Here is a 55720-nt window from a genome sequence, read left to right as displayed (position 1 = left end):
GCGGGTCGCGTTGCCCGGACGCTTGGCATCGATCAGCGCGACCTTAAGGTTTTTGCGTTTGGACAATTGATAGGCGCAGGACGCCCCGATTACGCCGCCACCCGCAATGACCACGTCATAGAACTTACTCATGGGAAGCGGCCTCCGTGCCGATATTCTGAAACGCGGAAAAAGGGATCGGATCAATCGGGAAGCGCGGGCGCAGCCAACCGACGTCCTTGCGCCCGGTGGCCTGGCGCAGTCTGTCACTGCAATAGCCGACGCACATGCGCCCCTGGCAATCGCCCATGCTTACGCGGGTACGCATTTTCAGGCTGGCGATGTCTTGAACACCCTGCTCCAGCGCACGATCAATGTCGGCACGGGTGGCGTGCTCGCAACGGCAGATCACCGTGTCTGGAGCCGGTAGCGCGGTCTGGCCGACGCCTCGTTCGGTATAACGATCCACCGCCGCACGGAAACGCACGATGGCTTTGAGTTTGCCCAGATAACGATCACGGCGAACGCGGGCCAGTTCCTCGTCGAGAACACCGCGTTGCAGCAGGATCGACGTCGCGGCGATCTTGCCGGCGAGCATTGCCGCTTCACCACCGCGAATGCCGCCCATGTCGCCGGCCAGATGCACATGAGGTTCGTTGCTTTGCTGCCAGATGTTCGCGTTGGCGCGCAGGTAACCGTCGTCGCTAAAGCCGTGATCCAGGCCCATTTGCTGGCTGAGTTGGGTGCGAGGAATGAATCCGTAGCCGACCGCCAGGGTCTTGGCTTCAAAGCGCTCGACGCGGGACATGTCCGGTTCCCAAGTGGCCGAGTACGGGGCGACGCTGACGCTTTTCAGTTCGCCCTCGCCGTGGGCTTCGACCACGCCCCAACCGTAATTCATCGCGATGCCGTGCAGTTTCAGGTAAGCGAGCATGCTCAAGCCGTCGAGGAACAGTTGCGGCTTGTTCAGCAGCGCCAGGCTCTCGCGGGCGATCTTGCCGAATGCACAGGCCTCATACACCCCCGCGACCTTCACGCCAGAAGCGTGCAACTGAGTCGCCACCAGCGGCAGCAACGGCCCGGTGCCGGCGATTACCACCGGCCCCTGCGGCTTGACCACGCCACTCTTGATTTGCAGTTGCAGACCGCCAAGCATGATCACCCCCGGCAGCGTCCAACCGGGAAACGGCACGCTGCGTTCATGGCAACCCGCAGCGAGCAGCAATTGCGGGTAGTGGATCTCGTGCAGTTGCTCGTCGCCATCCAGCACTACCAGTGCACGGGTGCCCTCGGCGCCGACCACACGATGGTTAAGGCGCACGTCGATCAGGCCGGCTTGCTCCTGGAAGTCGCCGTGCAGTTTGCCCAACGCTTCAGCGTAACGCGGCCCCAGATAATCCAGTTGCACGCCATCACGCAGCGGGCCGCGATAGACCACACCGCCCAGGCGCGAAGCTTCTTCGAGCAACGTGCAGCGCACCCCGTGGCGCGCCAGTTCGATGGCCGCTGCCATTCCCGCCGGCCCACCGCCGACGATGACCGGTTGCAGGCTCATACGACCTCCTGCCCGGCGATGCGGTTGACCTGGGTTTCGATCTGCATACCGTCACGCACGACGGTCTGGCAGGCGCGGCGTTTGTGCCGGCCATTGATTTTCACCAGGCAGCACTGGCACACGCCCATGCCGCAGTAGGCGCCGGTGATCTGGTCATGATCGTTGCGTGCGATCTGGCGCACACCGAGGGATTGAATAACGCTGAGGACGGTTTCGCCGATGGCGGCGGAGATCGGTTGGCCGTTGATGTGGACGGTCATATCCGCCTGGGCCAAGGGCTGGATATCAAAGGTTCGTTCTAGGCAGTGCATTGCGGTGTTCATCCGTGAAGGTTCGGTTGAGGTTGTGTCAGCTCCTTGCTGCACTACACCTTGTCGACGCATTTTTTGCTGTGATTAGGGCGTCGACGCGGATACTTCGTCAGCACAGCGAGGTGCGCGACAAGCAATGTAGTTCATTCCTCAGCAAAGGCCTGGATCATTTAAGTTAGGCGAAGTCGCCAGGAAAAACATTGATCCAGGCCAGTGAAAGCAGTCGGATTGTTCAACGATCAGTTGGAGAAGACGAACTGCCCTTTGATCTTTTTCGCGCCGATGAACCCCAGGTCCGGAAACAGCAGAGTTTTCAGCCAGGCCGCGTAGCCCACTATCGCCAGGGTGATGCCAACGCCGATCAGGGTAGACACCGGGTCTTCATCGAAGCCTTTGAACATGCGCGACAACTGGCTGATCGTCAGGATCACGTAGACGGTGTAAACCGCAGCAATGTTCTTGTAGAAGCCCCAGGCGAACAACAAGGGAATGCCGCCCGCCAACAGCATGACTATCAGGGCCATGCCCGCACTGACTTCATAAAACAGGAAGAACCCGGCAAAGGCGCCGATCAATGCCTGAATGCAGGTAAGCACCACCAGAATCGTGACCTTGAGTGAATGACGCTCTCTGAGAGCGGGGTCAGGCCGGCCGCCAATCCATGCAGCCAACACCCGATCCTTGACCTTCCCACCCGAGAGCGCCTTGAAGATTTCGGTTTTGGAGCGGCCAGCGTCGAGCATCTCGACCAGTTGCCGCTTGATTTCCTTCTTGTCCAACGTGCTCATCCTTAACTAACAGTGAAAGCGGCCAATCCACCTCCGCCGGCGATTCTCGCCGTTGGCCGTCCAGAAAGCAAAAAGCCGCTTCCACCCGAAGGTGGAAGCGGCCGAGGCATAAGCCTCAATAAAGCAATCAGTGCACGAACAGCGCGATCAGGATGATGATCGGGATCGGTACACCGAGGAAAAACAGCAGAAGTGAGCGCATGGTGATTCTCCCTTTTTAACGGACTGGAGGCAGTGTGGTGGTGGCGTAGGTATCGATTTCGACGTACTCGACCGCATCCCGGCGGCGACCGCCGAACGTGGCCGCGAGGCTGGCGAAGAAGGCACCGGCCAGCAGCGCGATGAACATCCACAGCGACGTCCAGGCAGCGACTTTGGCGGCGGTGTCGGCAGCTTGCTGGGCTTTGAGCTTGGCGTCGGCGATGGCTTTCTGGGTTCGAGCGTAGACCTCATCGACACGACGCTCAGCATCGGCCTGAGTCAGGTTGGTCCGTTGTGCGACCAGTTGGGCAAGGTAGGTACGGTCTTCGGCGCTGAGCTGACCATTGGCCAGGCTTTGCGCGAAGATCCGCGCCACCGCACCATGAGCGGCGTCATCGCTGACGGAGGCTGGGCGATCATCACGGAACAGGCTGTCAATGAAGTAGCCATATTGATTGCTGTTGGTGTTCGCCGCCGCAGTACCGGCCGCTTGGGTCATGGCGCTGGCGGCGCCACTGGCCACACTGGCACCGGCCTGCACGCCGCCACTGATGACGCTGCTGACCGAACCGACCACGAGGATCGCCGTCACCAGCGTTGCCACACACCAGGCGAGGAAACCATGGGCGGTGTCACGAAAGTAAACCTCGTCACCGTGCATGTTTGCCCACTTCACCCGCAGACGACCGGCAATATAACCGCCCATGCCGGAAGCGATGATTTGCGTCACCGCCAACCAGATAATGGTCGAAATGCCCAAGCCCTTGGCGCTGACGCCCTCCCCGGCCCACGGTGAAACGGCAGAGAAGCCCAAACCAAAGCCCAGCAGCACCAGAATCATCGACAGTGCCGCGGCTGCCGCGGCACCTGCGAAAATGGCGCCCCAGGACACACCTGAAACGCTGCTGGACTGTTCGTAGGCAGGATAAAGCCCATCAGAGGATCTATTCATTGTTGTTCTGCTCCAGGCATGAAAAATGGTGTTACAACTGGTCACAACGGGAATTGCAGTGACCGTGCCATTCACCAACAACAAATAAATTCTTTATTTTCAATTACTTATAAAAGATGAACTTCTCAGGACATTGCAATTTGCAAAGTAAGGGATTTTTGTACGGGTTTTATGCATTGGCACTGGCCGCCACAACGCGCCGATCTGTGCGTTTGTGACAGCCCCTACATGAAAGTTAATTTAAAGCGTGACGGAAATTTCTTGGCAAAATGCTGCCATTCCGTTTGAACCGATCAAGGCCTGCCCTATGACGCGAATTTTGACCATCGAAGACGACGCCGTGACCGCCCGGGAAATCGTCGCCGAACTCAGCAGCCACGGCCTGGATGTGGATTGGGTCGACAATGGCCGCGAAGGCCTCGCACGCGCCGCCAGTGGTCACTATGACTTGATCACCCTCGACCGCATGCTGCCCGAGCTTGATGGCCTGGCCATCGTCACCACGCTGCGCACCATGGGCGTGGCCACGCCGATACTGATGATCAGCGCCCTGTCCGATGTCGATGAGCGCGTGCGCGGCTTGCGCGCCGGTGGCGATGACTACCTGACCAAACCGTTCGCCACCGACGAGATGGCGGCACGGGTTGAAGTGTTGCTGCGTCGCCAGCACAGCGGCGCCACCCAGGCAACGACGTTGCAGGTCGCGGACCTTGAGCTGGACCTGATCAGCCACGAAGCACGGCGCGCCGAGCAAGTGCTGACGCTACTGCCGACCGAATACAAACTGCTGGAATTCCTAATGCGCAACAGCGGGCAGATCCTCTCGCGAATGATGATTTTCGAAGAGGTCTGGGGCTATCACTTCGACCCCGGCACCAACCTGATCGACGTGCACATCGGCCGGTTGCGCAAGAAGATCGACGCTGCGGGCAACGTTCCGCTGATCCGCACGGTACGGGGCTCCGGTTATGTCATTGCCGAACCCGTCTGACGGCTGGCGTTCCTCCAGCAGCCGCTTGCTGGCGCTATACAGTTCGCTGTTCGTGGCGTGGAGCGCGATCCTCATGGGGGTCATGTATTACGAGGTTTCCGGCTACCTCGACAACCTTGCCAAGCATTCGCTGATGCAACGTCAGCATCTGTTTTCGCACTTTCTCGGCGAACAACTCGAAGAAGCGCTCGCCGCGAGCATGACCTTCGATATTCGCGGTATCGACGCCTACGGGCTGTTCGACACGCACGGCAGGTACCTCGGCGGTGCCTTGCAGCAAATTCCTGAAGGCCTGCCACTGGACGGCAAAATCCACATGTTGGCCAACTGCGCCGATTCCGATGATCCGACCCTGCCGGCCGACAGCTGCGACGCCGTCGCGACGCAAACCCGCGACGGACGCTGGCTGGTCCTGCTGCGTGACAACGGCTCGCTGTTCGCGGTAACGCGGATCATCCTGCACGCGCTGTTCTGGGGCGTGTCACTGACGATTTTGCCGGGGATTGCCGGTTGGCACTTGCTGCGGCGCCGGCCATTGCGGCGCATTCGTGCGATTCAGGACAGCGCGCAAGCCATTGTCGCCGGTGACCTGACCCACCGATTGCCGCTGTCCAATCGCCGTGATGAGCTGGACATGCTCGCCGCCATCGTCAACGCCATGCTTGAGCGCATCGAACGGCTGATGAATGAAGTCAAAGGCGTGTGCGACAACATTGCCCATGATCTGCGCACGCCATTGACCCGACTGCGGGCGCAGTTGTATCGCATCCAGCAGCAGGCCGGTGAAGGCTCGCCAGAAGCGGCGCAACTGGACCTGGTGCTGGCCGAGGCGGATACGCTGATGGCGCGGTTTCGCGGGTTGTTGCGGATTTCCGAATTGGAGGATCGCCAGCGTCGCTCAGGGTTTGTCGAGCTTGACCCGGTCTTGCTGCTGGAAGAACTGCACGCGTTTTACCTGCCGCTGGCAGAAGAAGGCGAGCTGCGTTTCGTGCTGAACATGCCGCAGACCCTGCCCCCGCTCAATGGCGACCGAGCGTTGTTGTTCGAAGCTTTGGCGAATCTGCTGAGCAACTCGATCAAGTTCACGCCGGCCGGCGGCACGGTGATGTTGCGTGGCGTGAATGATGCCGGGCACACGCGCATCGAAGTACACGACTCAGGACCGGGAATCCCAGAGGCCGAGCGTGAGGCGGTGTTCCAGCGTTTCTACCGCGCCGAGGGTGGGCAACCGCAGAGTGGCTTTGGCCTTGGGCTGTCGATCGTCGCGGCGATTGTCAGCTTGCATGGCTTCCATCTCGAGGTGGGCAGCAGTGATTTGGGTGGGGCAAAACTGGTGCTCGATTGCCGGCAGCGTTTGATCACTAATGCCTGAGCCCCCCCTGCGGGAGCGGGCTTGCTCGCGAAGGCGCCGTATCAGTCAATCCCTCCGGCGACTGACACTCTGCTTTCGCGAGCAAGCCCGCTCCCACGGTTTTTTGTAAATGATCATTAAACCGGGTAATTGGCCCGCAGGGCCTCAAGGCCACCCTGATAGATACCGTTGAACAGTGCCACCACTTCCTCATCGCTCACGCCTTTAGCGGTGAAGCGCCCCGACCACGTCACTCGTGCGCCCTGCCCTTGGGCTTGGACTTTGATGGTCGCCAGGTAATCGGTGGCTGGAAACGGTGCCTGTTCGATCGAGTAGCTGTAGGTCTTCTCGGCGTTATCGAACGTTTGCAAACGCTCGATCACCACCGCGCCATCAGCGGTCTTGAGGGTACGTACACGACCGCCTTCACTCAATTCACTGCTGGGAATGAACGGCAGCCAGTCCGGCAGCGTGTTGAAACCGCCGATCAATTGCCAGACCTGATCGGCCGAGGCCGGGATGTCGATTGTTGCGGATGCAGTTGCCATGGATAAACGTCTCTCTTGGGGAATTCGGTTGTCAGATGGTCAGGCTGTCGACCACACCACCGTCGACCCGCAGAGCGGCACCGGTGGTGGCCGAGGACAGCGGTGAAGCGATGTAGGTCACCAGATGCGCGACTTCTTCGACATCGGCCACACGCTGGATGATCGAGGTCGGACGCGCCTTGCGCACAAAGACGTCAGCCTCCTCGCGCAGATTGCGGCCGGATTCGGCGGCGGCATCCTTGAGCATCTCTTCCAGGCCATCTGTAAACGTCGGCCCCGGCAGGATCGCATTGACCGTCACGCCAGTGCCAGCCAGGCGTTTGGCCAGGCCGTGGGACACCGCGAGGTTGGCGCTTTTAGTCACGCCATAATTGATCATGTCGGCCGGCGTCGCCACCCCGGACTCCGAGGACAGGAAAATCACCCGGCCCCAGCCCTGCTCGACCATCGCCGGCACATAATGCCGCGACAGACGCACACCGGAAATAACGTTGACCTCATAGAAACGCGTCCACTCACTGTCCGGCGCGTCGAAGAAGTCGACGTTATTAAAGATGCCGAGGTTATTCACCAGAATGTCGGCGCGCGGTTCGGCGGCGAAGAGTTTTTCCGCGCCTTCAGCGGTGCCCAGATCCGCCACCAAACCGCGCAACTGAGCACCCGGCACCTTCTGCCGAATGCTCGCCAGCGCCTGTTCGACCTTGGCCGTGTCGCGGCCGATCACCACCACCGTGGCGCCGGATTCGGCCAGCGACTGGCTGATGCCCAGACCGATGCCTGCGGTGCTGCCGCTGACAATGGCCAGTTTCCCACTCAGATCAATCTTCATGCTTTCACCTCATCGATTGGCAATATCGCGCTGTACAACTTCAGTTCCGCCGAGCCATTGGAAGGCCTGAGACAGCGTAGTCTCGATATTGCATGGGTGAGTGAGCCGCCGACCGGGGTAATGCTGCGCGAAATGCCGTGGCTGCTTTACTTAAAAGATACCGCCACCCAATGAGCCCTCCGGCATCAACCGATGCCGACATCAGCCTGTTGGTGATTTTCGAAACATCAGCGCCCTTAATGAGGTGACCATGAAAATGTCTGCGCAAATGACCTTGGTGGCCGTGCTCGCAACCCTCGCCTATCTAGGCCTGGCGGTGTGGGGGATCGGCGGCATAGCCGTGTTTTTCTCCCATGGATCGCTGGTGTTGATCGCGCTCGCAACCGTGGCCATGGTCGTAGCGTCGCTGTTTACCGACGTGAACATGAGTGCCGGCGAGCGTGAGGATCGGGCCAATCGCTGGGTATTGTCGGCGGTGCGTTGCGCTTGTGGCCGGTATTTGTGTTGGGCCGGCGCTTCAGTGGGTTGGTGGCCATTCAGCCGGGGCATCGTTTGGTCACCGATGGCATCTACCAACATCTGCGCAACCCGAGTTATCTGGGCCTGGTGATCAATGCCATGGGCTGGGCGCTGGCATTTCGTTCGGTCATCGGATTGTTGCTGGCGGCGCTGACACTGATCCCGCTGATCGCCCGTATCCATTCGGAAGAAGCGTTGCTGCGCGGTCAGTTCGGCGCCGAGTACGACGCCTACTGCGCTCGGAGCTGGCGCCTGTTGCCCGGCGTCTACTGAGCCCGAAATTACCCAGCGCCCACAGGGATTGCGGGGTATCAGTTTTTTCGCAGGCGCAGTTGACCATCGCTGTCGACTTTGACGCTGATCGCCTCGTAACTGGCCAATGTCGCATGCGCGGTTTCGAGCGGATGCTGGTGCGTCGTGGTAATGATCATCAGCGGCGCGCCGGCGGCTTTAGCCGCCTGGATACCAACAGCGGCGTCTTCGAAGATCAGACAGTGGCGCGGCTCAACTCCCAGACGCTTGGCGGCCAAGAGATAACCGGCGGGATCGGGCTTGCCGGACTTCACATCTTCGGCCGTAATCATCATCGCAGGCTCGGGAATGCCCGCTGCCGCCATCCGGCGCAAGGCCAGATCCCGCGGCGCCGAGGTGACCATGGCCCAGCGCTCGGCAGGCAGGCTGTTGAGGAACGCCGCTGCGCCGGGAATCTCGACAATGCCTTCAACGTCGCCGATTTCCGCCTCGGTGATGAACGCCGCTTGTTCTTCGGCATTCACCCCCGGCAGGTTCAAACGATGGATGGTGTCGATGGCTCGCGCGCCATGAATGGTCGGCAAGAACGTTTCAACGTCCACTCCATGGCGCACAGCCCAGGCTGACCAGATCCGCTCGGCGGTGGCGATGGAGTTGAGGACGGTGCCGTCCATGTCGAACAGGAAGGCGCCGAACGCGCGGTCGAATACACAATCGTGAGCAGACAAAGGGTCGCATCCTCTGGCAAGGGCGGGCAGGTTGGCCGGGCAATGTAGCACTTGCCCGGCCGATCCACCCAGCGCGTCAGTGCAGGCGCGCAGCCTTGGATTTGAACGCGCTGTCCACACAGTCGAGCAACTGACCGATGGCCCAGGGTTTTTTGATGAACGCCACCGGGTGCTTGACCCCGGAAGTCTCAGGCGTTTCATAACCGGACATCACCATCACCGGTTTTTCCGGCCAGCGATCGCCGACCAGATTCGCCAAGTCGGCGCCATTAAGGGTGCCGGGCATGGTGATGTCGGTGAGCAACAGCGCCACGTCTGGCGCGTGCTCCTCCAGATATTGCGAGGCGGCATCAGCGCTCGTCTGTGGCTCGACCTTGAAACCTTCCTCCTGAAGAATTTCGCAAAGAAACTCCAGAATCAACGGATCATCTTCAACGACCAGAATCAACCCGCCAGGAAGGTGCGCGTCCGCCGTGGGTGTTGGGCACATGAAACTGCACTCCCTGAATTGCATTAACGATTTAGCGGCTTTAATCCGCTGCTTATCTGGTATGAGCGGCGGGTTCTGTAGAAATTCATTTTTGATACAGGCCTTTTCAAAAACGTCGTATTTACCTACCCGCGACAAGCGTTCGCAATGGCGTAATTGTGGTTAAAATGCCGGCCCTTTTGCTTGCCGACCGTGACCGATGAACCCTCAAGCCCTCGCCACCCTCCACGCCCATTTGCTGCCTGCACTGGCGGCGGCACCCAGCGAGACCCGTCGCCTGTTTCATGGACGCGGGCGTTGCTGGCCGGGGCTGGAACAGCTGACCGTGGACTGGCTGCAAGGCGTGGTGCTGGTGTCACTGTTCAAGGAGCCGGAGCCTGAACAACTGGAAAACCTCAGGGGTTTGCTGCTGGACATCAGCGGTTCGAGCGAGTGGCAGCAATGCGGCGCGCACACGTTGCTGATCCAGCATCGCTACTTGCCACAAAGCACCGCCGAATGGCTGCTGGGCGATGAGCTCGACGAAATGACCATCGTCGAGGGCGGCTTGCAGTACCGCGTCGACCTAGGGCGCAAGCAAAACGCCGGGCTGTTTCTCGACATGCGTTACGGGCGTGACTGGGTACGCGACCAAGCGGCGGGCAAGCGGGTGCTGAATCTGTTCGCCTACACCTGCGGTTTCTCCGTGGCGGCCATCGAGGGTGGCGCCAGCCATGTGGTCAACCTCGACATGTCCCGCGCAGCGCTGAGCCGCGGCCGCGACAATCATCGGCTCAATGGCCATGACGTGAGCAACGTCACTTTTCTTGGCCACGACCTGTTCAAGTCCTGGGGCAAAGTGATCAACAGCGGCCCGTACGATCTGGTGATCATCGATCCGCCGTCATTCCAGAAAGGCAGTTTCTTGCTGACCAAGGATTACCAGCGCGTGCTGCGACGCTTGCCGGAACTGCTGAGCGCGCAAGGCTCGGTGCTGGCGTGCATGAACGATCCGTCGTTGGGTTCGGACTTTTTGATTGACGGGGTTACGCAGCAAGCGCCGAGTTTGCGCTTTGAAAAACGTCTGGAGAATCCGCCGGAGTTCCCGGATGTCGACCCTGAAAGCGGCCTGAAGGCCTTGGTCTTCCAGCGCATCGATTGACACCACCCAAATCCTCCTGAGGGAGCAAAGACGTCGAGTCGCCGCGATCAGTGCACGGTCAGCCGCTGACGAACAAATTCCTCGGTATGACGGGTGGTTTGATCCAGATGCCGATCGCGCTGTTTCTCGGCGTCGAGCATGGCGCGCTTGCCGTTTTTCTGTAGCAGGTAGGTGTGGATCTGCTGCACCTCCAGCGAATGGTAGATTGGCATGGTGTCGATGAACCCATGCAAGCCGTTGCTGCGGTAATGCCGCGTACTCATCAGCACTTGCGTCTCGCGCTGACCGATCACCTCAAAGCCCAGCGCTTCGAAATACGGGACCTTGCCGATGCTGCAAGCCAGTTCGGCGTGAGGATAACGCCCGACCATTTCACCGATCATGGCCCGCGCCACGCCCTGACGCCGACGCCCTTCGCGCACGGCCATGTAGGCGACGCTGCATGCTTCCCAGTCGCCCTGCACCGGCAGGTACAAGAGGAAACCGATCACCTGCTCCGGGTCGTGCTCATCGGTGGCAACCAGCAGTTCCACCTCGGTGCCCTTCTCGCCATTCAACGCTTCCAGATACAGATGCACCTCATAACCGACCGCATACTGATAGACGTTGTACAGCAGGTTGCTCGGGCCGAGGCCCACGGCGCTGATGTCGGTCAGGTAGTCGACAACCATTTGCAGAATCTGGCTGTTGATGCCCTCAGGGCATGGGGTTTTGTAGTGGGTGATGCGTGGCATGGCGGGTGAACTCCGGCGGAAAACCGCGACATCATACCTTGCGCGTCCGCTCAGCCTGTATCTGTGCTGACTGAACCGGCGCTTTCGCGAGCAAGCCCGCTCCCACAGGAGAGATGCGTTCGAGTGTGTGCGAGCTTGCTCGCGAAAAGGCAAACGTGTTCAACGCTCATCCAACAGGCCCCCAGCAAAGCCTTCCTGACAAAAATTTCATCTAGCCCAAACGGGATTTTTTGCCGTTTCAGCGTCCAACCCTTCAACTGCGCTCACTCCCTGCGCAGGCCTTGAGGCGTTGTCATGAGCGTTTTGCGTTCCCTGTCCAAATGGCGGCTGTGGCCAATGGCACTGGCAGGCACAAGGGCCGAACGGGTTCTGGGTTGAAGGGCATTGGGTGCGTTGATTGTCCACGCGCCTCTATCGATCACTTTGCGGGAACACCACCATGTCGAAAACAATTAAATCCCTACTCGCTGTCACGCTGGTGGCCATCACCCTATCAGGCTGTGTCGTCGCGCCGGCCCGACCGCATCGGCCACCGCCGCTGGTAGAGGTGGTGCCGGTCATGCCGGCGCCGGGTTATCACTGGGTCGCCGGTCACTACCGCTGGGGCGGTCATCAATGGCGCTGGGTACCAGGTCACTGGCGGGCCTATTGATCGTTGAGGGGCGGCGTCAGTCACCGGGATGACGCCGCCCCACTCACTTGATCCGGTAATGAAAGGTATTGCGTACCGCCGGCACCGACACGGCGACGCCGTCAGTGATCCGTGGCTGATAGCGGAAGGTTTGCGACAGATCGAGCCATTGGGCTTTGCCGAAAGCTTCACTGATTGCCTGTATCGCCACTTGCAAGATCACGTCCGTCAGCCACCAAGCCTGGAACAAGCCGCACAGGCTTTCGCCATAAGCCCGGCCACCCTCAAGCGCAAGCTGCGAAAACATAACACCGGGTTTCAGCAACAAGTGGATCTGGCGCGCAAACACGTCGCGCTGTACCTGTATCAGGTCAAAGGCATGAGTAACGAGGAAGTGGCCGAGTACCTGAGTTTCAGCGATGCGGCAAACTTTCGCCGCTCATTCAAGCGCTGGACCGGCAGCACACCCAACCTGATCCGCCAGTTGTTTGGCAGCCATTGAAAAGGCATGCACCTCACCGCTGTGGTGCCACGATCTTGAACTTGATAGCAATGTCCTTGGACACAAAGGTGTCCGCCCACTCTCCGGTGCCGAGGCCGAACTCATCGCGTTTGAGCAGCAATTCGCCGTTGAAAATGCCGATGTTGCTGCCTGATTTCAATTGCACCGGCACCTGCACGTCGCGGGTGATGCCCTTGAGGGTGAGTTTGCCGTCGATCAGGTAGTGATTGTCGGAAACCTGGCTGAAACGGCCGGATTCGAACACCGCCACGGGGAATTTCCCGGTGTCGAACCATGCCGACTTGACCAGTTCGGTATTGGCATCTTCACTGCCGGCATCAATGCTCTTCAGGTAGATGCGCAAGAAGGTCTGGGCGCCAGCGAGGTTGTCGGTATCGAAGTCCAGCGTCGCGTCGAACTTGCCGAAGGTCCCGTACATCGGCGAGCCCATCTGGCTATAGGTGAAGCTGATCTGACTGGCATGCGTGTTGACCCGGGTGTACTCGACAGCGTGCACTGCGGGTACAGCGCACAGAGACAATGCAGTGGCCAGCAGCAATCGGATCGACATGAGATTCTCCGGGCAGCGCTCGCCGTCGAGGGACTCGGTTGACTTAAGCAAACAACGGGCGGTTACGCCACCTCGCCATTCCCCCGCGAAAGCACCACGCCGTACCTGACACCTGCTCGCAGCCTGTGACGAAGCGCCAGTACGGGGCGCTCGACGTAGTAATAGGAAACGCTGCTGAACAGCAATGACAGCACCAACACCGTAATAACCCTTTGAGCGTCGTAATCCGCCGGCCAGAGCGCGTGCAGGGCGTAAATCACCACAAAGTGATTGAGAAACACGCCGTAGCTGATGTTGCCGAGAAATTCGTCTATCCAGTGAGACTTGATTCTGCTCAAGAGATAAACGGCTGGGACGCCCAGCGCTATGCCCAGTGTGACCTCGGCGTTGTAAGGCCGGCGTTCGATCACTCCAGCCATGATTGCCGCGAACATCAGGGTAGCTACGCCAGCGGTGGTCGCAGCGATGACCACTCCCTTGGCTCGCGCCCCGTATAAATAGCTACCGCAAAGAAACATGAACAGCGCGCCCGGCAACAGTCGGTAGCCGTAGATATCCGTGTTGATATAGCCGAAGCACGCCACCAGAAAAACGCTGATAGACAAGGCAAAACCAACGCCTCGCAGCCTGAACATGAGCAGAAAAGGAATCAGCAGGTAGAAACACATCTCCAGCCCCAATGACCACGCTGGGGGCAGAATCCATGTGCTGGCCACCCCGAACATGTAGAAGCCCAGCGGCACGATGGCAAGGCTGCTGGCGATGCGCGAGAACGTGAGTTCAGCCGCCTGACCGGTTCCGGGCAAGAGCCAATAAATGACCGCGCAGGACATGCCGAAGTACAACAGGAACTGGGGATACAGCCTGAGGGCTCTATCCAGATAAAACAGGCTGATTTTGTCTGGCGTGCTGTAGTTGCGCTCTATAAGCGACGTCATCACAAAACCGCTGATGATCAAAAAAGAAATGACAGCGACCACACCAGGATTGAGCCCCGCAATAGTCTGGCCCATATGAGATACAGCGACCAGAACGGCCAACAGCAGTCGAAAAAAACCCACTTACACCCTCGAACGTTCTTATTATTTATGCCGCGTAAGCTACGACGCTTCGCCTCAGGAAAACAAATTTTTCTGCTTGCTCAACGGCAGGAACTGCCAAGGGCTGCACAAGCGCCTGTATAGATCAAACCAATCGTTCAATCTTCTGATGCCGCCAGACCAGTTTGTAATACACCGTCTGCAACACCAGCATGCCCAGATACGCCACCGGAAACGCCATCCACACACCCTGCAAGCCAAAGTGCCCGTCCAGCCAATACGCCGCCGGTAATTGCACTCCCACGACACAGATAATCGCAATGACCACCGGCACCAACACCGTGCCACTGGCGCGCATGATCCCGCCGATGATTGCCTGGAAACCGAACACCAACAGGCTCCACAACATGATGTGCAACAAATGCTCAGCCATTGCTCGGGTCGAGTCGTCGGTGAGGAATAATCCGAGTAACCAGTGCGACAGCACATAGCCCAGCACAATCAGGCCACCGGTCAGACACACATTGATCAACAGCCCGGTGCGCAGGATCGGCCCCATCCGCTCCAGTCGCCCTGCCCCGATGGCCTGTGCGCCCAGGATCGAAGCAGTGATCGCAATCGACAACGCCGGAAACTGCACATAGTTGACGATCTGCGTCACCGCGCCATACGCCGCCGTCGCTTGCGAGCCGTGCTGGTTGACCAGTGCCAGAATCACCAGTTCCGACAGCGACAGCACGATCATCTGCACGCCGGTCGGCAGGCCGATGCGCAGGACCTTGCCAAGAATCACCCCGTCCAGGCGCAGCGCTTTAAAGAACTCGCGATCGGGCGCCAATGGATGGCCCTTGCGGATCAGTCGCCATGCAAGCCACGCCATCGCCGACAGGTTGCCGGCGAGCCCCGCAAACGCTGCACTCTGGATGCCCAGTTGCGGCAAGCCGAACCAGCCACGAATCAACGCCGGTGTCAGCGCAAGCCCCACACAGGTAGACACCATCAGTGCCAGCAGTGGCGAAACCGTGTCACTCACCCCGCGCAACAACTGCGTGAACAGCACAAAGGCCAGCAGCGACGGCAAAATCCACATCATCACATGGGCATACGCCACCGCATCGTCCAGCACGTCGGCGGGCGTGCCCAACCCCGTCAACGCCTGCCGCGCAAACACACTGCCCAATACCGCCGCCACCAAACCAATCAACACCCCAAGCAACAGCGTCGCCCCGGCAATCGCTTTGACCAAGTGCGATTCGCGCGCCCCCCACGCCTGACCGATCAACACCCCCGCGCCCGCACCCAGGCCAATCACCAGGGCGATAAAAAAGAACACCACGGGAAACATGCCCGACACCGCCGCCAGCGCCTGGGTGCCCAGCATCTGGCCGATGTAGATGCTATTGATCGTGCCCGACATCGATTGCAGGAAGTTGGACAGCACCATCGGCGCAAGGAACAGCAAGTAGGTTTGCCAGAGGGGTTTGGTGACGCTGGGGGTTTGCATTGAAAGAGGTCCATCTCGACGGCGGGAAGGCTGATTGAGGATAGCTTCGGTGAGTTGGGTGCAGGGTGCAATTAACATTTCAGTCAGTGTTAATTCTTGCGCACCTCGTCTGTGTAACGGGCATGGGTCTGTTATGTGTCGGTTCGCAGTTGTGGTAAACAACAGCCCGTTAATGTCATCCATTGAGGTTCTGTTCATGCCCCCCTTTCGAAAGCTGCTGATCAGCACTGGCCTAGCCTTACTCGCTGGCACTTCTCTCGCTGCTACATCGACTCCAGCACCTGAGTCCTTGCAACCGTTGCTGCTGACACTAAACGAACGCCTGAATATCGGCGATCTCGTCGCTTTGACCAAGTGGGACAGCGGCAAACCGATTCAGGACAGCCCACGGGAAGCGCAGGTCATCACCAATGCCCGCACGCTGGCCGCCGAGCGCAAGCTCGATCCGGAAGAGGTAGCACAGTTGATTGCCGCGCAGATGGAGGCCAACAAACTGGTGCAGTACGGTTTGCTGGCCCAATGGCAAGCGGCCGGTGCCGCGCCGGACACGCTGCGCCCGGATCTGGGCAAACAGATTCGCCCGCGCCTGGATGAACTGCAAACCCGCCTGCTGCAGCAATATGCCGACTTTGCGCCTTATCGCCATGATCCGAGCTGCCCGGTCTGGCTCGCCAAGGCGCGCAGCGCTCTGACCCATGACGCGTTGCATGAACTGGCGTTGACCCGCGCAACCGGGGAGTTGTGCATTCGGGCAACGGCCCCGTAGGACGTGGCTCGGGCAGACATCGCTGGCATCGATAGTCACCATCACGTCAATGAAGTTCTCATAAAAAATCCGCGGCGTAAGATCGGCTCCATACCAACCAACAACACCCCGGAGCACACGATCATGAAACGCCAAATCCTTCTCAGCATCGCTTTCTCGGTTTTCGCAGTTAACGCTTTTGCCGCTACTCCCGCTCACACCCTGGTCGCTGAAGGCGGCTCGGATCGGTTGATTGAAAGTCGTGTTGCTGAAGGGGGTTCGGATCGTCTGATCGAACGCCGCGTTGCTGAAGGTGGCTCTGATCGTCTGATCGAGCGCCGTGTTGCCGAAGGTGGTTCTGATCGTCTGATCGAACGCCGTGTTGCTGAAGGTGGCGCTGATCGTCTGATCGAGCGCCGCGTTGCCGAAGGTGGTTCTGATCGTCTGATCGAACGCCGTGTTGCCGAAGGTGGCTCGGATCGTCTGATCGAACGCCGTGTTGCTGAAGGTGGCTCGGATCGTCTGATCGAACGCCGTGTTGCCGAAGGTGGTTCTGATCGTCTGATCGAACGCCGCGTTGCCGAAGGTGGTTCTGATCGTCTGATCGAACGCCGCGTTGCCGAAGGTGGCTCGGATCGTCTGATCGAACGCCGCGTTGCATGAATCAATAGCTCCACGCAGTCCCATTAAAGAGCCCGGCCTGATCAGCCGGGCTTTTTTGCGTCCACAGTTTCGGTACGTTTCATGAACCACTTCGCTGGCAGCCCATCAACGATGTCGCATACCATGGCGCCACTCAAATAAAGACAGACACCGCTCATGCTCAAAGCCAGTCTGCGTAGCCACCTCACCCTTTGGTTTGCCGGTTTGTCCCTGCTGACGTTGTTGAGTGTGGGCTTTTATGTCGGGCACATCGCCACCGAACAGATGAAACAGGCCAGCGGTAATGCGCTGTTGAATACTGCGCGGTCGGCAGCCACGTCGCTCGGCGAGCAATTGCGCGAGCGCCAGCTTGAGGTTTATATGCTCAGCCGCGCGCCTCATCTGGAGCGTGGCAATCTGGACAACCCGGCGATTCTGAAGTCGATGCAGTTGCGCACTCAGGCGCGTACCGAGTACGCGTGGATGGGTGTAACCGACGCCGAGGGTCGCGTTCATCAAGCCGTGAATGGGTTGCTGGTCGGTCAATCGGTGCAGCAACGACCGTGGTTTCAGGCCGGGTTACGTGGCCAATACACCGGTGATCCGCATGAAGCCGTGCTGCTGGCCAAGTTACTGCCGGGTCTGCCAAACGGAGAACCGCTGCGTTTTATCGATTTTGCCGCACCGATCCGAAATGCCGAAGGCCAAGTGATTGGCGTGCTCGGCGCCCACGCTCACTGGAGTTGGGTCACGCGTATCGTCGAATCGGCGGCGTTTTCGCACAAGAACGCTTCGCCGGACATCGAGGCGTTGATTATCGATTACGACGGGAAGGTCTTGTATCCCGAAGCCCTGATGGGCCAGCAACTGGCAACGAACGATTCGAAGTCAAGCGGATGGTCCGTCGGTAACGGTTACCTGACCAGCATGGTTACCGTGCCTACGCCCCCCAGTACAGCGCTGTCGTGGTCGATTGCCTTACGTCAGCCACTGGAGACCGCACTGCAACCGGCACGCCTGCTGCTCTATAAGCTGTTGATTCTTGGGGTTTTCGCGGCCGTGATATTTGGTGTTGTGGCGTATTACCTGGCGCTGTATCTGAGCCGTCCAATCGAGCAACTCGCTCGCTCGGCCAAACAGGTACAGGACAACCAGCGCGGCGCGCACTTCCCTCTTCAACATCCGGTTCGGGAAATTGCCCAGCTCGGCCAGTCAATCGAGGCGATGACGCAATCGCTGCTCGGCAAAGAGCGCGAACTGCAGGAAGCCAACGCCACGCTCGAAGCCACCGTGGCACAACGCACCGCCGACCTCATGCAGGCCAACGCCGAGTTGCTGAATCTCGCGACTCACGACGCCCTGACCGGGGTCTTCAACCGTCGCCGTTTCGACGAAAAACTCACCGAATACAGCCTGCTGTCACGGCGCACGGGGCGGCCGTTCGCGTTATTGCTGATCGACGCCGACCACTTCAAACGCGTCAATGACACCCACGGTCATGCCGTCGGCGACGAAGTGCTGCAACAATTGGCGCAATTGATTCAGACCAGCCTGCGCACCACCGACTTCGTGGCACGTTACGGCGGTGAGGAGTTCGCCGTGCTGCTGCCGGAAATCAGCATGCCCGACACACCTGAGAGGGTCGCCGAGAAGATTCGCGCGGCGGTGGCCGAGGCTGATTTCGCAACCGCCGGGCAGGTGACGGTCAGCGTCGGTGTAGGGTTGGCAGACCCAGCGGACAACAGCCCCGGGAATCTGATCAAACGTGCGGACCAACAGCTGTATCAGGCGAAAGCGGCGGGTCGTAATCAAGTGGCCAGCCACGGTTACAGTGCAACGCCGACACAACCGTAGGCGTTGCTTGGTTTCACTCGGCAGCGCCTACTGGGGAAAACATCTGCAGATACGCCAGCAGATTTTCGAGTTTCTCCTCATCACTCAGCCCCCAGAAAATCATCCGCGTGCCCGGCACCACGCCTTTTGGATCTTTCAGGTAAGCCTTCAGTGTTTCGTGATCCCAGGTCACCCCTGAGTTCTTCATTGCTTCGGAATACACGTAATTCGCCGACGTCCCGGCCGGTCGACCGATGATGCCGTTGAGCTGCGGGCCAAATCCCGGGCGGGCGGATTCGCCGACCTGATGGCAGCCGCCGCACAGGCGCGGAAAGATTTTTGCGCCGGCCTCGGGGTCGCCTGCGGCGTGGGCAGTGGTGCTGAGCAGGCCAGCAGTGAGGATCAGAACTGAAGACAGTGACGCGGGGTTTTTCATTTAGGCTTCCGGGTCGGCATAAAAAACGGGCGGCGCAAGGGTAGCACTTTGGTTTTCACAGGTAAGCGCCAACGACCGTTCTGACAGTGATCAAGGCCTGGCGCAACACCGCCATGTCCACCGAGCCCAATGCCAGTCGAATCGCATGTGGCGCATGGGGCGACACGGAAAACGGCTCGGCGGTGGTGACCGAAATCTGTTCGTGCATCAATTCCACGACCATCTGATCGGCGCGCACATCTTCCGGCAGCGGTAGCCACAGGAAGTACGAGGACGGATGGCCGATGCAGGTCAGCCCTTTCAGCCACTCGGCGGCCAATGCTTGGCGCGCCTTGGCGTCTTGGCGTTTTTGTTCTTCAAGCAGTGTGACGGTGCCGTCGTCGAGCCAGCCGCAGGCCAACGCCGTCATCACGCCCGGCGTGTTCCAAGTGGTAGCGCGAATGATGCGCTCCAGTGCCGGCACCTTGGGCGCAGGCGCCGCGATAAAACCGACGCGCAGGCCCGTGGCAATATTCTTGGAAAGTCCCGACACGTACACCGTGCGCTCAGGCGCCAGGTCGACCAACGCACGCGGTGGGTTTTCCACCAGAAACGCGTAGGCCGCGTCTTCAATGATGGTCAGATCATGCCGCCGGGCAATCGCGACCAGTTGCTCGCGCTGTTCAAGGGGCGTCACCCACCCCAACGGATTGTGCAGGGTCGGCATGCTATAGACGGCGCGCACCGAACGGCTGTGACAGAGCTTTTCCAGCGCCTGAAGATCCGGCCCCTGATTGCCGAGCGGGATCGCCACCACTTCCAGATGCAGGGCCTCGGCCAACACTTTGAACCCGGAATAGGTCAGCGCATCCGCCGCGATCACATCGCCCGGTTTGAGCAGCGCCATCAATGTCACCGCCAGTCCTTGCTGTGCACCGTTAACGATCAGCACTTGCTCGGTATCGACCTGTACGCCACGGGTTTGCAAGTGTCGAGCGACAGAGGCGCGTTCGTGTTGACGACCCGCGTGGGGTTGGTAGCGCAGCAGCGCTTCGAGATCACCGGACAATGCCAATTGCCGCAGCGCAGTGCGCAACAGGTCAGCCTGACCGGGCAGCGACGGGTAATTGAAATTGAGGTCGATCATGCCGACCGCTACGTCCTTCTGATCAATGCCCAGCCCCGCCGATAACGACGTTTCACGCACAAACGTCCCTCGTCCGGTCTCGCCGCTGACCAGGCCCATCGCCTCCAGTTCGGCGTACACCCGCGAGGCCGTGACCAACGCCAACCCCTCTTTGGTGGCCAGTTCTCGATGAGTGGGCAATCGCGTACCGGGCGCCAGACGTCCCGCGCGAATATCGGCGGCGTAGAGGTCAACGAGGGTCTTGTAGCGGGAGCGCGGCATGCCGGGATGTATCCATGACAATTTTTTGATTGTGCTGATTTTCAGCCACAGCATGGCGGCAATGCAACCCCACCTTTGAGCATGCCTTCGTATGGAACGGACTTCGAACCTGCCTCACCCGGCCGCGGAAAAAACCAGCGGCTGGATCAACGGTTTTATCGGCGTGGTGATCTTCAGTGGATCGCTGCCGGCCACCCGGGTGGCCGTGCTGGAGTTCGATCCGGTGTTTCTCACCGTGGTGCGCGCCGCCATCGCCGGGGTATTGGCGGTGGCATTACTGTGGTTATTTCGAGCGCGGCGACCGGCACGAATTCAGTGGCGGTCGTTGCTGATTGTGGCCATGGGTGTGGTGCTCGGGTTTCCACTGTTGACCGCACTCGCGCTGCAACACGTCACGTCGGCGCATTCGATTGTTTTTGTGGGATTACTGCCACTGTCTACAGCGATTTTCGCCGTGCTGCGCGGCGGTGAGCGGCCTCGACCGGTGTTCTGGGGCTTCTCGATTCTTGGCAGTGCCCTGGTGGTGGGCTTCGCGCTGTCCCAAGGTATCAGCGCCTCGCCCACCGGTGACTTGCTGATGCTCGCGGCGATTCTGGCGTGCGGCCTCGGTTATGCCGAAGGCGCAAAACTGTCGCGAACCCTCGGCGGCTGGCAGGTGATCTGCTGGGCATTGGTGCTGTCGTTACCCGTGATGGCGCTGTTGAGTCTGTGGCTGGCGCCCGTCTCGTTCCGTCACATCAGCCTGTCGGCGTGGCTGTGCCTGGCCTATGTGTCGCTGTTCAGCATGTTGATCGGGTTTGTGTTCTGGTATCGCGCACTGGCGCAGGGCGGGATCGCGGCAGTGGGGCAATTGCAGTTGCTGCAACCGTTTTTCGGTTTGGCGCTGGCCGCGACGTTGCTGCATGAACAGGTTAGCGTCGGCATGCTCGCGGTGACGCTGGGCGTGATTGTGTGTGTGGCCGGGGCGAAGAAATTCGCCCAGTAATGCTCAGGTTGCGGCTTTCCACTCCCGAGGGCTTAATCCGGTCTTGCGTCGAAACGCCCGGGCCAGCGCCGAAGGACTTTCGTAACCGACCTCTTCAGCGATCAGTGCAATCGGTTTGCCCTCGCGCAGGCGTTTCTGCGCGAGGCTGACCCGCCAACTCAGCAGATAATCGGCCGGAGTCTGCCCGACGACGCGGTGAAACTGCTCGGCAAAACCTGCGCGGGACAGATTGGCAGCAGTCGCCAGGTCGGCCACGCTCCATGGTTTTGCCGGTTGTTCGTGTATCAGGTTCAAGGCGCGAGACAAACGCGGATCGGCCAGCCCGGCCATCATTCCCGGTTGTTGGTCACGATTGCTGATGAGGTGGCGCAACAGCAGAATCACCAGCAATTCGAACAGCCGATCCATCACGGCGACGCGCCCGCAATGCCCTTCGAAAGCTTCCTTGAACAGCCACTCCAGGGTGTTGCCCAGTTCGGGGATCTCGGTGAGTTTGAGCACCAGATAATCCGGCAGTGCGGCCGCCAGAGCATTTCCGGAGCCACCGTCAAAGGTCAGTGTCGCGCAGACCACTCTTGTGTCCATGGACTCGTCAGCAAACATTCGGTGGGAAAAGGGTCTGGGAAAGAAAATCAGCGACGGCTCATCGAGTCGTATCTCGCGCTCACTGCCCGGCTTGAGCAACAACTCCCCCGCCTGCAACAGATGCACATGCCCGTTTGGCTCGCCGTCATGAACGCTGACGCCGCAAAAGTTGCCGCTGTGAAACGTGCCGGCATGGACAGCGAAATGGCTGAGTAATGTGGAAAGGCGATCCATGGGCGACTCCTCAAGGGCATATCTGGACGATCTGTCGCATATCCTCGACGATTTGCACCCAATGCGCCAGCCGCCCTCATTAACATCCTCTCCATCGCCGGCGCACTTCGCACCGGACTTTCGGAGAATCACCATGAGCCGTATCCATGCTATCAGCCTCGACACCGCCACCGACGCCACCCGCCCAGTACTGGAAGGCGTGAAGAAAAAAATCGGCTTCCTGCCCAACGTGTTCACCACACTGGCCAAGGCCCCGGTGGCGCTTGAGACCTACCTGCAAGCCTCCGCGATACTCGGTAAAACCTCGCTGAGCGCGAAGGAGAAAGAAGCGGTTTACCTCGCCACTTCGCAAGTCAACGGTTGCGATTATTGCCTGGCGGCGCACACCCTGTTTGCCAGCAAGGCCGGCTTATCGGCGCAGGACATCGTCGCAGCGCGTCAGGGCGAACTCAACGCCTACGCCGCCCTCGCCCATCAACTCACCGAAAGCCGGGGTCAGTTGAGCGACGAGCAGATTGCCGCCGCGCGCGCTGCCGGGATCGATGACACGAAAATAATTGAGGTGATTGCGCTGGTGGCGGTACAGACACTGACCAACTACCTGAACAATGCGGCGTTGACCGATATCGATTTCCCGGCGATCGACTGAACCTCGCGGGGGCAAAAACCACTGTGGGAGCGAACTTACTCGCGAAAGTGCCGGATCAATCAACATTATCGTTGAATGACACCCCACCTTCGCGAGCAAGTTCGCTCCCACAGCCGATCAGCAGCGCAGTGCTCAGTCGTGAGCAACGCCCGCACGTTTGAGCAGTTTCTTGCAGCGTTCCGACAGATGAAATACCTGCAAATGCTTGCCGGCCTTTTCGTAACGCTCACGCAGGGTTTTCAGCGCGGCAATCGCCGAGTAATCGACAAAGCTCAAATGCCGGCAATCCAGCGTCACTTTTTGCGGATCTTTGGCCGGGTCGAACTGGTTGAGGAACGGCGTCGCCGAGGCGAAGAACAGCGTGCCGTGCAAGCGATAGAGCTTGCTGCCATCGGCTTCCATATGTTCATCGGCGTACAACTCACGGGCCTGCTGCCAAGCAAAATTCAACGCGGCGATGATGATCCCGCACAGCACCGCCGTGGCCAGATCGGTGAACACGGTGATGATGGTCACGGCGATGATCACCAGCACATCGTTGAGCGGCACTTTGTTCGCCACCCGCAACGAAGCCCATGCGAACGTCTGCTGCGACACCACGAACATCACGCCGACCAGCGCCGCCAGCGGAATACGCTCGATCAGCGGCGACAGAAACAGAATGAACAACAGGATCAGCACGCCCGCCACCACGCCGGACAAACGCCCGCGCCCGCCAGAGCTCAAGTTGATCACGGTCTGGCCGATCATCGCGCAACCGCCCATCCCGCCAAATGCACCGGAGACCATGTTCGCCGCACCCAACGCCACACATTCGCGATCCGGGTAGCCACGGGTTTCGGTGATTTCGTCAGTGAGGTTGAGGGTCAGCAGGGTTTCCAGCAGGCCGACCAGCGCCATCAGGATCGCGTATGGGGCGATGATGCGCAGGGTTTCAAAGTTCCACGGGATGTCCGGCAACGCGAAGGTCGGCAGGCCACCAGCGATATGCGCCATGTCACCGAGGGTGCGGGTCGGCAGGCCGAACAGATACACCAGCAGGCCAACACCGAGGATCGCCACCAGTGCCGGCGGCACCGCTCGGGTCAGGCGCGGCAAGATGTAGACGATGGCCATGGTCAACAACACGAGCCCGGTCATCAGGTACAGCGGCGTGCCGCTGAGCCAGTCTTCACCGCTCTTGAAATGCTCCAGTTGCGCCAGCGCAATGATGATCGCCAGGCCATTGACGAAGCCGAGCATCACCGGGTGCGGCACCATGCGCACCAGTTTACCCAGGCGCAACAGCCCGAACGCCATCATGATCAAACCGCCCAGCAACACCGTTGCCAGCAGATATTGCACGCCTTGCTGCACCACCAGCGCGACGATCACCACCGCCATCGAACCTGCCGCACCGGAGACCATCCCCGGCCTACCACCGAACAACGCGGTCAGCGTACAAATGATGAAGGCGCCGTACAGGCCCATCAGCGGATTGAGGTGGGCCACCAGCGCAAATGCAATGCATTCGGGCAACAGGGCAAACGAGGTAGTGAGTCCGGCCAGGACATCGGCGCGCAGACGTATCGGTTTCATGGCTTACCTGATTGAGCGGCCGCCAAGCACGGCCGCTTTTATTGGGTGAAAAGAGTGTTGCGCAAAAGAGGGTTGCGAATGTTACGGAATTGTCCGCGATGGAGCCAGTGATCGCTGACACTTGTGGACCCGCGCTTTATGCTGGCGCTCTTGTGCACTGATCGAGTTCGAACATGGCTGTATTTCTGACCGCCCGCGAGGTTTGCCAACGATTGCGTGAGGCTGCGCTGGGCGTGCTTGCGCTCAAGGTGTGCGAAACACCCAACGAATCCGGACGGGTAGTGATCGACATCGAAGGCTGGCACCTGCTGCTGGATTTTGCAGGAGAACAGTTGCATCACTGTGAATACGCCCGCGACCCCGATGGCCAGGAAGGCACGCTTGAGACGTGGCAGCGCTATGGCACTGATCCGGTGAGTTTGCTCAGTACCTGGGAATTGGCGCGGGTTGAAGCCTTGCTGATGGGGCCGGCGAACGCGGCGGTTCAGTTATAGCACCGCGCCAACAATTCGCCTTCCCTACAGACGTTCACGCCAACCGTGGCAGTTGCCTGCGATCAGCCACGCTCAGCTCATTGCCCAATCCTGGGATGGCCGGCACCAAGGGAGCAGCAGCTTCTTGGGTTTCATCACGATCCGGAACGCGATTAACGCTTGCAACCCCCTCTCATCGGTGCCTATGCCAGTTTTACTGATTAAGTCCGCACTTTGTTGTCAGGACTGATCTTGAACCAGATGGAATACATCGCTGGCAGGAACACGAGTGTCATGGCGGTTCCGACGAGGGTGCCTCCTATAAGGGTGTAGGCCAGAGTGCCCCAGAACACAGAATGCGTCAGGGGAATGAATGCCAGGATGGCGGCGAGTGCCGTTAGCAGTACCGGCCGAGCACGTTGCACCGTGGCTTCGACCACCGCGTGAAACGGCTCCAGCCCTTCTTGCGCGTTGTGATGGATTTGCCCAATCAGAATCAGCGTATTGCGCATCAGGATGCCCGACAGGGCGATTAAACCGACCAGTGCATTGATACCAAATGGCTGCTGGAAGATAAGCAGTGTCGGTACTACACCAATCAATCCTAACGGCGATGTGAGGAACACCATGATCATCGCCGAGATCGAACGAACCTGCACAATGATGATGAGCAAGGTCATGGCTATCATGATTGGCAGCAACGGCAGGATCGCCTTGCCAGCCTTGCCAGACTCCTCGATGGCACCCGCCTGCTCAATCCGATACCCGTCTGGCAGTTTCTCAATGATCGGTTGCAACGCCTTCATGATCACACTTGAAACATCCGGCGGCTGCAAGTCTTCGGCAATGTCGCCACGTACGGTGATGGTCGGAGTACGATCACGACGCCGAAGGATCGGATCCTCCATGCGTACATCGACCTCCCCTACCTGGGACAACGGGATGCGCTGTCCCGATGCACCGACTAACGTGAAGCCTTTGATTTGCGCCGGGTCGAGCCGGATATTGCCCGCAGCACGACCGACGACCTGCACTGAACGGATATCCTCACGAACCGCTGTGATGGGAACGCCGGTCAGCAGGAACTGCAGTTGTTGTGCAACCGCGTTTGAAGTCAGCCCCACCGCCTGCAAGCGGTCCTGATTCAAGGTGAAATGCAGTGTCGGCGTCAGCGGGCCCCAGTCGGTATTCACCGTTCTCATCATAGGGCTATCCTGCATCACGCCCCGGACCTGCTCCGCAATGTCGCGCAATTTGGCAGGATCGGGTCCCATCACCCGGTAGGCCACCGGAAATGGCGAATAAGGACCAAAGACAATTTGAGCCGCCCTGACACGGGCTTCGGGGGCAAGCCCGGCAGTAACCGCTTCGCGAAAACGGTTTTTTAGGGTTTCACGTGCCTCCTGACTGTCCGTCAGCACTACAATCTTGGCGAACGATGGATCGGGCAGTTCTGGCGCCATCGCGAGGAAAAAGCGTGGCGCACCTTGCCCAATATAAGCAGTGACGATTTTTGCCTCCTTCTGCTTTCGCAGCCAGGCCTCAACCTTGGCGGCAGCGATACTGGTCTGCTCGATGGAGGTTCCGTAGGGCATTTGCACCTCGACCATGACCTCGGGACGGTCCGAGGTGGGGAAGAACTGCTTCTTGACGAGCCCCATGCCTGCAACGGCCACGAAAAACAACGTGATAACCGTGCCGGCCACCAGCCATTTACGGGCGATAACGCGTGTCAGGACCTGACGAAAGCGGTTGTAGTGGGGCGTGTTGTAGATAGCCGCATGTCCACCCTCCACGGTCTTGATGTCTGGCAACAACTTCACCCCCAGATAAGGGGTGAAAGCCACCGCGACGACCCAGGAGGCAATCAGAGCAATGCCCACAATCCAGAACATGTTGCTGGTGTACTCACCGGCCGTTGACTGCGCGAAGCCATTCGGCAAAAAACCGATAGCCGTCACCAAGGTACCGGACAGCATCGGTGCCGCCGTGTGACTCCAGGCATACGCGGAGGCTTTGATGCGATCGTAACCCTCCTCCATTTTCACAACCATCATTTCGATGGCAATGATGGCGTCATCTACCAGTAACCCCAGCGCCAGGATCAGTGACCCAAGCGTTATACGGTCAAAGTTCTTTCCGGTGGCCGCCATCACTACAAACACTATCGCCAGTGTCAACGGTACGGCCGCGGCGACAACCACGCCTACTCGCCAGCCCATGCTGAGAAAGCACACAAGCATTACCACCAGCAGCGCGACAAAAAATTTGACCATGAACTCGCCAACGGCCGAGTCAATGTTTACGGCTTGATCGGTCACCTTGGTCAGCGTCATGCCCAGCGGCATACTCTCATTGATTTTAGTCGTCTCGGCGTCCAGTGCCTTGCCAAGATCCAGACCGTTCCAGCCCTCTCGCATCACTATGCCCAGCAATAGGGCATCTTCGCCGTTATTGCGCACAATAAAGGTGGCGGGATCTTCATAACCGCGCTCGACTGTCGCTACGTCAGAAAGCTTGAGTGTCCGTCCCTGCAAGGCAACAGGTGTGTCACGAATGCTCTGCAACTTATCGAAGGCACCATCGAGACGCAGAAAAACCTGTGGCCCGCTGGTTTCTATTGATCCGGCGGGGGTCAGCACATTCTGACCGTTCAGCGCGGCGAAGATGTCCTGAGGCGATACGCCAAGTGTGGCTAACCGATCATGGGAGAACGAAACAAATATCCGTTCGGCTTGCTCACCGATGATGTTGACCTTCTTCACACCTGACACATGCAACAGGCGCTGTCGCAGAGACTCCGCATCACGCACCAGCAAGCGCTGCGGCTCGCCTTTGGCTTTCAGAGCGAAGAGCGCAAATGTCACGTCGGAATACTCGTCATTGATCATGGGCCCGATGACACCCGCCGGCAGCCTGATGGCTTCATCGTCCATTTTTTTTCGCGCCTGATAGAACTCTTCCTGCACTTGCGAGGGTGGCGTGCTGTCGAGCAGCGACACCATCGTGAAAGCGAGGCCCGGACGCGTATAGGTTTCAGAGCGGTCATACCACTTGAGTTCTTGCAGACGCTTCTCAAGTGGCTCGGCCACTTGGTCCTGCATCTCCTGTGCTGTAGCCCCCGGCCACGCCGTGATGATTGTCAACTGTTTGACCGTAAATGGCGGATCCTCAGCACGCCCCAATTTGAAGAACGCCAGGACACCTGCAACGGCAATCAGAAAAATCAGAAACACGGTGACAGATCGCTCGCGAACCGCGATCGCGGAAATATTGAATCGCCCCTCGTTCATGGACGACTCCCGGCAACATTGGCGTGATCCTGCTGAGGCACTCTCACCGCCTCCCCATCGCGCAGCAGATGTGCGCCTAGCGCGACAATCTGCTCGCCGACGTTGAGGTTACCGGTGACTCGCGCCGAGTCGTCGCTCAAACCCAGGACTTGCACCGGTCGCCAGGTCACTTTTGCGGGTGAGCCGCTAATGACCCATACGCCTGGACCTTTACCTGGGTCAAAAACAGCAGCGATGGGCACTTGCAACGTCGGCTCTGGTGTTGAGCCTTCTTCAATTGCGAGGGTAACAGTCGAACCTATCGGTGCATTGGCCAGCGTCCCCGCGAGGACATACCGCGCCTCAAAGGTGCGTGTCACACGGTCAGCCGAGTCCGAAAGCAGTCTGAGTTTCGCGGTAACGGTTCCCGAGTTGTCCCCATAGAGCTTCGCCTGCGCGGTTGATCCGGCAGCCGGACGCAATGTTTCGGGCAAATACACAATGGCCTCGCGCTGACCGGCTCGAGCCAGTCGAACCACGGTTTGTCCCGGGGTGACGACCTGCCCTGGCTCGGCGAGTGTTTCCACCACAACACCGTCGGCATCTGCAACCAGTACCGCATAACCAGAAGCATTACGCGCAACGTCAGCCTGCGCCTCAGCGGCGTTGAGTTGCGCCTTTGCGGTATCTGCGGCGGCCTTGATCAGGTCGTAGGCCGATGCAGAGATGGCGCCTGCAGCGACCAGGTCGCGATATCGAGCCTCGTCATCGGCTGTCTGCCTGGCTCGGGCCCGGGCGGCTACCACCGACTCCCGCTGTGCTCGCGCCTCTAGCATCAGGTCAACGGGATCGAGGCGCATAAGCGGCTGCCCACGCTTGACTTTCTGACCGGTATCTACCAGCCGCTCAAGCACCTTGCCCGATACGCGAAATCCCAAGTCGCCCTGGACGCGAGCAGCCACCACCCCCGTGAAAGAACGAGAGATGTCGGACGACGCCTGAACAGCAATGGGCCTTACCAAAGGGGCCTGCGTGCGCGGATCCTCAACGGTGGATGAGTCACCGCACGCCGTCAGGACGAGAGGCAACAAGCATGCGGCAATGGGGAAAGGTCGGAGCCGGCGCATAGATTCCCTTACTTAAAATAGGACGAATGTCATATTCTCAGCCTAGTGACCAATATCGTCAACAGTCACGAACTATCAAATAACCCGCGTGACGACCAATAACTAGGAAACCTCATAAAATCGAGCCAATTCTGAAACAACACAAATCAAGTCAATTGACAGCATGTGACCATTACGTAATATGGTCACAAACACGCCGCCAAGGAATCTCAATGCCTCCCCTCCGTCCTTTTGCTCTTTTGGTTAGCGCCGGCTTAATGGCAGGCTGCACGGTTGGCCCGGACTACCATCGTCCAGACGCTCCGCTTTCGGATCATTACATGGGTCAGCCTTCTGCCGAGCTGCGGCCTGAAGCGACGCCGAGCAACCTAGTCTCCTGGTGGGAAAACTTTAATGATCCTTTGCTGACCGCCTTCATCTCCCAGGCACTGGAGCAGAATCTGGACCTGGCACAAGCGTCGGCACGAGTCACACAGACACGGGCCGGATTAGGGGCGGCCACTGCGGCACTTCTGCCCTCTGCAAACATCAACGGACAGGCCGCGCGCTCTTATCAGTCAGTCGAGACGCCACTGGGCCAGGTGTTGAATTCAACACCTGGCTATGACCGATACGGAAGTTCCTACGAGGCCAACCTTGAGGCGCGCTGGGAGGTCGATGTATTGGGTGGGCTGCGCCGAGGGCGCGAGGCTGCACTGGCTGAGTACCAGGCGTCCAAAGCAGGTTTAACTGCTACACGACTCGTGATCGCCGCGCAGGCTGCCGACATCTACATCACCCTTCGCGGATTACAGACACGACTGGATATTGCCAACAAACAAGTCAAAACACAGCGCGAGTTGCTGGAGAAGATCCAATTGCTCTACAGCAAGGGTTTGGCCGCCACCTATCAGGTTCGTCAGACTGAGGGCGAACTGTCGCGGATCCAGGCAACAGTTCCCGCATTGCAAACCGGTCTGGATGCGGCCATGAATGCAATGGATGTAATGCTCGGAACGCCTCCAGGGACTCACCGGACCCAACTGGCGAGAGAGGGAAGCATTCCTGCTGCGCCGCCGCTAAAAGCGCTGGGAACACCGGCCGACCTGCTACGACGCAGGCCGGATCTGATCGTGGCCGAGCGCCGACTTGCGGCCTCCAACGCACGCATTGGAGAAGCCATTGCCGAGTACTATCCAAAATTCTCCCTCAGCGCACTGCTCGGTAGCGCTACTGCGGTATCCAGCGGCAATCTTTTTTCCAGCGGCGCCAGTCAGTCGGCAGGTGTTTTGGGCCTACGCTGGAGACTCTTCGATTTTGGACGTATCAACGCCCAAATCAATCAAGCCAAAGGCCAGGAAGCTGAAGCGTTGGCCGCCTACCGCCAGTCAGTGCTACGCGCAACAGAAGATGTAGAGAACGCGCTCTCCTCACTGGTCAATCGGGAAACCCAGGCAAATACCCTTACCAGAGGGGAGACAGCTCTGACTCAGGCTCGCGAATCGTCATTCACCGCCTATGAAAAGGGCACGGCCAGCTTGATCGATGTCCTGCGTGCCGACGAGACACTGCTGCAGACCTCCGATGCCAGGGCGCAAGCGCGAACGGAGTCCGCACGTGCCGCGGTGGCTGTATTCAAGTCTCTCGGTGGCGGCTGGCAGCCCGTTGAATCTCAGCCTGTAGCGGCGCGATGAGCAACAACCCCAGATAGTTTTTTTCAAACTCCAGCAGGTGTTTACAACATGACAGAAAGAGAAAATTCCTGGGTGCTTATTACTGGCGCCTCAAGCGGATTCGGCAAAGAATTTGCCAGACAGTACGCCGCCAAAGGAAGATCGCTGATTCTGGTGGCGCGCAGACTCAACGAACTTGAAGCACTCGCGGATGAATTGCGCAGCCACTTCGCCATTGAGGTGATCGTAAAACAAGCAGACCTTTCATCCATTAATGTGATTATTGATCTGCATCGGTATCTGCATGATCGCAATATTGTTGTCGACGTACTGATAAACAACGCGGGCTATGGCTTGCAGGGTGCATTCCTGGACGAACCACTGGAAAGCTCCTTGGCCATGATCGACCTGGATGTCGCCAGCCTGACCGCGATGACGCGTCTGTTTGCAGAAGACATGCGAGCCAGGCGTAAAGGCCATATCCTGATGGTTGCCAGCCTGCTGTCCTACCAGGGTGTTAAACATTTTGCCGTTTACTCAGCCGCCAAAGCTTACGTCCTCAGGTTCTCTGATGCCCTGCATCGTGAACTCAAACGCGACGGCGTGGTGGTAACGGCTCTTTGCCCAGGAATGTCAGATACTGGATTTGCAGAAAGCGCCAGACAGAAAATCACGCCGATATTAAAAAGAGTAATGATGCAGCCCGAACCTGTCGTACAGGCAGGAATCCGGGCGCTGCAAGCCGGACGCATGAGCGTGGTACCCGGCTTTGGCAACAAGGCTATCTCTGTCTTGACGTGGGCCACGCCACGTCGCTTTCATCAGAGCCTCATGGCGCAAGTCATGGGTGTTTGAAGGCCCCAAAAAAAACTTTGGCTGGGAGAGTAAAGGCCGAAAACATGTACTTGAGAGTCGGGAGACAACACATGCTCCCGCCCCTGATACCTGTGGCGCCGCCAGCGCTCAGCTAGAAACGGTAACTAATCGAAGTACCGAGCCCACTGGCACTGTTCTTGTATTTGGCACTGTATGAACCTCTGGTTGCCGAGGCCTCGCTGATCTGTACGCTCTCCTCCCAAAGATAGGAATAAGCAACATCGACCGTGACATTTTCCGCTGGAGTCCAGCCAGCACCGAAGCTGATGACCTTTCGGTCGCCGGTAGGAATGCGGGGACCCCGATTGGTATTGTTGGTGGGGGACTGATCCACCGAAAACCCTGCACGGAGTACCCATTGGTTATTCAACTGATACGCCGCACCGATCGCGTGAGCCCACGTATCATGCCAGTTCTGCTCTTCGGAAATAGTACCCAACTGGCCGCTCAGTAATGGCGGCAAGCCGCTGTTCTCAATCGTCAGATCTTTAAATCGGCTCCAGCGCGTCCAGGTACTTCCAACATAGAGCGTCCAGTCGTTATTGAACTGATGGGTCACCGAAAAATCCACCGACTCCGGGGTGTCCACGTCCATTGATGCGTCATAGCTACGACCGCTGACGCCAAGCAAGCTGAAGATGCCATCGCTGACTTTGGTTTTGGCATCCAGGTGGTAACTGACCTTGGAATGGTAGGTCAGCCCCAAGCGGGTTTGATCTGTCGCCTGTACCAAAATACCCGCATTGAAACCTAGCGCAGTATCGTCGCCCGCACTTTTTAGTTTTCCGTCATTGCGGCCAGGGCTTAGCGGATTAGGAACCATGCCCGATATCTCACCGCTGATACGATTGATGGTCGGACCGAATCCGATCGAAACTCTGTCGTTGAAGGCATAACTGACTGTGGGCTGAAAAGTCAGTGTCGTAACTTCGCTCTTGTTCGCGTAATAGCGTCCGGCAAAACCACTGCCGTAATCGGTGATCAGGCCAAAAGGCACGTAAAACCCGACACCGAACGCCCAATGATCATCGATAGGCTTGACGTAATATCCCATCGGTACCGTGGTTGTCGGCACCATGTCGCCGTCTTCCTTCCCCCCAAACGTACTACGAGTCTGTTTAATGTCGGACTTCGCGAACAGCGTTGCCGCACCCACGCTGACCTGTTCAGTTTTCAGTCGCGACATCCCCGCTGGATTGCCGAAAACGGTGCTGGCATCTTCCGCAGAGGAGGAGCGACCAGCAAAACCGGACCCCATGCCACTAACGCTTTGCTCATTGAGCGCAAAGCCACCGGCAGATACATCAGCGCAAGCCAAAGCGACAGCAAGGCCAAGGGGGATCTTGAGCATTATTTTTTTCATTGTTTGGACTCTATGGGTATCACTGAAATAGAACGTTGAGCACTACAGAAACCCATACTATCCAAGTGACCATTTCAGTCAATAGTCACAAACAATGAAAATCACATGCTTCTCCTGACGCAGGGGGGTCGAAAAACAGAAATCGATGAGCAATAGACCGTCTTGATTCCAATGCCTAAACATCTGGATCAAGGCATGGTCAAGGCATGAGGCTACGCAAGATGAGGTTAGAAGTCAGCGTAGGCGCCACTTCAATAAAATCCAGATTGTGCTGCAGTAACAATGGATTGACGAAGGGCCGTAGCGCGAGATGGATCGCTTCGACGGTCTCGTCCAGCGGGGTCTTGCGCTCGAACTCCCCGGCCTCCCGACCTTCACGCACAATGTCAAAGATAAAGCGCTTGATATGTGCATCATAAACTTGCGAACTGGGCCAGCGCTCCGATGCGGCAAATGCCGCGATGTCATAGAGTTTTCGATCGTTGAAAAACAGGTTCACACCCGTAGCAATCACGGTTTTTACCAGCCTGCGCAAACGTTCAGTCGGAGAAATGTCCTCTGCGTTAACAGCCTGTTCGACTGCTGCAACGATTTGCCCCAGACAATTGGAGCAAATGGCTTCACCGATCGCCTGCTTGGAATCAAAAAACTTATAGATGTAGGCTTTGGAAAAACCTATCGCCTTCGCCAGGTCGGAAACCGTGGTTTTACCGTAACCATACTGGCTAAAATGCTCGTTGGCCGCCTCGACAATCTGGTCTCGAATGTCGTGATCGGCTGGGCCGCGAGTGCTCGGCGAGGATGAAGATCTTGATGGTTGATTCATGAGAGAAGCTTACTCACCCTGCCGAGGACTGACAACTTGTGACTTTTTAAATATTTGGTCACAACCACCCTTGTCTCAGGTTTTATCAGACTGATTGCAGCGCCGCTGCACAAAAGCGGAACGCGTTCAACTCAGGACTGGCTTGGTCAATGTAGCTAGAAACAGACTTCGGTCGCAGGTTTGACGTCGACCCGCGCCACGGAACCGGTCAGGTGCGCGAGGTCTTTGTTGTGTTCGGCAATGATGTCTTCAGCCTTCATGTTGCCGTTATCAAGGGTGGAATGAGCGTCAGAGGCCAGCACCACGTCGTAGCCCAACTGATGGGCCTGGCGCACGGTGGCATTGACGCAGTAGTCGGTCTGCAGGCCGCAGATCACCAGGCTTTCAAAGTCTTCGATCGGCAGCAGCTTGCTCAGATCGGTCTGATAGAAAGAGTCCGGTGTGGTTTTGCGTACTCGCAGATCGTTCGCTGAGGTCTCAAGTCCTTCGGCGAGTTGCCAGCCTTCGGCGCCATGGGCCAGGGGGCTGTCGTTTTCCTCATGCTGAATGAACACCACCGGAACCCCTGACTGACGCGCGCGGGCGCTGAGGTCGTTGATGGTGTCGATCACGCGGAGGATGTCGTAGCACTGGTATTGGCCCGAGCACAGGGCACGCTGGACGTCGATGATCAGTAATGCGGTTGTCATGATGAGCCTTCCTTGATCAATCCTTGAGGCGGGGACGGACGTGAGCCCGCCCCCTTTTTTACGCCTTTCAGTAACCCAGCGACAACCCGGTATTGCGACGTGGGTCGTTGGCGCCATAGAAACGGTTTTTCCCTACTGGCTTGCCACCCAGCGATGGCGCACCCACCAGAATCGCGGCAATGTGGTTGGCATCCTGCGGCCCGGCAAACTTGTGGCCCCAGCTCTCGAGGATTTTCTTCGTGTCCGGGCTGGCGGCGAAGTCTTCGAGGTTGGTTTCTTCCGGCATCCACTGTTGATGGAAACGCGGCGCATCAACCGCTTCCTGCAAGCCCATGCCGTAGTCGATGACGTTGAGCATGGTCAGCAAGGTGGCCGTGATGATGCGGCTGCCACCCGGCGTGCCGACCACCATGACCACTTTGCCGTCCTTGGTGACGATGGTCGGGCTCATCGACGACAGCGGTGCCTTGCCCGGCGCAATGGAATTGGCTTCGCCCTGCACCAGACCGTACATATTCGGCACGCCGACCTTGGAAGTGAAATCGTCCATTTCGTCATTGAGGATCACCCCGGTCTTGCTCGCCATCACGCCCGCGCCAAACCAGTCATTGAGGGTGTAAGTGACCGACACCGCATTGCCCCACTTGTCGACGATCGAATAGTGCGTGGTGTTGCTACCTTCATGGGGCGCGACGCCGGGTTTCAACTCAGCCGATACGCCCGCCTTCTGCGGCTGGATCGCACTGCGCAGTTGGGTCGCATAGTTTTTGTCCAATAGGTGCTCGATCGGATTTTTGACGAAATCCGGATCACCGAGGTAACTGTTGCGATCCACGTAAGCGTGGCGCATCGCTTCGATCTGGTAGTGCATGCCCTGGGCCGAATGGAAGCCCAGTTCCTTCATCGGATAGCCCTCGAGAATGTTCATGATCTCGCAGATCACCACACCGCCGGAGCTCGGTGGTGGCGCCGAAACCACGTGATAGCCACGGTAGTCGCACTCAATGGGCGCCAGCTCGCGAGTCGTGTATTTATCGAGGTCGGCTTGGGTGATGATGCCTTTGTTGGCCTGACTGGACGTGACGATGGCGTCGGCTACCCAGCCTTTATAGAAACCCTCGGCGCCTTTTTCGGAAATGGTGCGCAGGGTTTTGCCGAGGTCTTTCTGCACCAGTTTTTGCCCGACCTGCATCGGCTCGCCGTTGCTGAGGAAAATCGAGCCGGAATCACGCATGTCCTTTTTGAACACGTCGGTGGCGTATTCGAGCAGCTCGACGTCACCCTGCTCCAGTTCGAATCCGTCCTCGGCCAATTTAATCGCCGGGGCGATCATCTCCGTGCGTGGTTTTGTCCCGTACTTGCTCAGCGCCAATTCCATACCGGACACAGTGCCGGGCACGCCGACCGCCAGGTGCCCACGGGTACTCAGGTCGGGGATGACGTTACCTTCCTTGTCGAGGTACATGTTGGCGGTCGCGGCCAGTGGGGCTTTTTCGCGGAAGTCGAGAAAGGTCTTGCGCCCGTCCGCCAGTTGAATGGTCATGAAGCCGCCACCACCAAGATTGCCCGCAGCGGGATAAACCACCGCCAGCGCATAACCCACCGCCACCGCCGCATCCACCGCGTTACCGCCACTTTTCAATACATCGACGCCCACATGAGTGGCCAGGTGTTGCGCGGTCACCACCATGCCGTTTTCGGCGGCAACCGGCGCCACCGACGCGGCGTGAGCCATCAGGCAACTGAGTGCCAGTGAGGTCGCAATCAGCGATTTGGTCAAAGGTTCGTACTTCATGAGTCGATCTCTTTTTTGTTTTAGGGGCTGTGCAAAACAGAGGGGAACGCTTCAAACGCAACAAGCAGTATGGCCGGGTTTGCGCATTGCGCCTGCCCGTTCAAACGGTAGGCTGGGCGCTGTTGATACCCGCACTAGGGCGCAGCGCTGGCGAAAAACTCGGAGCCGCTTCGCAGCCCAGCGGAGCAAGTTCCCTCGCCTCTATGGGTTTGCTCCGATGCTACAGCCGGTTCGCTCTGGATTCAGGCAGCGAACAGGTTTTTCATCGCCGCATACTGCAACAGCATGATGGTCTTGGCATCGCAGATCTCGCCGCGATAAAACGCTGCCAGCGCATCATCAAAAGACCACTCCAGCACGTCCAGTTCTTCAGTCTCTTCTTCCAGGCCCCCACCTTCGCTGACCTTCGATGCCGCATCATATTCGGCAATAAAGAAGTGCAGTTTCTCTGTCACAGAGCCAGGGCTCATGTACGCCTCGAAGACCTTCTTCACTTCACTGACGCGATAGCCGGTTTCTTCTTCAGCCTCGGCACGAATCCGTTGTTCAGGGGCCTCACCTTCAAGTAACCCCGCCGCCACTTCGATCAGCAAACCGTCATGGCCGTTGACAAACACCGGCAAGCGGAACTGACGGGTCAATACCACCGAACGCTTCTCTCGATTGAACAGCAGAATCGCTGCGCCATTACCCCGGTCATAGACCTCGCGAGTCTGGCGCTGCCACTCCCCGTTATTTCGGTGATAGTCGAAGGTGATTTTCTTCAATAGATACCAGTCGTGGGACAACACCTGAGTGTCGATGATATTGACCCGCTCGGCTGTGGTAGACATGGCGCCTGATCCCTTTTTCATCGGTAAGCAGCCATGGTCGAACAATCTCTGCAACAAAAAAAGCCCGGCAGCGCTACCGGGCTCACTCAGTTGCAACTAACTCGCGAGGGTACCGTGAATCAGCGGCCCATAACGCCGGCTGAACTCCCAGTTGTAAGGCACGCGGTCCTTGCTCACACCGTTGTCCCAGTTAACCGACCAAGTCATCAGGCCCTTGATCGGATGCCCCTTGATGGCCAGCCGTTTGAGCACATTGCCCACCACGGTTTTGTCGATCACATAACCGGTGGCCGCCGCATCGACGTTGGCCGGCAGACCGATGACGAATTTGTCCGCCGCGATCTTCGTGAATCCCCGAGTCCCCGTCACCAGACTTTCGGTCAGGTAATAAAGGAAGTCCTCTTTGAGCGCGTCGTTGTTCTGCGCGATCCACGCACCGGCGCCGTTGTTGGCCTCAGGCACCCAGACCCCGTCGCCACCCTGGTTGTAGAACTGCGGGGCGATGAAGTCGTAGTAGCCTTCCAGCGCTTGCAGGTAGCCGACGTATTTGCCGGTGCTGGTGAGATACGGGAACTCCGGGGCCATGCTGATGATGAAGTGCTTGCCTTGGCCGGCGTAGTGATCCTTGACCAGTTTCAGCGCAGCCGGCAGAACCGTCTTGTTGGCAGCGAAATCAATCGCGCTCTGTTCAAGATCGATGTCCAGCCCATCAAAACCGTAGGTTTCCACCAGACGGATGATTTCATTGGCAAGCGGTTGCTCCTGACCGCTGCGCAACTCGATGTGCGCATCGGCGCCACCCAGGGAAATCAGGACGGCCCGCCCCTGACTGTTGAGCACGCCAACCTGACGGCGGAACTCGGCATCGGAAACGTTGAATGGCTTGAAGGTCGGGATACCGTTGCCTCTCATGAAGGCCACTGCGACCACGTTGTATTCCTTGGGTACATCCTCCAGCGTGATGCTGGCGAATCGGCCCTGACGATAACCGTCGCTCGGCCCCGCCGGCCAGTTGTGCCAGAAGCCCATGAGGATCTTTTTACCGGCAATGCTCGGCATCAGCGCAGCAGCATCGCTCGCCGCGTTTTGCACCAGAGAAAAATCAATTTTTGACATGTTCTAATCCTTCAGAACGTGTGGGTTTGGCGACGTTGCGCCGTTATTTGAAGTCGACGTCGAAGGCCTGATAGAAAGCGTTGCCGGTGTTGGCGACGATCCACATCAGTACGATGACGTGATGCCCCTTCTTGTTCGTCGGAAGCTTTACCTCGTGGTTAACCTTGGCCTTCATATCGGCCGAATGGCTGTAATACGGCACCTGAGTGTAGAAGTCTTCGAAGAACGGTTGTGCTTCCAGTTGTGCCCGGGTGATGCGTTGTTTCGAGTCCCAGCCATCCTTGGTGATCAGCCAGCGATAACCACGCGTGGTGTGCGGCGCGGTGTATGTCCAATTGACTTCCAGGGTCTGACCCGGCGTGACATTGAGCAGTGGCCAAGCGAACGGACGACCGAGCTTTTTGCTCATTTCGTCGTTGGTGAAGTTCACGCAGTCGCGGGGATCGGTCTTGCCGCCACTGAGAATGTAGCCGTCAGCGGGTGGCGCGACACTGTCAGAGTCGGTTTCGTAGGGCGCCGGAAACGGCCCGGCAGCCAGTGCCGGGAAGTTCTTGCCACCTTCCATTTCATTGACCTGCCAGGCACCGAGCAATCCTTGCTCGATAGCGACCGCACCACGGCTCGCCGGGGAGGTGACGCGACCGTGTCGCAGTTGGGTTTGTGTTAGGGGTTGATTCATGTTTTTCACTCCGTTGATTTAAGAACTCTCCTTTCCGAGGAGAGGCCTCCAAGCTAACGGAGACGGATTTTTTGTCCATCGGCGGTTTTGTCGCAGTCCGACCGGGCATCATCGGTAAAGCGGCCAGAATACTGGATATAAACACAGTTAATTGTGGCGATTCGTACTCGACACATAGCCAAAGGCGTACGCGTCGAGGTTACAAAATCGTGCATCGGCGACTCAAGGCAGTTGAGCCTGGAACTCCTTTTCGTACTGCCCGGCGAGCTGCTCTTTCTGTTTCTCGTCGAGCAACTTTCCGGCCATCTGGAAGAACTTCTGCTCCTCTTCCTCAAGGTGGTGGTGGACCTTGTCCGAGAGCTTTTTCGCCGTCGCCAGCCATGCCGGACTGGACATCTCGGTCTCGTCCAGCTCTTCCATCATTTCGTCCATTTCATGGTGCTCGGAAATGGCATGGCGGCTGAGATCGACACCGTTGTCGAACTCCATCAGCGGGATGTAGAAGTGGCGCTCTTCAGCCGTTTCATGAGCTTGCAGTTCGGCTTTGAGCTGTTTGTAGGCCTCGACCCGCTCGGGGCTGTCGCCACTGGTCTTGACCAAGGCTTTGGCGTAGCTGCGCTGGCGGTCGTGGCTCTCGCGAAGGGCTTCGAAAATGTTCATGGGGTGTCCTCATCAACCGCGTGCTGGAATGACGCTGTAAAAGGCTAGACCCCGGCGCGGGAGCAGTGGTTCCTGCGGTTTTAAACTGACGCTTGGAACACGACCACCAGGCAGGATAGTCTGGCGCCTTACTCCACAAGGAAGTCATGCATGAACTTGCGCATCGAGTTGTCAGAGAACCCAAACGAAGAACAACGCAACGCCATTCTGGCGCCGCTGCGTGCCCACAACGTCGCCAAAGCAGGTCCCTCGACACTGGAGCCCATTGCACTATTGGTCCGTGACGAGCACGACGCGATCCTTGGCGGCCTGTATGGCCACACGTTCTATCGGTGGATGTTCATTGAACTGTTGGCGGTGCCGGAAGAGGGGCGCGGTCAGGGCATCGGCTCAAAATTGATGCAGATGGCCGAAGAGCTTGCGCGCAAGAAAGACTGCGTGGGGATCTGGCTCGACACCTTCTCGTTTCAGGCGCCTGATTTTTACAAGAAAGTGGGCTATAGCGAGTGTGGCGAGATTGCGGATTATCCGCTGGGGCACAAGCGACACTTTTTCCAGAAGCGACTTGTAGATTGAATTCAGTAGCGCCTTTGTAAGCAAGCCGCCCCCACATTGGATTGCATTCAAATGTGGGGGCGGGCTTGCTCGCGAAGACGGCAGACGCTTCAACGCACGATCAGAGACAAGTCGCCAACGCCGCCAACCGCCGCTTGGCGACAAAATCATCCTTCTGCGCGTAATAATTCAGCGTCGTGCCCGATGGCCCCGTGAGCACATCGACAAACGACTCAGCCGAACGGGTATAAACCGTCGTGCCACCCTGCTGGCGCGATTCCAGATACGCGGCGGCATCAACGCCGAAAACCGCTTCATCCTGCCAGCCGAATTGCACACACTGAGCCACTACTTTCTCCGCCTTGTCCGAAGTCAAAACCTTGTAAGGGGTTTTGGTGCGAGCATCGTTCATCGCGGGGCCCGCGCAACCGGCCAGCAGCGTCGCCGCCAGCGCTACCATCAGAATTCGCATTGCGTTCGCTCATTCAGAAAAAAGCGGACTGTATCATCGCAGCAGCAGAAATCGTTCTGCTTTACTGCATTTATAGCGCGACATGCGCTGTCAGCTACGGCAACCTAAGGTCATCAGCCTCACAAAGGAAAACACATGGCGCCTACCGACCAGCGACATGAACATGCCCTGAAACTATTTCTCGACGCGCGACCTGATTTGCGCGAAACCCTCGACCACCTCAATCCATTGCTGGCCCAGGCCAAAGGCGAAACCCAAGCGCAGTTTCGCGAAGAACGTCTGCACGAAGCCTATGAAGAGGAGGCAGAAAGCCTTGGCTTGTTCGCTTGGGAACTGACCTTGAAACTGACCGCCGATTCGCCTGAGGAGTATCAGGCGCAGCGTCTGGAAGTGCATCGTGAAGTCGCGGAGATGGCCGGCATGGAATGGCTGGAATACTGCGATCTGTATGGCATAGAACCCTAACCGCCGCTCAAGGACACTTTCGCCGATGCTGCCATCCGCCTCGACTCACCGCGCCAGCCCCGGCCATCTGCACAAGCAAAAATGGCGCGGGCGTGTGGGCCTGGCGCTGGTTGCCAGCCTGTCGGTACTGGCCGGAATGACTGACGCCATCGGCTTCATGGCCAGCGGCGACTTCGTTTCGTTCATGAGCGGCAACACCACCCGACTGGCGGTGGCGATCAGTGATGGCGATATCGGGCTGACCGTGCGCCTGGTGATTCTTGTCGTGACGTTCATTGTCGGTAATGCCTTGGGCGTGCTCGTCGCGCGTCTCGGCGGACGCCGGGCGCTGCCGCTGCTGCTCTGCATCGCCACCCTGCTCTGCGCGTCGGCGGCCTGGCCGTTTGATACGCAACTGCCAGCGCTGCTCGCAGCGATCATTGCGATGGGCATGCTCAACGCGTCCGTCGAAGAAGTGAATGGGCTACCGGTAGGGCTCACCTATGTCACTGGCGCATTATCGCGGTTTGGACGTGGCCTGGGCCGATGGTTGCTCGGAGAGCGGCGCAGTGGCTGGCGCGTGCAGCTCGTGCCGTGGAGCGGGATGTTTGTCGGTGCAATTCTGGGCGCGGTGCTGGAACATCATCTAGGACTCAAGGCGATGTTCGTCAGCGGTGTGCTGGCCGCGATGATCGGGCTGCTCTCTCTGAAAATTCCCAGGCGCTGGCAATTGGGTTACATGCCGCGCTGACGACTCAGCATTTTTTTGCCTGACCCTACGCAATCGCCAGCAGACAACTTCGATTTAGCCGCCTCGCCGATAAAGCTTTATCATGGCCGCAGTTTTGCTGATCGAGTCCGTCATGAAGTTCGCCATCGCGTTGTTTTCCGCCGCCCATGCGCCCTCCTCGCGCCGTGCCCTGCTGTTTGCGCAGGCCGCTCTGGCCGGAGGGCATGAGATTGTCCGGCTGTTTTTCTATCAGGACGGCGTCCACAACGCCTGCGACGCGGTGGTCACCCCGCAGGACGAACTGGATGTGCCCAAGCAGTGGCGCGCTTTCATCAGCGAGCAACAACTGGACGGCGTGGTGTGCATCGCCGCGGCCCTGCGCCGTGGGGTGCTGAACGCCGAAGAAGCCAAGCGCTACCAACGCGGCGCCGTCTCCGTCAGTGCGCCGTGGGAATTGTCCGGCCTCGGCCAGTTGCATGACGCGGTGCAAGACGCTGACCGCCTGATCTGTTTCGGAGGCGCGTGAGATGGCCAAATCCTTGTTGATCATCAGCCGCCAATCACCGTGGTCCGGCCCCGGCGCCCGCGAAACGCTGGATATCGTGCTGGCGGGCGGTGCTTTCGATTTGCCGATAGGCCTGCTGTTTCTCGATGACGGAGTGCTGCAATTGGCCGCTGGACAAAACGCCAAGGCGCTGCAACAGAAAGACCTGAGCGCCAATCTGCAAGCGCTGCCGATGTTTGGCGTAGAAGAGTTGTTCTACTGCGCCGACAGCGCCAGCACGCGTGGCCTCGCCGATCTATCGCTGGACGAAGCACAACCGCTCGCTGCCGAGCAAATCACCGCCCTTATTGACCGTTACGACCAGGTGATCACCCTCTGATGTCGACTTTGCATGTGTTGTCTCACTCCCCATTCGGCGACGATCGCCTGACCAGTTGCCTGCGCTTGATCGGCAGCGCCGATGCATTGCTGTTGTCGGGTGACGCGGTGTACGCACTACAACCGAACACCGCGCCGTTCGCTGCACTGCAAAACCGTCAAATCAAGCTTTTCGTCTTGGCCGAAGACGCGCAGGCCCGCGCTGTGCAGGTTCCAGACTGGGCTCAAGCGATCGATTATCCGGCGTTCGTCGAACTGTCGATCCAGCACGACAAGGTCAACAGTTGGCTATGAATTCCATGACCCTCGGCGACCGCGCCATCGACCTGGACAAGGACGGCTTTCTGGTTGATCTGAACGATTGGTCCCACGATGTCGCCGCCGCCCTCGCCGCCGCCGAAGGTATCGAGTTGACGCCAGAACACTGGGAAGTCCTCGAACTGCTGCGCAGCTTCTATGCCGAATTCCAGCTGTCGCCGGCCACTCGGCCGCTGATCAAATACACCGCGTTAAAACTCGGACCGGACAAAGGCAACAGCCTGCACCTGAACCGATTGTTCAAAGGCACCCCCGCCAAACTCGCCGCGAAACTGGCGGGCCTGCCCAAACCGACGAATTGCTTATGACCGACTTTCCAGCGCTCACCCTCGAAACACCCGCCGAACATCCGTTCGCTCAATTTGTGCGAATTCTTGGCAAGGGTAAGCGCGGCGCCCGCGATCTGACCCGTGAGGAAGCCCGAGAAGCCATGGGCATGGTGCTCGACGGCAAGGTCGAAGACACCCAGCTCGGCGCGTTTCTGATGTTGCTGCGGCACAAGGAAGAAAGCGCCGAAGAAATGGCCGGTTTCACCGAGGCCCTGCGCGAACGATTGCAGGCACCCGCGCTGAATGTCGATCTGGACTGGCCGACCTACGCCGGCAAGAAACGCCACCTGCCGTGGTATCTGCTGGCGGCCAAGTGCCTGGCGCATAACGGCATACGCATCTTCATGCACGGCGGCGGCGCGCACACCGCCGGACGCCTGTACAGCGAGCAATTGCTGGGCGAACTGAATATCCCGCTGTGCCGCAACTGGCAACAGGTCGGCACAGCACTGGACAACGGCGGGCTGGCGTTCATGCCGCTGGTGGACTGGGCGGCGCCACTGCAAAAGATGATCGACCTGCGCAACACGCTGGGTCTGCGTTCACCGATCCACTCGCTGGCGCGGATTCTCAATCCGCTGAGCGCACGCTGTGGGCTGCAAAGCATTTTCCACCCGGGCTACCAGGCCGTGCATCGCGACGCCAGTGGTTTGCTCGGTGACACAGCGATTGTGGTCAAGGGTGATGGCGGCGAAATCGAGATCAACCCGGATGCCACCAGTCACCTGTACGGCACGACTGGCGGCGAGAGCTGGGACGAGGAATGGCCACAAATGTCGGCGCAACGCCACGTCAAACCAGCCTCGCTGGACGTCGATCATTTGAAAACCGTGTGGCGCGGCGATGTCGTCGACAGCTATCCGCAGATGGCGTTGATCTCGACCATGGCACTCGCCCTACGCGGTCTGGGCCAGAGCCGTGAGCAGGCATTCGAAACCGCCGAGCAATACTGGACCGCGCGGGATAAATCGATTTAACCGATCATTTGCGCCTGATCTTTGCGCTTTTTGTTCGAACTCATGGGAATAGACTCGACGCCAACGATTATTGGTTTCAGGAGTCTTGAACATGGGTTTATTAGTGGATGGCCGTTGGCAGGACAAGTGGTACGAAAGCAGCAAGGATGGCGCGTTCCAGCGCGAACAGGCGCAACGCCGCCACTGGGTCACCCCTGACGGCAAGCCCGGCCCTAGCGGTGAAGGTGGTTTTGCCGCCGAAACCGGGCGCTATCACCTCTACGTTTCCCTCGCCTGTCCATGGGCGCACCGCACGCTGATTCTGCGCAAACTCAAAGGTCTGGAAAGTCTGATCGACGTCTCGGTAGTCAGTTGGTTGATGCTGGAGAACGGCTGGACCTTCGACACGTCGCTAGGCTCTACCGGTGACAAGCTCGATCACTTCGATTTCATGCACCAGCGCTACACCGCTGACACCGCCGACTACACCGGTCGCGTCACGGTGCCGGTGTTGTGGGACAAGAAACTCAAGCGCATCGTCAGTAACGAGTCAGCGGAAATCATCCGCATGTTCAACAGCGCCTTCGATGGTTTGACCGCCAACGATCTGGACTTCTACCCAGCGCCACTGCGCGGTGAGATCGATGCGCTCAATGAACGAATCTATCCCGCCGTGAACAACGGCGTATATCGCGCCGGGTTTGCCACGTCGCAACAGGCTTATGAAGAAGCGTTCGATGAGGTGTTTGCAGAACTGGATCATCTGGAGCGTGTGCTCGGTGCCAATCGCTATCTATCCGGCGAGTACCTGACGGAAGCAGACATCCGCTTGTTCACCACGATGATTCGCTTTGATGCGGTCTATCACGGGCACTTCAAGTGCAACCTGCGACGGATTGCCGACTACCCGAACCTGTCGAACTGGCTACGTGAGCTGTATCAGTGGCCAGGGATAGCCGAGACGGTGGATTTTCAGCACATCAAAAATCACTACTACGGCAGTCACAAGACCATCAATCCGACGGGGGTTGTGCCGAAGGGGCCAGAGCAGGACTTTACCGTGGCCCATGATCGGGCGCGGTTGAATGGGGAAGGGGTGTGGCAGAGGGGTTAGTTGATTCGGTGTTTTTGAGGGCCTCTTCGCGAGCAAGCTCGCTCCCACAGTAGATCTGTGTCGTTCACAAATCCAATGTGGGAGCGAGCTTGCTCGCGAATGAGATGACGCGGTCTTCAGACCTGCGCCTGAGCCCCTTCAAACCACGCCAGTTTCTCGCGCAGTTGCACCACTTCACCGACGATCACCAGTGTCGGCGCATGCACTTCATGCTCCGCCACCATTCGCGGCAAGTCAGCCAGCGTGCCGGTAAAGACGCGCTGGTTGACCGTGGTGCCCTGCTGAATCAGCGCTGCCGGGGTGTCCGCCGAGCGACCGTGCTTGATCAACTGCTCGCAAATCACCGGCAACCCCACCAGGCCCATGTAGAACACCAACGTCTGCGCAGGGGCGACAAGGTCGACCCATGGCAGATCGGTGGAACCGTCCTTCAAGTGCCCGGTGACAAAGCGCACTGACTGCGCGTAATCACGATGGGTCAGTGGAATCCCGGCGTACGCCGCGCAACCGCTGGCTGCAGTGATGCCTGGTACGACCTGGAATGGAATGCCGTGCGCGGCCAGTTCCTCGATCTCTTCGCCGCCACGGCCGAAGATGAATGGATCACCGCCCTTCAATCGCACGACTCGCTTGCCGGCCTTGGCCAGATCGACCAATTGCTGGTTGATCTGATCCTGCGGCACGGCGTGGTCGGCGCGACGCTTGCCGACGTAAACACGCTCGGCATCGCGGCGGCACAGATCAAGAATGGCCGGTGCAACCAAACGGTCATACAGCACGACGTCAGCCTGTTGCATCAGACGCAGCGCACGGAAGGTCAGCAGATCGGGATCACCGGGCCCTGCTCCCACCAGATACACCTCACCCGTGGTGATCTGCGCTTCGCCATCGATTTTCGCTTGCAGCAGACGCTCGGCCTCAGCGCCCTGCCCGGCCAGTTGTCGGTCTGCAATCGGCCCCTGAAACACGTCTTCCCAGAACCCACGACGCTGCTGCACATCCGGAAACAGGCTTTTCACCTGATTACGGAAACGCGCGGCGAGACCGGCCAGTTGTCCGTAGGTCGATGGAATCCAGGTTTCGATCTTGGCGCGGATCAACCGGGCCAGCACCGGCGCATCACCGCCGCTGGAGATCGCAACGATCAGCGGCGAGCGATCAACGATCGCCGGGAAGATCACGCTGCACAAGGCCGGGGCGTCGACCACGTTGACCGGCACGCAACGCCGATGGGCATCAGTGGAGACTTGAGCGTTAAGCGCTTCGTCGTCAGTGGCGGCGATGATCAGCACGCAACCGTCCAGATCCGCTTCAGCGTAACCGCGCACCAGGCATTCGCCACCGCTGGCCACGACCAGCTCACGCAGTTGTGTTTCGATTTCAGGTGCAACCACCCGCAGCAGCGCACCGGCATCGGCCAGCAGACGGGATTTGCGCAAGGCAATTTCCCCCCCACCGACGACCAACACAGGACTGCCGCGCAGGTTGTGAAACAGCGGCAGATATTTCATTTAGCCGATGACCTCAAGGCCACCCATGTAAGGCTTCAGCACGTCCGGCACGCGGATCGAACCGTCGGCCTGCTGGTAGTTTTCCAGCACGGCAACCAGCGTGCGGCCAACAGCCAGACCGGAACCGTTGAGGGTGTGTACCAGTTCAGGCTTGCCGGTTTCCGGATTGCGGAACCGCGCTTGCATACGACGGGCCTGGAAATCGCCGCAGTTGGAGCACGACGAGATTTCGCGGTATTTGTCCTGGCTCGGAATCCACACTTCCAGGTCGTAAGTCTTGACCGCGCTGAAGCCCATGTCGCCGGTGCACAGTGCCAGCGTGCGGTAAGGCAGGCCGAGCAGTTGCAGGACTTTCTCGGCGTTGGCGGTCAGGCCTTCCAGCGCTTGCATCGAGGTCGACGGCTCAACGATCTGGACCATTTCAACCTTGTCGAACTGGTGCTGACGGATCATGCCGCGGGTGTCACGGCCCGACGCACCCGCCTCGCTACGGAAACACGGGGTATGGGCGACGAACTTGATTGGCAACAGTTTCGAATCAACGATTTCGCCGGCAACGATGTTGGTCAGCGACACTTCCGCCGTCGGGATCAGGTACAGATCGGCTTCGCCTTCGCGAGCAATCTTGAACAGGTCTTCTTCGAACTTCGGCAATTGACCAGTACCTTGCAGCGCCGGAGCCTGAACCAGATAAGGCGTGTAAGCCTCTTCATAGCCGTGCTCGTTGACGTGCAGGTTGATCATGAACTGCGCCAATGCGCGGTGCAGACGGGCAATCGGGCCACGCAGCAGGGCAAAACGTGCGCCGGACAGTTTGGCGGCGGTTTCAAAGTCCAGCCAGCCGAACTTCTCGCCCAAGGCAACGTGGTCTTGAACAGGGAAATCGAACGCGGTCGGAGTGCCCCAGCGGCGCACTTCGACGTTGTCATCTTCGTCTTTGCCGACCGGCACGGATTCGTGCGGCAGGTTCGGGATGCCGAGCAGGATCGAGTCCAGTTCGGTCTGAATCGCGTCCAGCTCAACTTTACCGGCGCTCAATTCGCCCGCCATGCGCTCGACGTCCGCCATCAGCGGTGCGATGTCTTCGCCACGCTGTTTGGCTTGACCGATGGATTTGGAACGCGCGTTACGCTCAGCCTGCAGTGCTTCGGTGCGGGTCTGGACGGTCTTGCGCTGTTCTTCCAGCGCTTCGATGCGCGCGGTATCCAGGGCAAAGCCACGGGAAGCCAGGCGGTCCGCTACGTCCTGAAGGTTGCTACGTAACAGTTTGGAATCGAGCATGTCGGTTTCTCGTTATCAAAGTTTGGTCAAAGACAGGCCAGCCCACGTCGCGAGCAGCCCGCCGAATACGCTGATAGCCGCATAGCCCAAGGCCAGCGGCACTTGCCCGCTTTCCAGCAGGCGCACCGTATCCAGTGAAAAGGATGAAAAAGTCGTCAGCCCACCCAGGAAGCCAACGATCAACCCGGCACGCAACTCAATCGGCACGTCCGGGCGGATCAAAAACAGGCCGTACAACACGCCAATCAGCAGACAGCCCACGATATTAACGGCCAGCGTCGCGGTATAGAAGTGCCGCGGCCAATTGGCATTGATCCAATTGCCGCTAGCAAAGCGCAACAACGTACCGGCGGCCCCGCCGATGGAGACCGCAACAATCAATGGAATCACTATTTTCTCCGCTGTCTTGGGCTTAAACGGTCGAGTTGGGCAAGGTGATTGAGCTTCTCGCCGATCTTCAATTCCAGGCCACGCGGCACCGGCTGATAGAACGGAATCGGCTCGAGTTCTTCCGGGAAATAGTCTTCGCCGGCCGCATAGGCGTCCGGCTCGTCATGGGCGTAACGGTATTCGTCGCCGTAGCCCAATTGTTTCATCAGTTTGGTCGGTGCGTTGCGCAGATGCAGCGGCACCTCCAGCGAGCCGTTTTCAGCAGCAGCGCGCAAAGCGGTTTTGAAGCCCATGTACACAGCGTTGCTTTTCGGTGCGCAGGCCAGATACGTAATGGCCTGGGCCACCGCCAACTCGCCTTCCGGACTGCCAAGGCGTTCCTGCACTTCCCACGCCGCCAGGCAAAGGCTGAGGGCACGCGGGTCGGCATTGCCGATGTCTTCACTAGCCATGCGCACCACGCGCCGGGCCAGGTACAGCGGGTCGCAACCGCCGTCGATCATCCGTGCAAACCAGTACAACGCGCCATCCGGATTGGAACCGCGCACTGATTTGTGCAGCGCGGATATCTGGTCATAGAACGCCTCACCGCCCTTGTCGAAACGACGACGGGTGTCACCTAGCAGACTTTGCAGGAGTTCGATGCCGATCTCGCTGTCGTCTTCGGCCAGATCCGAAGCGTTCTCCAGGAGATTGAGCAGCCGCCGCCCATCGCCATCGGCGGCGGACAACAGCATCTGGAAGCCTTCATCGCTCAACGTCAGGTTGCGCTTGCCCAAGCCGCGCTCTTCGGTGAGCGCACGGTGGACAAGCTTGCGCAGCGCCGCCTCGTCGAGGCTTTTCAGCACATAGACGCGGGCCCGCGACAACAGCGCGTTGTTCAGTTCAAACGAAGGGTTTTCGGTGGTAGCGCCAATGAAGATCAGCGTGCCGTCTTCAACGTAGGGCAGAAATGCATCCTGCTGGGACTTGTTGAAGCGGTGCACTTCATCGACGAACAAAATCGTGCGCTTGCCGTACTGGCCGGCCTGCTGCTTGGCGATTTCAACGGCCTGACGGATCTCTTTGACCCCGGCGAGGACCGCCGAGACCGTTTCGAAGTGCGCGTCGGAGACTTCGGCGAGCAATCGCGCCAGCGTGGTCTTGCCCACGCCCGGCGGCCCCCAGAAGATCATCGAATGCAGGGCACCCTGCTCCAGCGCCTCACGCAGAGGCTTGCCGCGAGCGAGCACGTGCTCCTGACCGACATACTCATCCAGATTGGTCGCACGTAAACGCGCGGCCAGCGGCTGGGCAATCGGTGCACTGCGAAACAGATCCATCACGTACCGTTGAAACCTCTAGTAGATCTTGAGACCGATGATTGCCCCTGTGGGAACGAGCCTGCTCGCGAAGGCAATTTGTCATTCAACATTGAAGGTGACTGATATACCGCTTTCGCGAGCAGGCTCGCTCCCACAAGGGGTTTGGGAGCTTATTCCTGGATGACGTCAGCCCCCTTCGGGATGTCGAACTTGAACTTGGACGCCGGCACCGCTTCGTTGGCCTTCACCCCGGTGAACAGGATGTTGGTGCGCTGACCAACGCTGTCGATCAGTTGCATGTCATTGAGCAGACCGTTGCGGAACGACAGGCGCAGATTATCGAACAGGGTGTCCTTGGTTTTCGGCTTGAGGGTGAAGTCGATCACGCCGCCCGCCTCTTTCGCCGAGATGTCGAAGCTCTGGCTGATTTTCGACACGTCACCCGACAGCAGCAGCGCTGGAGTCTGGGTCAGACGCTCGTCGAGCTTCTTGATGGTGGCCTGTTCCAGATCCGGGTCCCACAGGGTGACTTTCTTGCCGTCGGAGACCATGGTCTGCTCGGCCGGCGCATTGGTGTGCCAGTAGAACAGGCCCGGGCGCTGCAGGGTCATGTCGCCAGTGGTTTCCTGCAACTGAGTGCCGCTGCCATCGAGGGTCAGTTGCGAGAAGTTAGCGGTCAGGGTCTTGGAGGTTTCCAACAATTGGGTCAGACGAGCCACGTCCTTGTCATCGGCGTGGGCCGTGAGTGTGGTCAAAGCCAGTACTGGCAGCAGCATGCGGATAAGACGCATGGGAGTCCTCTTGAATACTCGTTGGGAGGGGACGGCGCATCATTGCGCCGTCCTTTTGTTAGTCATCAGGGGCGCTGAATCAGTCGCGTACCGGGCCCGGAGCCAGGACTTCACGCGACCCATTGGTGTTCATTGAGGTGACGACACCGGCCATTTCCATGGCTTCGATCATTCGTGCGGCGCGGTTGTAGCCGATTTTCAGCTTGCGCTGCACCGCGGAAATCGATGCGCGACGGCTTTCGAGGACGAACTGAACCGCTTCGTCATATAGCGCATCGGCTTCCGGATCATCGCCGTCGCCACCACCGCTGCTGCCCTCGAAGCCGCTGCCCGCCTCTTCGACACCGTTGAGGATGTCGTCGTTGTATTCCGGTGCGCCGCGCAGTTTCCACGCTTCAACCACGCGGTGTACTTCTTCGTCGGAAACGAACGCCCCGTGAACCCGGATCGGCAGGCTGGTGCCCGGCGGCATGTAGAGCATGTCACCGTGGCCGAGCAGTTGTTCGGCGCCGCCCTGGTCGATGATGGTCCGCGAGTCAATCTTGCTCGACACCTGGAACGCCATACGCGTCGGAATGTTGGCCTTGATCAGACCGGTGATCACGTCCACCGACGGCCGCTGGGTCGCGAGAATCAAGTGAATACCTGCCGCCCGTGCTTTCTGCGCGATCCGGGCAATCAACTCTTCAACCTTCTTGCCGACGATCATCATCATGTCGGCGAATTCATCGACGACCACGACGATGGTCGGCAGCTTGCTCAGCAGCGGCGCTTCGTCATGAATGCTTTCACGCTTGTACAGCGGATCGCTCAACGGTTCACCGGCGTCCTGCGCTTCCTTGACCTTGGCGTTGAAGCCGGACAGGTTACGCACGCCCATCTTCGCCATCAGCTTATAGCGACGCTCCATCTCCGCAACGCTCCAGCGCAGGGCATTGGCGGCGTCCTTCATGTCGGTGACCACCGGGCAGAGCAAATGCGGAATGCCTTCGTAGATCGACAGTTCAAGCATTTTCGGGTCGATCATGATCAGTTTGGCGTCTTCCGGGCCGGACTTGAACAGAATCGACAGAATCATCGCGTTCACACCCACCGACTTACCGGAACCGGTGGTACCGGCTACCAGTAAGTGCGGCATCTTCGCCAGATCGGTAATGACCGGTTTGCCGCCGATGTCGTGACCCAACGCCAACGTGACCGGTGATTTGAAGTTGTCGTACTCAGGCGTCGACAGCACTTCGGAGAAGCGCACGATCTGCCGGTCTTCGTTCGGGATCTCGATACCGACCGTGGTCTTGCCCGGAATCACTTCGACCACGCGCACACTGGTCACCGCCAGGGAACGCGCGAGGTCTTTCGCCAGGTTGGCGATGCGACTGACTTTGACGCCAGCGGCGGGCTGAATTTCGTAACGGGTAATCACCGGGCCCGGGTGAATCGAATCTACCGTGACCTCGACGCCGAACTCCTTGAGTTTGATCTCCAGCAAGTGGCCGACCGCAGCCAGGGATTCCGGCGAATAATTGAGTTGTTTCTTTTCCGCAGGGTCTAGGATCGAAATGGGTGGCAAGGTGCCTTCCACGGCGCTGTCGACGAACAACGGTGCCTGTTTCTCTTTCTGCACGCGCTTGCTTGGCTCCGGCGCCTTGACCGGCGCTGGCGCGATGACCGGCGGCACCTGCTTCTCGCGCTCGGACATGTGCTTGCTCAGGGCCTGCTCGCGTTCGATCAAGCGCTCTTTGACCTTGGCCTGCTCACGTTTGTCGGTGACGCTCGGGGCAACGACATCATGGACGCGGTCATCGACTTCACGCAGTTGCGCAACCAGTTGTTTGCGTTCGGTTCGCGCCGACCACCAGCGGTTGAGCGCGCCCTGGAACAGCTCGAACAGGTCGAGGGTGATCTTGCCGGTGATGTCCATCACCTTGAACCACGACAGGTCGGTGAAGACGGTCAGGCCGAACAGAAACAGCGCGATGAACAGCAGCGTACTGCCCTGGATATTCAGCGCATTCTTCGCCAGATCGCCGAGACTCTCGCCCAAGGCACCACCGGCACCGGCCGGCAGACCGGTCGCGGCGTGAAAGTGGATGTGTGCCAGCGCAGCGCCGGACAACACCAAAAACACCAGACCGATCAGCCGCCAGGAGAACAACCACCCGCTCCACTGCCACTGCTCGTGGCGCTGGCGGAAAATCTGATAGGCCTTGATCGCCAGCAGCAACGGGAAGATATAGGCGAAATAACCGAGCACCATGAACAGGATGTCGGCGCTGTAGGAGCCTGCTGGGCCGCCGAAATTCTGCACATCGTCGATCTTGCTGTTATGGCTCCAGCCCGGATCGTCCTTGCCGTAGGTCAGCAAGGCCATCATCAGGAACAGGCACAAAGCGCCGATGGCGATCAACGCACCTTCCTTGAGCCGGTAGTGCAATTGCTGACGCCAGAGCGGAACGACTGTTTTTGGTGCTGCGGTGGATTTCTTCAAAACGCTTCTATTCCTGCGCCCAAGGCGCGTCCATCTATTGAATGACGATAAAAAACTGCCGGATCCAGACAGGTAAAAAAGTTGACGGGCACAACTGAGACTACTTTTAACATTGCGCTGATGCTTTCATAAACACAGCCATAAGCATCGCACGCAGCGAATATTCTGTAACAGCCCGGCATTGTACGGGTTTGTGCGTCTGATGCCATGCTTCAAAGCCCAGGTTTGAGCATAGCCAAGCGTACAGAACCTGCGATTCAATTTGAGCACGCATTGTCTTTTGTGACAAAGGCTTATGAGGTGTATTTGATGAACATAGCGAAGCATCGCCACCCACAGCATGCCCGACCACGCCGCTCGCTTACGACCACATCAAGCTTGCCAAGTTGCAACACTGCAAACGTCAGGCAGGATCGGCACGACATTCGCGCCATTTAGCGGCACACTTTACCGCGGGCTAACAGCCCACACCGCCCTCCCCTTCTGCAAGCCTGGATGCCATGCTGACTTGGTTACAACGTAATACCCTGACTTTTCCGCCGCTGGAAAAGGCCATGCGCGACCCCAATGGACTGCTCGCCGCGGGCGGCGACTTGTCCGCCGATCGCCTGATTCAGGCTTATCGTCATGGCTGCTTCCCATGGTTTTCCGAGGGCCAGCCGATTCTCTGGTGGTCACCGGACCCTCGCACCGTGCTATTTCCCGACGAACTGCATGTCTCGCGCAGTCTCGGCAAATTACTGCGCCAAGCACGCTACCAGGTCACCTTCGACCAGGACTTTGAGGCGGTGATCCACGCCTGCGCCGCGCCACGGGACTACGCCGATGGCACCTGGATCACCGAAGCCATGCAGGAGGCCTACATTGAACTCCACCGGCGCGGCTTCGCTCATTCAGTGGAAGTCCGGGATCAGGGCGAACTGGTCGGTGGCCTGTATGGCTTGGCGATGGGACAGCTGTTTTTTGGTGAATCGATGTTCAGCCGCGCTGATAACGCCTCCAAATATGGCTTTGCCACCTTGGTACAGCACCTGAAGAACTCGGGGTTTGTGCTGATCGACTGCCAGATGCCGACCGATCATCTGCACAGCCTCGGCGCCCGGGCGATTCCCCGCCACGAATTCGCGGATTATCTGGCTCGGCATCTGGATCAGCCCAATCATGCGACCTGGGTTTGCTGAGCGACTTTTGCGCGCGTGGCTTACACTTAATTCACCAGCTTATCCCGAGGGTTGATCATGACCGAGTTGGCGCGTTTGAAGTTCTATGCCACTCAGCCTCACTCTTGCAGTTATCTGCCCGAGGAGCAGGCCACGACCCTGTTTCTCGACCCGAGCCAGCCCATGGATGTGCATGTTTACGCAGATCTGTCGGAAATGGGCTTTCGTCGCAGCGGCGATCATCTGTATCGCCCCCATTGCCAGAATTGCAATGCGTGCGTGCCTGCACGCATTCCGGTGGCGCTATTCACCCCCAATCGTCAGCAAAAGCGCATTTTCAAGCGCAACGCCGATTTGCAGGTTCATCCGGCCAAACCCAAATTCAGCGAAGAATATTTCGACCTGTACCAGCGCTACATCGAACAGCGTCACGCTGACGGCGACATGTATCCGCCGAGCCGCGATCAATTCTCCACGTTTTTGGTACGTGATCTGCCCTTCTCGCGCTTTTACGAATTTCGTCTCGACGGACGGTTGCTGGCGGTGGCAGTGACCGATTTGCTACCGAACGGCTTGTCAGCGGTGTACACCTTCTACGAGCCCGCCGAAGAGCGCCGCAGCCTGGGCCGCTTCGCCATCCTGTGGCAAATTGCCGAAAGCCAACGCATGGGGCTTGAGGCGGTTTACCTGGGTTACTGGATCAAGAACTGCAAAAAGATGAACTACAAGACCCAGTATCGCCCCATCGAACTGCTGATTAATCAGCGCTGGGTGATCCTGAACTAAACCCAAGCCCTAAACCCCTTGGCGTAAACGCCATTTTTCGGGCACAATGCACGCCGCTTTTGCCTGGCGCAGTTGCACCGGGCCATTCATTGGATACCGAGGGCTTTACTGCATGTCGAAAGAAGACAGCTTCGAAATGGAAGGCACTGTCGACGA

Annotated in this window: 56 protein-coding genes and 4 pseudogenes (1 of these 60 running past the window's edge); 25 read left to right on the top strand and 35 right to left on the bottom strand. The window is 58.7% G+C overall.

The genetic code is table 11. The annotated features are described in order from the left end of the window. From hcnC to ACIOU6_RS09995, 5 genes are all read right to left on the bottom strand, one after another. Positions 1-132: the start of a cyanide-forming glycine dehydrogenase subunit HcnC gene (hcnC, locus tag ACIOU6_RS10015; RefSeq protein ID WP_401135801.1), read on the bottom strand. 1128 nt of this gene lie to the left of the window's left edge; 132 of the gene's 1260 nt are visible here — the first part of the coding sequence; it begins with the start codon at positions 130-132; the stop codon falls past the left edge of the window. Then, on the bottom strand, positions 125-1534 hold the full coding sequence (gene hcnB / locus ACIOU6_RS10010; RefSeq protein WP_221733639.1) for a cyanide-forming glycine dehydrogenase subunit HcnB: 1410 nt from the start codon (positions 1532-1534) through the stop codon (positions 125-127). The genes hcnC and hcnB overlap by 8 nt, the downstream gene beginning before the upstream one ends. Next, complete coding sequence (locus tag ACIOU6_RS10005) at positions 1531-1845, bottom strand: (2Fe-2S)-binding protein (protein ID WP_401135798.1); 315 nt, start codon at positions 1843-1845, stop codon at positions 1531-1533. Before ACIOU6_RS10005 ends, hcnB begins: the two co-directional genes overlap by 4 nt. 239 nt (positions 1846-2084) lie before the next feature. Continuing rightward, a complete protein-coding gene (locus tag ACIOU6_RS10000) occupies positions 2085-2633 on the bottom strand; it encodes a hypothetical protein (protein ID WP_401135796.1) in 549 nt (182 codons plus the stop codon). A 217-nt stretch (positions 2634-2850) separates the two neighbouring features. Beyond that, a complete protein-coding gene (locus ACIOU6_RS09995) occupies positions 2851-3786 on the bottom strand; it encodes a hypothetical protein (protein ID WP_401135793.1) in 936 nt (311 codons plus the stop codon). 307 nt (positions 3787-4093) lie between these two features. Here ACIOU6_RS09995 and ACIOU6_RS09990 point away from each other — a divergent pair, with 307 nt between their 5' ends. Continuing rightward, on the top strand, positions 4094-4777 hold the full coding sequence (locus ACIOU6_RS09990) for a response regulator transcription factor (RefSeq protein WP_221734329.1): 684 nt from the start codon (positions 4094-4096) through the stop codon (positions 4775-4777). Then, a complete protein-coding gene (locus ACIOU6_RS09985) occupies positions 4755-6149 on the top strand; it encodes a HAMP domain-containing sensor histidine kinase (protein ID WP_221734330.1) in 1395 nt (464 codons plus the stop codon). Before ACIOU6_RS09990 ends, ACIOU6_RS09985 begins: the two co-directional genes overlap by 23 nt. A 116-nt stretch (positions 6150-6265) precedes the next feature. Here the strand turns inward: ACIOU6_RS09985 and ACIOU6_RS09980 are convergent, their stop codons facing one another. Together ACIOU6_RS09980 and ACIOU6_RS09975 are read right to left on the bottom strand one after the other, a co-directional pair. Further along, positions 6266-6676: an SRPBCC family protein gene (locus tag ACIOU6_RS09980; RefSeq protein ID WP_401135789.1), complete on the bottom strand. Its 411-nt coding sequence runs from the start codon at positions 6674-6676 to the stop codon at positions 6266-6268. Positions 6677-6707: 31 nt separating this feature from the next. Then, the gene (locus tag ACIOU6_RS09975) at positions 6708-7505 is read right to left on the bottom strand and encodes an SDR family NAD(P)-dependent oxidoreductase (protein ID WP_401135786.1); all 798 of its coding nucleotides are present in this window, start codon (positions 7503-7505) and stop codon (positions 6708-6710) included. 250 nt (positions 7506-7755) lie between these two features. Here ACIOU6_RS09975 and ACIOU6_RS09970 point away from each other — a divergent pair. Next, a pseudogene (locus tag ACIOU6_RS09970) lies at positions 7756-8297 on the top strand (methyltransferase family protein). A gap of 38 nt (positions 8298-8335) precedes the next feature. Here the strand turns inward: ACIOU6_RS09970 and ACIOU6_RS09965 are convergent. Both ACIOU6_RS09965 and ACIOU6_RS09960 read right to left on the bottom strand, forming a co-directional pair. Further along, positions 8336-9004, bottom strand: coding sequence for an HAD family hydrolase (locus ACIOU6_RS09965; protein ID WP_401135784.1), 669 nt, complete (start codon positions 9002-9004; stop codon positions 8336-8338). Between the two features lie 76 nt (positions 9005-9080). Further along, positions 9081-9494, bottom strand: coding sequence for a response regulator (locus ACIOU6_RS09960; RefSeq protein ID WP_221734335.1), 414 nt, complete (start codon positions 9492-9494; stop codon positions 9081-9083). A gap of 199 nt (positions 9495-9693) precedes the next feature. On the opposite strand from ACIOU6_RS09960, the gene ACIOU6_RS09955 reads away from it, so the two are divergent. Beyond that, positions 9694-10635 (top strand): class I SAM-dependent methyltransferase, encoded by a 942-nt coding sequence (locus ACIOU6_RS09955; RefSeq protein ID WP_221734336.1) that lies wholly within the window; start codon positions 9694-9696, stop codon positions 10633-10635. A gap of 47 nt (positions 10636-10682) precedes the next feature. Here ACIOU6_RS09955 and ACIOU6_RS09950 read toward each other — a convergent pair whose 3' ends face one another. After that, a complete protein-coding gene (locus tag ACIOU6_RS09950; RefSeq protein WP_401135781.1) occupies positions 10683-11369 on the bottom strand; it encodes a GNAT family N-acetyltransferase in 687 nt (228 codons plus the stop codon). Positions 11370-11808: 439 nt separating this feature from the next. Here ACIOU6_RS09950 and ACIOU6_RS09945 point away from each other — a divergent pair, with 439 nt between their 5' ends. Further along, on the top strand, positions 11809-12021 hold the full coding sequence (locus ACIOU6_RS09945) for a YXWGXW repeat-containing protein (RefSeq protein ID WP_221734338.1): 213 nt from the start codon (positions 11809-11811) through the stop codon (positions 12019-12021). Positions 12022-12064: 43 nt separating this feature from the next. Here ACIOU6_RS09945 and ACIOU6_RS09940 read toward each other — a convergent pair. Further along, positions 12065-12166, bottom strand: a pseudogene (locus tag ACIOU6_RS09940) (energy transducer TonB); the annotation flags it as partial. Here ACIOU6_RS09940 and ACIOU6_RS09935 point away from each other — a divergent pair. Then, positions 12158-12502: pseudogene (locus tag ACIOU6_RS09935) on the top strand (helix-turn-helix domain-containing protein); the annotation flags it as partial. The pseudogenes ACIOU6_RS09940 and ACIOU6_RS09935 overlap by 9 nt on opposite strands. Before the next feature lie 13 nt (positions 12503-12515). On the opposite strand, the gene ACIOU6_RS09930 reads toward ACIOU6_RS09935, so the two are convergent. The 3 genes from ACIOU6_RS09930 to ACIOU6_RS09920 form a co-directional block, all read right to left on the bottom strand. Then, complete coding sequence (locus ACIOU6_RS09930) at positions 12516-13073, bottom strand: YceI family protein (RefSeq protein ID WP_401135777.1); 558 nt, start codon at positions 13071-13073, stop codon at positions 12516-12518. Between the two features lie 62 nt (positions 13074-13135). Next, entirely contained in the window at positions 13136-14134 is a 999-nt protein-coding gene (locus ACIOU6_RS09925; protein ID WP_401135774.1) for an acyltransferase family protein, read from the bottom strand. 124 nt (positions 14135-14258) lie between these two features. Then, positions 14259-15617 (bottom strand): MATE family efflux transporter, encoded by a 1359-nt coding sequence (locus tag ACIOU6_RS09920; RefSeq protein WP_221734340.1) that lies wholly within the window; start codon positions 15615-15617, stop codon positions 14259-14261. Between the two features lie 196 nt (positions 15618-15813). On the opposite strand from ACIOU6_RS09920, the gene ACIOU6_RS09915 reads away from it, so the two are divergent. The 3 genes from ACIOU6_RS09915 to ACIOU6_RS09905 all read left to right on the top strand — a co-directional run bounded on the left by ACIOU6_RS09915 (position 15814) and on the right by ACIOU6_RS09905 (position 18858). After that, complete coding sequence (locus tag ACIOU6_RS09915; protein ID WP_401135771.1) at positions 15814-16383, top strand: chorismate mutase; 570 nt, start codon at positions 15814-15816, stop codon at positions 16381-16383. A gap of 123 nt (positions 16384-16506) precedes the next feature. Next, positions 16507-17025, top strand: coding sequence for a phage infection protein (locus ACIOU6_RS09910; protein WP_401135769.1), 519 nt, complete (start codon positions 16507-16509; stop codon positions 17023-17025). A gap of 156 nt (positions 17026-17181) precedes the next feature. Continuing rightward, on the top strand, positions 17182-18858 hold the full coding sequence (locus ACIOU6_RS09905; RefSeq protein ID WP_221730340.1) for a diguanylate cyclase: 1677 nt from the start codon (positions 17182-17184) through the stop codon (positions 18856-18858). A gap of 13 nt (positions 18859-18871) precedes the next feature. On the opposite strand, the gene ACIOU6_RS09900 is transcribed toward ACIOU6_RS09905, so the two are convergent. Both ACIOU6_RS09900 and ACIOU6_RS09895 read right to left on the bottom strand, forming a co-directional pair. Then, a complete protein-coding gene (locus tag ACIOU6_RS09900; protein ID WP_221730341.1) occupies positions 18872-19273 on the bottom strand; it encodes a cytochrome c family protein in 402 nt (133 codons plus the stop codon). Positions 19274-19328: 55 nt separating this feature from the next. Continuing rightward, on the bottom strand, positions 19329-20660 hold the full coding sequence (locus tag ACIOU6_RS09895) for a PLP-dependent aminotransferase family protein (protein WP_401135765.1): 1332 nt from the start codon (positions 20658-20660) through the stop codon (positions 19329-19331). Between the two features lie 91 nt (positions 20661-20751). Between ACIOU6_RS09895 and ACIOU6_RS09890 the strand changes: the two genes are divergently transcribed. Continuing rightward, positions 20752-21645: a DMT family transporter gene (locus ACIOU6_RS09890; protein ID WP_401135762.1), complete on the top strand. Its 894-nt coding sequence runs from the start codon at positions 20752-20754 to the stop codon at positions 21643-21645. A 3-nt stretch (positions 21646-21648) separates the two neighbouring features. On the opposite strand, the gene ACIOU6_RS09885 is transcribed toward ACIOU6_RS09890, so the two are convergent. Further along, entirely contained in the window at positions 21649-22464 is an 816-nt protein-coding gene (locus tag ACIOU6_RS09885) for a cupin domain-containing protein (RefSeq protein ID WP_401135759.1), read from the bottom strand. Between the two features lie 133 nt (positions 22465-22597). Between ACIOU6_RS09885 and ACIOU6_RS09880 the strand changes: the two genes are divergently transcribed. Next, positions 22598-23113: a carboxymuconolactone decarboxylase family protein gene (locus ACIOU6_RS09880; protein ID WP_221730345.1), complete on the top strand. Its 516-nt coding sequence runs from the start codon at positions 22598-22600 to the stop codon at positions 23111-23113. A gap of 132 nt (positions 23114-23245) precedes the next feature. Here the strand turns inward: ACIOU6_RS09880 and ACIOU6_RS09875 are convergent, their stop codons facing one another. Beyond that, a complete protein-coding gene (locus tag ACIOU6_RS09875; RefSeq protein WP_401135756.1) occupies positions 23246-24691 on the bottom strand; it encodes a SulP family inorganic anion transporter in 1446 nt (481 codons plus the stop codon). A 173-nt stretch (positions 24692-24864) separates the two neighbouring features. On the opposite strand from ACIOU6_RS09875, the gene ACIOU6_RS09870 reads away from it, so the two are divergent. Beyond that, a complete protein-coding gene (locus ACIOU6_RS09870) occupies positions 24865-25185 on the top strand; it encodes a hypothetical protein (RefSeq protein WP_221730347.1) in 321 nt (106 codons plus the stop codon). A gap of 200 nt (positions 25186-25385) precedes the next feature. Here the strand turns inward: ACIOU6_RS09870 and ACIOU6_RS09865 are convergent, their stop codons facing one another. Next, on the bottom strand, positions 25386-28457 hold the full coding sequence (locus ACIOU6_RS09865; protein WP_401135752.1) for an efflux RND transporter permease subunit: 3072 nt from the start codon (positions 28455-28457) through the stop codon (positions 25386-25388). Further along, positions 28454-29563 carry an efflux RND transporter periplasmic adaptor subunit gene (locus ACIOU6_RS09860; protein ID WP_401135749.1) on the bottom strand — a complete coding sequence of 370 codons (1110 nt, stop codon included), beginning with the start codon at positions 29561-29563 and terminating at the stop codon, positions 28454-28456. Before ACIOU6_RS09860 ends, ACIOU6_RS09865 begins: the two co-directional genes overlap by 4 nt. A gap of 212 nt (positions 29564-29775) precedes the next feature. Between ACIOU6_RS09860 and ACIOU6_RS09855 the strand changes: the two genes are divergently transcribed. After that, complete coding sequence (locus tag ACIOU6_RS09855; protein WP_401135746.1) at positions 29776-31236, top strand: efflux transporter outer membrane subunit; 1461 nt, start codon at positions 29776-29778, stop codon at positions 31234-31236. A gap of 48 nt (positions 31237-31284) precedes the next feature. Next, positions 31285-32070: an SDR family oxidoreductase gene (locus ACIOU6_RS09850; RefSeq protein WP_221730351.1), complete on the top strand. Its 786-nt coding sequence runs from the start codon at positions 31285-31287 to the stop codon at positions 32068-32070. A gap of 112 nt (positions 32071-32182) precedes the next feature. Here ACIOU6_RS09850 and ACIOU6_RS09845 read toward each other — a convergent pair whose 3' ends face one another. From ACIOU6_RS09845 to ACIOU6_RS09810, 8 genes and pseudogenes are all read right to left on the bottom strand, one after another. After that, positions 32183-33454: an OmpP1/FadL family transporter gene (locus ACIOU6_RS09845; RefSeq protein ID WP_401135742.1), complete on the bottom strand. Its 1272-nt coding sequence runs from the start codon at positions 33452-33454 to the stop codon at positions 32183-32185. 199 nt (positions 33455-33653) lie between these two features. Beyond that, positions 33654-34280, bottom strand: coding sequence for a TetR/AcrR family transcriptional regulator (locus tag ACIOU6_RS09840; protein WP_221730353.1), 627 nt, complete (start codon positions 34278-34280; stop codon positions 33654-33656). A gap of 155 nt (positions 34281-34435) precedes the next feature. Then, the gene (locus tag ACIOU6_RS09835; protein ID WP_401135740.1) at positions 34436-34969 is read right to left on the bottom strand and encodes a cysteine hydrolase family protein; all 534 of its coding nucleotides are present in this window, start codon (positions 34967-34969) and stop codon (positions 34436-34438) included. 67 nt (positions 34970-35036) lie between these two features. After that, positions 35037-36764 (bottom strand): gamma-glutamyltransferase, encoded by a 1728-nt coding sequence (gene ggt, locus ACIOU6_RS09830; protein WP_401135737.1) that lies wholly within the window; start codon positions 36762-36764, stop codon positions 35037-35039. A 242-nt stretch (positions 36765-37006) separates the two neighbouring features. Further along, entirely contained in the window at positions 37007-37597 is a 591-nt protein-coding gene (locus tag ACIOU6_RS09825; RefSeq protein ID WP_221730356.1) for an NUDIX domain-containing protein, read from the bottom strand. Between the two features lie 114 nt (positions 37598-37711). After that, a pseudogene (locus ACIOU6_RS09820) lies at positions 37712-38713 on the bottom strand (chitinase); the annotation flags it as partial. A 43-nt stretch (positions 38714-38756) separates the two neighbouring features. After that, a complete protein-coding gene (locus ACIOU6_RS09815) occupies positions 38757-39392 on the bottom strand; it encodes a lytic polysaccharide monooxygenase auxiliary activity family 9 protein (protein ID WP_401135734.1) in 636 nt (211 codons plus the stop codon). Positions 39393-39614: 222 nt separating this feature from the next. Next, positions 39615-40052, bottom strand: coding sequence for a hemerythrin domain-containing protein (locus ACIOU6_RS09810; protein WP_339434095.1), 438 nt, complete (start codon positions 40050-40052; stop codon positions 39615-39617). A gap of 150 nt (positions 40053-40202) precedes the next feature. Between ACIOU6_RS09810 and ACIOU6_RS09805 the strand changes: the two genes are divergently transcribed. Continuing rightward, entirely contained in the window at positions 40203-40628 is a 426-nt protein-coding gene (locus ACIOU6_RS09805; protein WP_221730360.1) for an N-acetyltransferase, read from the top strand. Positions 40629-40728: 100 nt separating this feature from the next. Here the strand turns inward: ACIOU6_RS09805 and ACIOU6_RS09800 are convergent, their stop codons facing one another. Continuing rightward, positions 40729-41079, bottom strand: a complete 351-nt coding sequence (locus tag ACIOU6_RS09800) for a hypothetical protein (RefSeq protein WP_221730361.1) — start codon at positions 41077-41079, stop codon at positions 40729-40731. 135 nt (positions 41080-41214) lie between these two features. On the opposite strand from ACIOU6_RS09800, the gene ACIOU6_RS09795 reads away from it, so the two are divergent. The 8 genes from ACIOU6_RS09795 (at position 41215) to ACIOU6_RS09760 (ending at position 45853) form a co-directional block, all read left to right on the top strand. Beyond that, the gene (locus tag ACIOU6_RS09795; protein WP_221730362.1) at positions 41215-41544 is read left to right on the top strand and encodes a DUF6388 family protein; all 330 of its coding nucleotides are present in this window, start codon (positions 41215-41217) and stop codon (positions 41542-41544) included. Between the two features lie 25 nt (positions 41545-41569). Next, positions 41570-42274, top strand: coding sequence for a YoaK family protein (locus tag ACIOU6_RS09790; protein ID WP_221730363.1), 705 nt, complete (start codon positions 41570-41572; stop codon positions 42272-42274). A 112-nt stretch (positions 42275-42386) separates the two neighbouring features. Then, positions 42387-42779: a sulfurtransferase complex subunit TusD gene (gene tusD, locus ACIOU6_RS09785; RefSeq protein WP_221730364.1), complete on the top strand. Its 393-nt coding sequence runs from the start codon at positions 42387-42389 to the stop codon at positions 42777-42779. Position 42780: 1 nt separating this feature from the next. Then, positions 42781-43137, top strand: a complete 357-nt coding sequence (gene tusC / locus ACIOU6_RS09780; protein ID WP_221730365.1) for a sulfurtransferase complex subunit TusC — start codon at positions 42781-42783, stop codon at positions 43135-43137. Beyond that, a complete protein-coding gene (gene tusB / locus ACIOU6_RS09775) occupies positions 43137-43430 on the top strand; it encodes a sulfurtransferase complex subunit TusB (RefSeq protein ID WP_221730366.1) in 294 nt (97 codons plus the stop codon). The genes tusC and tusB overlap by 1 nt, the downstream gene beginning before the upstream one ends. Next, on the top strand, positions 43427-43762 hold the full coding sequence (locus ACIOU6_RS09770) for a TusE/DsrC/DsvC family sulfur relay protein (protein ID WP_339495205.1): 336 nt from the start codon (positions 43427-43429) through the stop codon (positions 43760-43762). The genes tusB and ACIOU6_RS09770 overlap by 4 nt, the downstream gene beginning before the upstream one ends. After that, positions 43759-44760, top strand: a complete 1002-nt coding sequence (locus ACIOU6_RS09765) for a glycosyl transferase family protein (protein WP_401135727.1) — start codon at positions 43759-43761, stop codon at positions 44758-44760. Before ACIOU6_RS09770 ends, ACIOU6_RS09765 begins: the two co-directional genes overlap by 4 nt. A gap of 91 nt (positions 44761-44851) precedes the next feature. Then, the gene (locus ACIOU6_RS09760) at positions 44852-45853 is read left to right on the top strand and encodes a glutathione S-transferase family protein (protein ID WP_401135724.1); all 1002 of its coding nucleotides are present in this window, start codon (positions 44852-44854) and stop codon (positions 45851-45853) included. A 116-nt stretch (positions 45854-45969) separates the two neighbouring features. Here the strand turns inward: ACIOU6_RS09760 and cysG are convergent, their stop codons facing one another. The 6 genes from cysG to ACIOU6_RS09730 form a co-directional block, all read right to left on the bottom strand. After that, entirely contained in the window at positions 45970-47364 is a 1395-nt protein-coding gene (cysG, locus tag ACIOU6_RS09755; RefSeq protein ID WP_221730370.1) for a siroheme synthase CysG, read from the bottom strand. Next, entirely contained in the window at positions 47365-48645 is a 1281-nt protein-coding gene (gene serS / locus ACIOU6_RS09750) for a serine--tRNA ligase (protein WP_221730371.1), read from the bottom strand. It abuts the gene before it with no gap. A 15-nt stretch (positions 48646-48660) separates the two neighbouring features. Then, entirely contained in the window at positions 48661-49035 is a 375-nt protein-coding gene (gene crcB / locus ACIOU6_RS09745; protein ID WP_401135722.1) for a fluoride efflux transporter CrcB, read from the bottom strand. Then, on the bottom strand, positions 49035-50357 hold the full coding sequence (locus ACIOU6_RS09740) for a replication-associated recombination protein A (RefSeq protein ID WP_401135720.1): 1323 nt from the start codon (positions 50355-50357) through the stop codon (positions 49035-49037). Before ACIOU6_RS09740 ends, crcB begins: the two co-directional genes overlap by 1 nt. A 152-nt stretch (positions 50358-50509) precedes the next feature. After that, the gene (lolA, locus tag ACIOU6_RS09735) at positions 50510-51130 is read right to left on the bottom strand and encodes an outer membrane lipoprotein chaperone LolA (protein ID WP_401135717.1); all 621 of its coding nucleotides are present in this window, start codon (positions 51128-51130) and stop codon (positions 50510-50512) included. A gap of 79 nt (positions 51131-51209) precedes the next feature. After that, positions 51210-53618 (bottom strand): DNA translocase FtsK, encoded by a 2409-nt coding sequence (locus tag ACIOU6_RS09730; RefSeq protein WP_221730375.1) that lies wholly within the window; start codon positions 53616-53618, stop codon positions 51210-51212. Between the two features lie 500 nt (positions 53619-54118). Between ACIOU6_RS09730 and aat the strand changes: the two genes are divergently transcribed. Further along, a complete protein-coding gene (gene aat / locus ACIOU6_RS09725) occupies positions 54119-54799 on the top strand; it encodes a leucyl/phenylalanyl-tRNA--protein transferase (RefSeq protein WP_221730376.1) in 681 nt (226 codons plus the stop codon). Between the two features lie 57 nt (positions 54800-54856). Further along, positions 54857-55564, top strand: coding sequence for an arginyltransferase (locus ACIOU6_RS09720; RefSeq protein WP_339434079.1), 708 nt, complete (start codon positions 54857-54859; stop codon positions 55562-55564). Positions 55565-55720: the final 156 nt, after the last annotated feature.

The organism is Pseudomonas sp. NPDC087615 (assembly GCF_044743445.1).
GTDB lineage: Bacteria > Pseudomonadota > Gammaproteobacteria > Pseudomonadales > Pseudomonadaceae > Aquipseudomonas > Aquipseudomonas baetica_A.
Note: the sequence above shows the minus strand (reverse complement) of the source record. Positions and strands in the feature narration are given on the sequence as shown.

Excerpts from the sequence above, each read along its gene's own strand:
- ACIOU6_RS09765 (WP_401135727.1), top strand. The coding sequence starts at position 43,759 with ATGACCGACTTTCCAGCGCTCACCCTCGAAACACCCGCCGAACATCCG.
- ACIOU6_RS09920 (WP_221734340.1), bottom strand. The coding sequence starts at position 15,617 with ATGCAAACCCCCAGCGTCACCAAACCCCTCTGGCAAACCTACTTGCTG.
- ACIOU6_RS09980 (WP_401135789.1), bottom strand. The coding sequence starts at position 6,676 with ATGGCAACTGCATCCGCAACAATCGACATCCCGGCCTCGGCCGATCAG.
- ACIOU6_RS09985 (WP_221734330.1), top strand. The coding sequence starts at position 4,755 with ATGTCATTGCCGAACCCGTCTGACGGCTGGCGTTCCTCCAGCAGCCGC.
- tusC (WP_221730365.1), top strand. The coding sequence starts at position 42,781 with ATGGCCAAATCCTTGTTGATCATCAGCCGCCAATCACCGTGGTCCGGC.
- ACIOU6_RS09850 (WP_221730351.1), top strand. The coding sequence starts at position 31,285 with ATGACAGAAAGAGAAAATTCCTGGGTGCTTATTACTGGCGCCTCAAGC.
- ACIOU6_RS09955 (WP_221734336.1), top strand. The coding sequence starts at position 9,694 with ATGAACCCTCAAGCCCTCGCCACCCTCCACGCCCATTTGCTGCCTGCA.
- ACIOU6_RS10005 (WP_401135798.1), bottom strand. The coding sequence starts at position 1,845 with ATGCACTGCCTAGAACGAACCTTTGATATCCAGCCCTTGGCCCAGGCG.
- ACIOU6_RS10000 (WP_401135796.1), bottom strand. The coding sequence starts at position 2,633 with ATGAGCACGTTGGACAAGAAGGAAATCAAGCGGCAACTGGTCGAGATG.
- tusD (WP_221730364.1), top strand. The coding sequence starts at position 42,387 with ATGAAGTTCGCCATCGCGTTGTTTTCCGCCGCCCATGCGCCCTCCTCG.
- ggt (WP_401135737.1), bottom strand. The coding sequence starts at position 36,764 with ATGAAGTACGAACCTTTGACCAAATCGCTGATTGCGACCTCACTGGCA.
- aat (WP_221730376.1), top strand. The coding sequence starts at position 54,119 with ATGCTGACTTGGTTACAACGTAATACCCTGACTTTTCCGCCGCTGGAA.
- ACIOU6_RS09910 (WP_401135769.1), top strand. The coding sequence starts at position 16,507 with ATGAAACGCCAAATCCTTCTCAGCATCGCTTTCTCGGTTTTCGCAGTT.
- ACIOU6_RS09895 (WP_401135765.1), bottom strand. The coding sequence starts at position 20,660 with ATGCCGCGCTCCCGCTACAAGACCCTCGTTGACCTCTACGCCGCCGAT.
- ACIOU6_RS09870 (WP_221730347.1), top strand. The coding sequence starts at position 24,865 with ATGGCTGTATTTCTGACCGCCCGCGAGGTTTGCCAACGATTGCGTGAG.
- ACIOU6_RS09975 (WP_401135786.1), bottom strand. The coding sequence starts at position 7,505 with ATGAAGATTGATCTGAGTGGGAAACTGGCCATTGTCAGCGGCAGCACC.
- ACIOU6_RS09875 (WP_401135756.1), bottom strand. The coding sequence starts at position 24,691 with ATGAAACCGATACGTCTGCGCGCCGATGTCCTGGCCGGACTCACTACC.
- ACIOU6_RS09795 (WP_221730362.1), top strand. The coding sequence starts at position 41,215 with ATGGCGCCTACCGACCAGCGACATGAACATGCCCTGAAACTATTTCTC.
- ACIOU6_RS09720 (WP_339434079.1), top strand. The coding sequence starts at position 54,857 with ATGACCGAGTTGGCGCGTTTGAAGTTCTATGCCACTCAGCCTCACTCT.
- cysG (WP_221730370.1), bottom strand. The coding sequence starts at position 47,364 with ATGAAATATCTGCCGCTGTTTCACAACCTGCGCGGCAGTCCTGTGTTG.
- ACIOU6_RS09995 (WP_401135793.1), bottom strand. The coding sequence starts at position 3,786 with ATGAATAGATCCTCTGATGGGCTTTATCCTGCCTACGAACAGTCCAGC.
- ACIOU6_RS09885 (WP_401135759.1), bottom strand. The coding sequence starts at position 22,464 with ATGGATCGCCTTTCCACATTACTCAGCCATTTCGCTGTCCATGCCGGC.
- serS (WP_221730371.1), bottom strand. The coding sequence starts at position 48,645 with ATGCTCGATTCCAAACTGTTACGTAGCAACCTTCAGGACGTAGCGGAC.
- ACIOU6_RS09740 (WP_401135720.1), bottom strand. The coding sequence starts at position 50,357 with ATGGATCTGTTTCGCAGTGCACCGATTGCCCAGCCGCTGGCCGCGCGT.
- ACIOU6_RS09900 (WP_221730341.1), bottom strand. The coding sequence starts at position 19,273 with ATGAAAAACCCCGCGTCACTGTCTTCAGTTCTGATCCTCACTGCTGGC.
- ACIOU6_RS09950 (WP_401135781.1), bottom strand. The coding sequence starts at position 11,369 with ATGCCACGCATCACCCACTACAAAACCCCATGCCCTGAGGGCATCAAC.
- ACIOU6_RS09840 (WP_221730353.1), bottom strand. The coding sequence starts at position 34,280 with ATGAATCAACCATCAAGATCTTCATCCTCGCCGAGCACTCGCGGCCCA.
- ACIOU6_RS09990 (WP_221734329.1), top strand. The coding sequence starts at position 4,094 with ATGACGCGAATTTTGACCATCGAAGACGACGCCGTGACCGCCCGGGAA.
- ACIOU6_RS09945 (WP_221734338.1), top strand. The coding sequence starts at position 11,809 with ATGTCGAAAACAATTAAATCCCTACTCGCTGTCACGCTGGTGGCCATC.
- ACIOU6_RS09815 (WP_401135734.1), bottom strand. The coding sequence starts at position 39,392 with ATGAATCAACCCCTAACACAAACCCAACTGCGACACGGTCGCGTCACC.
- hcnB (WP_221733639.1), bottom strand. The coding sequence starts at position 1,534 with ATGAGCCTGCAACCGGTCATCGTCGGCGGTGGGCCGGCGGGAATGGCA.
- ACIOU6_RS09860 (WP_401135749.1), bottom strand. The coding sequence starts at position 29,563 with ATGCGCCGGCTCCGACCTTTCCCCATTGCCGCATGCTTGTTGCCTCTC.
- ACIOU6_RS09760 (WP_401135724.1), top strand. The coding sequence starts at position 44,852 with ATGGGTTTATTAGTGGATGGCCGTTGGCAGGACAAGTGGTACGAAAGC.
- ACIOU6_RS09865 (WP_401135752.1), bottom strand. The coding sequence starts at position 28,457 with ATGAACGAGGGGCGATTCAATATTTCCGCGATCGCGGTTCGCGAGCGA.
- ACIOU6_RS09790 (WP_221730363.1), top strand. The coding sequence starts at position 41,570 with ATGCTGCCATCCGCCTCGACTCACCGCGCCAGCCCCGGCCATCTGCAC.
- ACIOU6_RS09810 (WP_339434095.1), bottom strand. The coding sequence starts at position 40,052 with ATGAACATTTTCGAAGCCCTTCGCGAGAGCCACGACCGCCAGCGCAGC.
- ACIOU6_RS09835 (WP_401135740.1), bottom strand. The coding sequence starts at position 34,969 with ATGACAACCGCATTACTGATCATCGACGTCCAGCGTGCCCTGTGCTCG.
- ACIOU6_RS09960 (WP_221734335.1), bottom strand. The coding sequence starts at position 9,494 with ATGTGCCCAACACCCACGGCGGACGCGCACCTTCCTGGCGGGTTGATT.
- ACIOU6_RS09855 (WP_401135746.1), top strand. The coding sequence starts at position 29,776 with ATGCCTCCCCTCCGTCCTTTTGCTCTTTTGGTTAGCGCCGGCTTAATG.
- ACIOU6_RS09770 (WP_339495205.1), top strand. The coding sequence starts at position 43,427 with ATGAATTCCATGACCCTCGGCGACCGCGCCATCGACCTGGACAAGGAC.
- ACIOU6_RS09845 (WP_401135742.1), bottom strand. The coding sequence starts at position 33,454 with ATGAAAAAAATAATGCTCAAGATCCCCCTTGGCCTTGCTGTCGCTTTG.
- tusB (WP_221730366.1), top strand. The coding sequence starts at position 43,137 with ATGTCGACTTTGCATGTGTTGTCTCACTCCCCATTCGGCGACGATCGC.
- lolA (WP_401135717.1), bottom strand. The coding sequence starts at position 51,130 with ATGCGTCTTATCCGCATGCTGCTGCCAGTACTGGCTTTGACCACACTC.
- ACIOU6_RS09805 (WP_221730360.1), top strand. The coding sequence starts at position 40,203 with ATGAACTTGCGCATCGAGTTGTCAGAGAACCCAAACGAAGAACAACGC.
- ACIOU6_RS09800 (WP_221730361.1), bottom strand. The coding sequence starts at position 41,079 with ATGCGAATTCTGATGGTAGCGCTGGCGGCGACGCTGCTGGCCGGTTGC.
- ACIOU6_RS09890 (WP_401135762.1), top strand. The coding sequence starts at position 20,752 with ATGGAACGGACTTCGAACCTGCCTCACCCGGCCGCGGAAAAAACCAGC.
- ACIOU6_RS09825 (WP_221730356.1), bottom strand. The coding sequence starts at position 37,597 with ATGTCTACCACAGCCGAGCGGGTCAATATCATCGACACTCAGGTGTTG.
- ACIOU6_RS09880 (WP_221730345.1), top strand. The coding sequence starts at position 22,598 with ATGAGCCGTATCCATGCTATCAGCCTCGACACCGCCACCGACGCCACC.
- ACIOU6_RS09930 (WP_401135777.1), bottom strand. The coding sequence starts at position 13,073 with ATGTCGATCCGATTGCTGCTGGCCACTGCATTGTCTCTGTGCGCTGTA.
- ACIOU6_RS09915 (WP_401135771.1), top strand. The coding sequence starts at position 15,814 with ATGCCCCCCTTTCGAAAGCTGCTGATCAGCACTGGCCTAGCCTTACTC.
- ACIOU6_RS09905 (WP_221730340.1), top strand. The coding sequence starts at position 17,182 with ATGCTCAAAGCCAGTCTGCGTAGCCACCTCACCCTTTGGTTTGCCGGT.